42 protein-coding genes are annotated in these 49,639 nt (G+C 54.8%); 21 read left to right on the top strand and 21 right to left on the bottom strand.

What is annotated here, in order from left to right; all coding sequences use genetic code 11:
• The 5 genes from JRF57_08700 to JRF57_08680 all read left to right on the top strand — a co-directional run.
• Positions 1–523: peptide ABC transporter substrate-binding protein (locus tag JRF57_08700; protein ID MBW2303775.1), on the top strand; the 523-nt coding region annotated here is incomplete at its 5' end.
• Positions 524–621: 98 nt separating this feature from the next.
• Positions 622–1,638, top strand: coding sequence for an ABC transporter permease (locus tag JRF57_08695; GenBank protein ID MBW2303774.1), 1,017 nt, complete (start codon positions 622–624; stop codon positions 1,636–1,638).
• 56 nt (positions 1,639–1,694) lie between these two features.
• On the top strand, positions 1,695–2,531 hold the full coding sequence (locus JRF57_08690; protein MBW2303773.1) for an ABC transporter permease: 837 nt from the start codon (positions 1,695–1,697) through the stop codon (positions 2,529–2,531).
• Positions 2,532–2,535: 4 nt separating this feature from the next.
• Entirely contained in the window at positions 2,536–3,492 is a 957-nt protein-coding gene (locus JRF57_08685) for an ABC transporter ATP-binding protein (GenBank protein MBW2303772.1), read from the top strand.
• Between the two features lie 3 nt (positions 3,493–3,495).
• Positions 3,496–4,476 carry an ABC transporter ATP-binding protein gene (locus tag JRF57_08680; GenBank protein MBW2303771.1) on the top strand — a complete coding sequence of 327 codons (981 nt, stop codon included), beginning with the start codon at positions 3,496–3,498 and terminating at the stop codon, positions 4,474–4,476.
• A gap of 103 nt (positions 4,477–4,579) precedes the next feature.
• Here JRF57_08680 and JRF57_08675 read toward each other — a convergent pair whose 3' ends face one another.
• From JRF57_08675 to smc, 3 genes are all read right to left on the bottom strand, one after another.
• A complete protein-coding gene (locus tag JRF57_08675) occupies positions 4,580–4,972 on the bottom strand; it encodes a hypothetical protein (GenBank protein ID MBW2303770.1) in 393 nt (130 codons plus the stop codon).
• Positions 4,973–5,272, bottom strand: coding sequence for a hypothetical protein (locus tag JRF57_08670; protein ID MBW2303769.1), 300 nt, complete (start codon positions 5,270–5,272; stop codon positions 4,973–4,975).
• A gap of 329 nt (positions 5,273–5,601) precedes the next feature.
• Positions 5,602–9,168 (bottom strand): chromosome segregation protein SMC, encoded by a 3,567-nt coding sequence (smc, locus tag JRF57_08665; GenBank protein ID MBW2303768.1) that lies wholly within the window; start codon positions 9,166–9,168, stop codon positions 5,602–5,604.
• Between the two features lie 315 nt (positions 9,169–9,483).
• Between smc and JRF57_08660 the strand changes: the two genes are divergently transcribed.
• From JRF57_08660 to JRF57_08650, 3 genes are all read left to right on the top strand, one after another.
• Positions 9,484–11,235: a LysM peptidoglycan-binding domain-containing protein gene (locus JRF57_08660; protein MBW2303767.1), complete on the top strand. Its 1,752-nt coding sequence runs from the start codon at positions 9,484–9,486 to the stop codon at positions 11,233–11,235.
• A 309-nt stretch (positions 11,236–11,544) separates the two neighbouring features.
• Positions 11,545–13,026, top strand: a complete 1,482-nt coding sequence (locus JRF57_08655) for an aromatic ring hydroxylase (GenBank protein MBW2303766.1) — start codon at positions 11,545–11,547, stop codon at positions 13,024–13,026.
• 280 nt (positions 13,027–13,306) lie between these two features.
• A complete protein-coding gene (locus JRF57_08650) occupies positions 13,307–14,488 on the top strand; it encodes an FAD-dependent oxidoreductase (protein ID MBW2303765.1) in 1,182 nt (393 codons plus the stop codon).
• A 140-nt stretch (positions 14,489–14,628) separates the two neighbouring features.
• On the opposite strand, the gene JRF57_08645 is transcribed toward JRF57_08650, so the two are convergent.
• From JRF57_08645 to JRF57_08630, 4 genes are all read right to left on the bottom strand, one after another.
• Positions 14,629–15,471, bottom strand: a complete 843-nt coding sequence (locus JRF57_08645; GenBank protein MBW2303764.1) for a 2-hydroxyglutaryl-CoA dehydratase — start codon at positions 15,469–15,471, stop codon at positions 14,629–14,631.
• 12 nt (positions 15,472–15,483) lie between these two features.
• Positions 15,484–16,887, bottom strand: coding sequence for a 2-hydroxyacyl-CoA dehydratase (locus JRF57_08640; protein ID MBW2303763.1), 1,404 nt, complete (start codon positions 16,885–16,887; stop codon positions 15,484–15,486).
• Positions 16,888–16,919: 32 nt separating this feature from the next.
• Entirely contained in the window at positions 16,920–18,080 is a 1,161-nt protein-coding gene (locus tag JRF57_08635; protein ID MBW2303762.1) for a 2-hydroxyacyl-CoA dehydratase, read from the bottom strand.
• 217 nt (positions 18,081–18,297) lie between these two features.
• Positions 18,298–19,098, bottom strand: a complete 801-nt coding sequence (locus JRF57_08630; GenBank protein ID MBW2303761.1) for a 2-hydroxyglutaryl-CoA dehydratase — start codon at positions 19,096–19,098, stop codon at positions 18,298–18,300.
• 282 nt (positions 19,099–19,380) lie between these two features.
• Here JRF57_08630 and JRF57_08625 point away from each other — a divergent pair, with 282 nt between their 5' ends.
• The gene (locus tag JRF57_08625) at positions 19,381–19,557 is read left to right on the top strand and encodes a hypothetical protein (GenBank protein ID MBW2303760.1); all 177 of its coding nucleotides are present in this window, start codon (positions 19,381–19,383) and stop codon (positions 19,555–19,557) included.
• A 38-nt stretch (positions 19,558–19,595) separates the two neighbouring features.
• Here the strand turns inward: JRF57_08625 and JRF57_08620 are convergent, their stop codons facing one another.
• The 6 genes from JRF57_08620 to JRF57_08595 all read right to left on the bottom strand — a co-directional run bounded on the left by JRF57_08620 (position 19,596) and on the right by JRF57_08595 (position 26,307).
• Positions 19,596–20,324, bottom strand: a complete 729-nt coding sequence (locus JRF57_08620; GenBank protein MBW2303759.1) for an ABC transporter ATP-binding protein — start codon at positions 20,322–20,324, stop codon at positions 19,596–19,598.
• Positions 20,324–21,136 (bottom strand): ABC transporter ATP-binding protein, encoded by an 813-nt coding sequence (locus JRF57_08615; GenBank protein MBW2303758.1) that lies wholly within the window; start codon positions 21,134–21,136, stop codon positions 20,324–20,326. The genes JRF57_08620 and JRF57_08615 overlap by 1 nt, the downstream gene beginning before the upstream one ends.
• A gap of 8 nt (positions 21,137–21,144) precedes the next feature.
• Positions 21,145–22,089 (bottom strand): ABC transporter ATP-binding protein, encoded by a 945-nt coding sequence (locus tag JRF57_08610; protein MBW2303757.1) that lies wholly within the window; start codon positions 22,087–22,089, stop codon positions 21,145–21,147.
• 36 nt (positions 22,090–22,125) lie between these two features.
• Positions 22,126–23,028, bottom strand: coding sequence for a branched-chain amino acid ABC transporter permease (locus JRF57_08605; GenBank protein ID MBW2303756.1), 903 nt, complete (start codon positions 23,026–23,028; stop codon positions 22,126–22,128).
• A gap of 252 nt (positions 23,029–23,280) precedes the next feature.
• Positions 23,281–24,447: a branched-chain amino acid ABC transporter substrate-binding protein gene (locus tag JRF57_08600; GenBank protein MBW2303755.1), complete on the bottom strand. Its 1,167-nt coding sequence runs from the start codon at positions 24,445–24,447 to the stop codon at positions 23,281–23,283.
• A 201-nt stretch (positions 24,448–24,648) separates the two neighbouring features.
• Positions 24,649–26,307: a nucleotide sugar dehydrogenase gene (locus JRF57_08595; protein MBW2303754.1), complete on the bottom strand. Its 1,659-nt coding sequence runs from the start codon at positions 26,305–26,307 to the stop codon at positions 24,649–24,651.
• A 182-nt stretch (positions 26,308–26,489) separates the two neighbouring features.
• Between JRF57_08595 and JRF57_08590 the strand changes: the two genes are divergently transcribed.
• The 7 genes from JRF57_08590 (at position 26,490) to alaS (ending at position 35,941) form a co-directional block, all read left to right on the top strand.
• Positions 26,490–27,512, top strand: a complete 1,023-nt coding sequence (locus JRF57_08590) for a radical SAM protein (GenBank protein MBW2303753.1) — start codon at positions 26,490–26,492, stop codon at positions 27,510–27,512.
• A gap of 352 nt (positions 27,513–27,864) precedes the next feature.
• Complete coding sequence (gene larC / locus JRF57_08585) at positions 27,865–29,031, top strand: nickel pincer cofactor biosynthesis protein LarC (protein ID MBW2303752.1); 1,167 nt, start codon at positions 27,865–27,867, stop codon at positions 29,029–29,031.
• A gap of 557 nt (positions 29,032–29,588) precedes the next feature.
• Positions 29,589–30,095, top strand: a complete 507-nt coding sequence (locus tag JRF57_08580) for a phosphatidylglycerophosphatase A (protein ID MBW2303751.1) — start codon at positions 29,589–29,591, stop codon at positions 30,093–30,095.
• A gap of 53 nt (positions 30,096–30,148) precedes the next feature.
• Entirely contained in the window at positions 30,149–31,405 is a 1,257-nt protein-coding gene (locus JRF57_08575) for a competence/damage-inducible protein A (GenBank protein ID MBW2303750.1), read from the top strand.
• Positions 31,377–31,952, top strand: coding sequence for an RNA 2',3'-cyclic phosphodiesterase (thpR, locus tag JRF57_08570; protein ID MBW2303749.1), 576 nt, complete (start codon positions 31,377–31,379; stop codon positions 31,950–31,952). The genes JRF57_08575 and thpR overlap by 29 nt, the downstream gene beginning before the upstream one ends.
• 308 nt (positions 31,953–32,260) lie before the next feature.
• On the top strand, positions 32,261–33,295 hold the full coding sequence (recA, locus tag JRF57_08565) for a recombinase RecA (GenBank protein MBW2303748.1): 1,035 nt from the start codon (positions 32,261–32,263) through the stop codon (positions 33,293–33,295).
• A 3-nt stretch (positions 33,296–33,298) separates the two neighbouring features.
• A complete protein-coding gene (alaS, locus tag JRF57_08560) occupies positions 33,299–35,941 on the top strand; it encodes an alanine--tRNA ligase (GenBank protein MBW2303747.1) in 2,643 nt (880 codons plus the stop codon).
• Between the two features lie 167 nt (positions 35,942–36,108).
• On the opposite strand, the gene JRF57_08555 is transcribed toward alaS, so the two are convergent.
• Genes JRF57_08555 through trxA form a run of 3 tightly spaced genes read right to left on the bottom strand, consistent with a single transcriptional unit; the run spans position 36,109 to position 38,069 of the window.
• The gene (locus JRF57_08555; GenBank protein ID MBW2303746.1) at positions 36,109–36,813 is read right to left on the bottom strand and encodes an outer membrane protein assembly factor BamD; all 705 of its coding nucleotides are present in this window, start codon (positions 36,811–36,813) and stop codon (positions 36,109–36,111) included.
• An 11-nt stretch (positions 36,814–36,824) separates the two neighbouring features.
• Entirely contained in the window at positions 36,825–37,745 is a 921-nt protein-coding gene (trxB, locus tag JRF57_08550) for a thioredoxin-disulfide reductase (protein MBW2303745.1), read from the bottom strand.
• Complete coding sequence (gene trxA / locus JRF57_08545) at positions 37,746–38,069, bottom strand: thioredoxin (GenBank protein MBW2303744.1); 324 nt, start codon at positions 38,067–38,069, stop codon at positions 37,746–37,748.
• 438 nt (positions 38,070–38,507) lie between these two features.
• On the opposite strand from trxA, the gene radA reads away from it, so the two are divergent.
• Positions 38,508–39,863: a DNA repair protein RadA gene (gene radA, locus JRF57_08540; GenBank protein MBW2303743.1), complete on the top strand. Its 1,356-nt coding sequence runs from the start codon at positions 38,508–38,510 to the stop codon at positions 39,861–39,863.
• Positions 39,864–39,878: 15 nt separating this feature from the next.
• Here radA and JRF57_08535 read toward each other — a convergent pair whose 3' ends face one another.
• Both JRF57_08535 and JRF57_08530 read right to left on the bottom strand, forming a co-directional pair.
• Positions 39,879–40,565 (bottom strand): polymer-forming cytoskeletal protein, encoded by a 687-nt coding sequence (locus tag JRF57_08535; GenBank protein ID MBW2303742.1) that lies wholly within the window; start codon positions 40,563–40,565, stop codon positions 39,879–39,881.
• A gap of 236 nt (positions 40,566–40,801) precedes the next feature.
• Positions 40,802–41,452 carry a nitroreductase gene (locus JRF57_08530; GenBank protein MBW2303741.1) on the bottom strand — a complete coding sequence of 217 codons (651 nt, stop codon included), beginning with the start codon at positions 41,450–41,452 and terminating at the stop codon, positions 40,802–40,804.
• A 208-nt stretch (positions 41,453–41,660) separates the two neighbouring features.
• Between JRF57_08530 and JRF57_08525 the strand changes: the two genes are divergently transcribed.
• A complete protein-coding gene (locus JRF57_08525) occupies positions 41,661–42,752 on the top strand; it encodes a KamA family radical SAM protein (GenBank protein MBW2303740.1) in 1,092 nt (363 codons plus the stop codon).
• A 260-nt stretch (positions 42,753–43,012) separates the two neighbouring features.
• Positions 43,013–44,620, top strand: coding sequence for an MBL fold metallo-hydrolase (locus JRF57_08520; protein MBW2303739.1), 1,608 nt, complete (start codon positions 43,013–43,015; stop codon positions 44,618–44,620).
• A 45-nt stretch (positions 44,621–44,665) separates the two neighbouring features.
• On the opposite strand, the gene JRF57_08515 is transcribed toward JRF57_08520, so the two are convergent.
• The 3 genes from JRF57_08515 to JRF57_08505 all read right to left on the bottom strand — a co-directional run bounded on the left by JRF57_08515 (position 44,666) and on the right by JRF57_08505 (position 46,574).
• A complete protein-coding gene (locus JRF57_08515) occupies positions 44,666–45,772 on the bottom strand; it encodes a 4Fe-4S binding protein (protein ID MBW2303738.1) in 1,107 nt (368 codons plus the stop codon).
• A gap of 185 nt (positions 45,773–45,957) precedes the next feature.
• On the bottom strand, positions 45,958–46,227 hold the full coding sequence (locus tag JRF57_08510) for an HU family DNA-binding protein (protein ID MBW2303737.1): 270 nt from the start codon (positions 46,225–46,227) through the stop codon (positions 45,958–45,960).
• A gap of 56 nt (positions 46,228–46,283) precedes the next feature.
• On the bottom strand, positions 46,284–46,574 hold the full coding sequence (locus JRF57_08505; GenBank protein MBW2303736.1) for a hypothetical protein: 291 nt from the start codon (positions 46,572–46,574) through the stop codon (positions 46,284–46,286).
• A gap of 262 nt (positions 46,575–46,836) precedes the next feature.
• Between JRF57_08505 and larE the strand changes: the two genes are divergently transcribed.
• Positions 46,837–47,667 (top strand): ATP-dependent sacrificial sulfur transferase LarE, encoded by an 831-nt coding sequence (larE, locus tag JRF57_08500; GenBank protein ID MBW2303735.1) that lies wholly within the window; start codon positions 46,837–46,839, stop codon positions 47,665–47,667.
• 83 nt (positions 47,668–47,750) lie between these two features.
• On the top strand, positions 47,751–49,520 hold the full coding sequence (locus JRF57_08495) for a YcaO-like family protein (GenBank protein ID MBW2303734.1): 1,770 nt from the start codon (positions 47,751–47,753) through the stop codon (positions 49,518–49,520).
• Positions 49,521–49,639: the final 119 nt, after the last annotated feature.

The raw sequence follows: 49,639 nt of genomic DNA, 5'->3' as shown, positions 1-49,639 counted from the left end.
ACTGCTCGCTTCCAAGGGCTACAACGAGAAGAACAAGTTCACCTTCGACCTGTGGTACACCCCGAGTCATTATGGGGATACCGAGGTGGACCTGGCTGCGGTCCTTCAGAAGCAGTTTGAGGCCACCGGGGTGATGAAGGTCAACGTGAAGTCAGCGGAATGGGCAACTTACAGGGATCAGTGGCACAACAAGCAGATGCAGTCCTATCTGCTGGGATGGTATCCGGACTATATCGACCCGGATAACTACACGGCTGCATTCGCCGGAACCGCCGGTTCCGCCGGGATGGGGATCTATTTCTCTGATCCCGAGTGGGACAAGATCCTCACCCAAGGTCAGACGGTCCCGGATATGAAGAAGAGGGAGGAGATCTATAAAAAGGTCCAGGAGATGTGGGCGGTTGATGTTCCTACCTGTCCGATCTTCCAGGGCACCCTTTACGTATTCACCCAGAAGAACGTCCATGGCGTCAAGCTTTCCCCGACGCTGCGGTTCAATTACGATCCTTTATTCAAGGAGTAACGGGATGAAAAGCGAGAGCCGGGGCCATAAGGCCCCGGCTCTCGACATATTGGCCGGATCCGTTGACGAATGGATATTGATATCTATCACGGAGTAATATGAGGAATTTACTTAAATACATAATCGCCCGGACCCTCATGACCATCCCCATGGTCTTTATTCTCCTGACGATTGTCTTTGTCGTGATTCGCATCATGCCCGGTGACCCGGTGTCCACCATGCTGGGAGGGCACGCACCTGAGAGCGTCATTGAGCAGAAAAAGCATGAACTGGGTCTGGATCGTCCCCTGGCCGTTCAATATGTGAACTACCTGTGGCAGATATGCCGTTTGGACCTGGGCGATTCCATGGTCTTCAAACAGCGGGTGACAAAGGCTATTGCCGAGAAGCTTCCCGCTACTCTTGAACTCACGGTGGCCGGGATGCTGATCACCCTTTTGCTGGGGGTGTTCACGGGCGCATACGCGGCGGATAAGAGGCGCTCCACTCAGGACTACATGTTGCGTTTTTACGGTATCGTGATTTATTGCATCCCTGTCTACTGGTTGGGTCTCATGCTGCAGTTGGTCTTCGGCGTCTGGCTCGATGTGCTGCCCATTGCGGGCAGGACGGGACCGAGGGTCTTTGCATCGGTTTTCGAGAAAACAGGATTTTACATCGTGGACACTATCCTGATCAGGGACTGGGCGGCTCTCTGGGATGTTCTTATTCATCTCTTCCTCCCCGCAGTGACCCTCGGTCTGGTTCTCTCGGGGATTTTTCTGCGTCTTACCAGGGCGAATATGCTGGACGTCCTCCGTTCAGATTACATCCTGGCCGCCGAGGCACGGGGGATCAAGCACAGGATCGTGGTTTACAAGCATGCACTCAAAAACGCCTTCATTCCCATCCTGACCATGATGGGGCTGCAGTTCGCCCAACTCATTTGTAACGCCCTTCTTACGGAGACCACCTTCTCATGGCCCGGCATGGGGCGGCTCCTCATGGAGAGGATTTACCTTAGAGATTATCCCACCATCCAGGGTACCATCGTGATTTTCGCCCTGTTGGTGGCAACCATATCTCTCATCGTGGACATCATCTATGCCATGGTAGACCCGAGAATTCGATACTAGGAGACAAGATGAGATTTTCACCTGCAGCGGGACTGGGAAATCTCCTTCGGAGATTCATGGCGCAAGGTAAGAAGTATGGAGTGGAATGGTGGGTGATGGTCATCGGGGCGCTCATCGTTCTGGCCATCGTCCTCATGGCCCTTTTCGCCCCGGCCATAGCGCCCTTCAGTCCTTATGACCAAAATACCGGGCCGCAGCTATCGCCGCCGAACGATGTCCATATCATGGGGACGGACAACCTCCAGCGGGATGTCTGGTCTCGCATGGTGTTCGGCTCTCAGACCATCCTCCGGGTAGCGGTGCTTGCCGCGGTTCTTTCATCCACCGTGGGCATCACCTTCGGCCTGATTTCCGGATTTATCGGCGGGAACTTCGACCGGGCCTTTTCGTTGGTGATGGATTCCGTTTATTCCTTCCCGGGTCTCATTCTTGCCATCGCCTTTGCGGCGATGCTGGGTCCGGGTGTGATCAACATCACCCTGGCGGTGGCGGTGATTTATATCCCCACTTATTTCCGCTTGGTCCGGGGGCAGACTCTCTCCATCAAGGAGGAACTCTATGTGGAGGCTGCAAGGGCCATCGGAGCTACGAATAAGGTCATCCTTTGGAAATACATCTTTCCCAACGTCATCGCCACCACCGTAGTCGTGTTTTCTCTGAACATTGCGGACGCCATCATGATTGAGGCGGCGTTGACTTATCTGGGGTTGGGGCTTCCTCCATCTGTAGTGGACTGGGGAATGGACCTGGCCATGGGGAAGAAGTTCCTGCCTTCAGGTCAATGGTGGATGATCACCTTTCCCGGGGCTATGATCTCTCTTCTTGCCCTTGGTTTCACCATGCTTGGAGAGGGGTTGTCCGAGATATTGAATCCGAGACTTCTGGAGCGATAAGAGGATGAAGACAATCCTTGAGATAAAGAACCTTCATGTTCATTTTCCAATCAATATCGGTACGGTCCGTGCGGTCCAGGGGGTTGATCTCGAACTGAGACAGGGAGAGGTGATGGGCCTGGTCGGAGAGTCGGGTTGCGGGAAATCGACCCTTGGATTTTCGATCCTGAGGTTGCTTCGCCCCCCCGGTGAAATCGTGGAAGGGGAAATCCTCTACCATGGCCGAGATATCGTCAGTATGAGGGAAAAGGATCTTTTGACGCTTCGCGGAAACAATATTTCCATGATATTCCAGGATCCTTTGACCTCATTGAACCCTCTTTTCAGAATAGATGAGCAATTCATCGAGGCCCTCAAGACCCATAACCCGCAGATCAGCAAAGAGGAAGCCTTCGATAAGGCGGCGAAGGTGTTGGAGAGCCTGGGCATTTCCCCCGAGAGGCTCCTGGAATACCCTCACCAGATGTCGGGTGGAATGCGACAGCGGATCATGATCGGTATGGCCCTGGTCCTGGACCCGGATCTCTTGATAGCAGACGAGCCCACGACCTCCTTGGATGTCATTGTGGAGGCCCAGTTCCTGGATCTTTTGAATGAACTGCGCAAGCAATACGATCTGACCATTCTCCTCATTACACACAATCTCGGGATAGTCGCCCAGTTGGCGGATCGAATAACGGTGATGTATGGGGGAACGATCGCGGAGACCGGTGTTACGGAGCCGCTTTTCGAAAATCCGATGCATCCTTACACAAAGGGACTCCTGGCCTCCATCCCCAATATCAAATTGGATCAGCCCGAGCTTCATACTATGGAAGGATCGCCCCCGGATCTGGTTGATCCTCCATCGGGATGCGTCTTTCATCCACGATGTCCGCAGGTGATGGATATTTGCAGGAAGGAGAGGCCGAGGGCCTTCAGGAAAGATGATCGTATTGTGCGATGCTGGCTTTACAGGTGATGAATGATGACGGAACTGCTCAAAGTAAAAAATTTAATAAAGCATTTTCCCCTTCAGAAAGGATTTCTGGACAATCTCCTGGCCAAGGAAAAAAAATTCGTCCGGGCCGTGGATGGTGTCTCCTTTTCCATTCGGAAGGGTGAGACCCTTGGATTGGTCGGAGAGAGCGGTTGCGGGAAGACCACGACGGGAAGGCTTATTCTGCGCCTCTTGGAACCCACCTCAGGAGAGGTCGTTTACGGAGGAAAGTCTATTTTTTCCTATTCAAGAGTGGAAATGCAGAAGATGCGGGAGAAGATCCAGGTTATTTTCCAGGATCCATACGCATCCCTGAGTCCGCGCATGACCATCGGCAAGGCCATCGGGCATCCCCTTATTATTCACCACCTCGCCCACAACACGGAGGCCGAGCACAAGGTTATGGATATCATGGAGAAGGTGGGATTGGAACCCGCCTCTTTCCTGTATCACAAATATCCGCACCAGATCTCGGGCGGCCAGCGCCAACGAGTGGTGATCGCCAGGGCCCTTGTAACCAATCCGGAATTTGTCGTCGCAGACGAACCCATCGCCATGGCTGACGTTTCAGTCCGATCCATGATCCTTGAACTCATGATTCGGCTGAAAGAAGAGTTCGATCTGACCTACCTGTTCATTACCCATGATCTTGCCACCAGCAAGTATATCTGTGATCGGGTGGCCATCATGTATCTTGGAAAGATCGTGGAAATCGGCCCCCTCAAGGAAGTATTCAAAAATCCGGTTCATCCCTATACTTCCACATTGCTGGCAGCGGTTCCCGTGCCCGATCCCAGGTTCCGGAGGACCCATCCTATTCCTAAAGGCGAGATTCCCAGTCCAATCAATCCTCCTCCAGGTTGCCGGTTTCACCCCAGATGTCATCGTGCAACACCGGAGTGCAGCCAGGCCGAACCAGAATTACGGGAGGTCGGAAAGGAGCATTGGGTAGCCTGCAATCTATAAGTGGAAAACACCTGGGGAGGAAGAGAATCCACCCACAAACCATTGCTTTTCCAGGAGCCGGGATCCCGCTAAAAAACAAATCTCGGGAAACAACTTGCACTTTTCAGGGACTTGCTTTTCCCGGTACGGTGCTTGTCGGGAAGATGGGTTTCATCCCCAGGTCCCTATCCGGATAAAGACCATGTGGGCTCCCGCTGTGACAGCCCGGCCAACACCTTATCCGGTAGTAACGCATGGGCTTATCAGGGATGGCTCCATCCCCGGGGTACCAAACACCTGGAGCGATGGGGTACTTCCATTCTTTGGCGGCCGGGAAGGGCTCTATACCAGTGGCTGTTGCCTGGCCAGCCTGCTTTTCCCCAACGCCTTCATGAAGAACAATTTCCTGGTTTGATTCCTTCTTTTCCTGCGGGCCCTGCTGGCTGTTGCGGATCAGGAATCCCGCAATGACGGCCAGGCATACAAGACCGATCACCAATAGATAATACCGCATCATTCAACCTCCTTTCTTGAGACCTTTGAAAAAGCCCCCTTTTGCCTGATCTTCCGCCCTCCTCACGACTACGTACGGCATGACAAGCCCGCCAAACTGCTGGCGGGCAAGCTGCATCAGGCTCAAAGCGGGAACTTGCCCGGAGGATGGAAAGTTATCGCTACGGTGTCGCTGGCAGAAGAAAAAGATCCGAAGTTTGATTAAATTGTACAATAATTCCTGTTGATCTTGCAATCGGTAATCCTGGAGTCGTTGAAAACCAGCAACCACCGGCAGAACCGGTGATTGCTGATCAGTGTCCATCCATAAACGGCCCTTTTCCCCAATCTTCCGCCTTCGCTAAGGCTACGGCGTGACAAGCCCGCCAAACAGCGGCGGACAGGCTGCGTCAGGCTCAGATTTTAATCCTCGAAATACTTCAATGTATGTATGCCTGTCCCGCTTGGCATACCAAGCGGGGCGTAGGCCTTACGGGCCGGAGGCTTGACCTTGAACAAAATTGCCTATTTATGGATGGAAACTGATTAATAAACTCCTCGGAATCCCGTCAGATTGAAAAGGGTTCCGGGTGAAAAGATCGAAACCGGGGGCGGTAAGGTGGGGTTATTGGATATTCAATTCGGTTTGAGTGATCAATTGTCACTGCGGAACTTTTCAAGGTTCACGGAGACCAGCTTGGACACTCCCTTTTTCTCCATGGTTACACCGTAAAGCCTGTCGGCGATCTCCATGGATTTCCTGCTGTGGGTCACCATGATGATCTGAGAAAACTTTCCGATTTCCCTCAGGAGGTTGTTGAAGCGATCCACGTTGGCTTCGTCCAGAGGAGCATCCACCTCATCCAGGAGGCAGAAAGGACTCGGCTTGATGAGGTACATGGAGAACAGGAGGGCCATAGCCACCAAGGCCTTTTCCCCTCCGGAAAGCAGCCCCATATGACTCAACTTCTTGCCCGGAGGTTGGACCTCAACAAGTACTCCGCTTTCCAGCGGCCTGGTCTCGTCAACGAGTTTCAGGGCAGCCGTTCCACCGTTGAAAAGGATCGGGAACACCTCCTTCAATTTTTCATCCACCTCCCTGAAAGTCTTCATGAATTTTTCCAGTGAGGTCTTGTTGATTTTCCGGATGGCCTGGTTCAAGGAGTCCATGGACCGGAGCAGATCGCTTTTTTGCTCGACTATGAATTGGTGTCGTTCCTTGAGGGCTTCGTGTTCCTGGATGGCCGTGAGGTTCACCTCTCCCAGCCTTTCCTTGAGTCGCTTCTGGTGTTCAAGCCTTTCCTTGGTCTCAGAAAGAGAGAAGTCCTCCACCAGATGGGATCGATAGGCTTGAGGAAGGTCCAGATTGAACTTTTCACGGCAGGACTCGACCAAGGCCTCGATCTTGAACTTGATTTCCGACTGTTCCATCTTGGCCAAATGGATTTTTTCCTTAACCTCTTCCAGGAGTCCCCTCAGTTCTTCCGACTTTTTTTCTTTATCATGGATTTTGCTCCAGAGAATGTTCCTTTCACGTTCGGCAGCGCCGACATTTTCTTTGGCATCTTCCAGCTTAGTATAGAGCCTACCGAGTTCTTCCCGGAGAACCTCTTCGCGAACCGTGTATTCCTTGAATCTCCTGATACTCTCGGAGATTTCGTCTCCGATCCTGTCAATCCTCTCTTCTGCTTCAAGGGTGAAATCGTCGATGCGTTCAACCTCTCTCCTCAGGCCCCTTTCCTCCTCCCCTATGCGGCTATGTGATGTCTTCAGACCGGAGAGTTCCTCCCGGTAACGGTCCAGTTCCTCTTCGCTCTCCCTCAACTCAAATTCCTTTTCATGGAAAAAGGCTTCTTCCTGTTCCCGGATCTCCTTACACTGTTCCAGCTCCGAATGGATTTTTTCAAGGGCCTCCCGGTGGCGGTTTTGTTCCCTGCCCTTCCTCTCCAGTTCCTCCAAGATGCGTTCAGACAGCCTTTCGAGTTGATCCATTTCGTGGCTCAATCGGAAGTTTTCCTTGTCCAGATCCGTGATTCTTTCCTGACAATTGGACTTCTCTTGGGTCAACTCTTCTAATAGCTCCTGATTTTTTTCGATTTCAATGGAGATATGGCCTAAACGATCTTCAAGATCCCTTTTGGATTTTTCCAGGGTATTTACCTTTTCCTGAAGCTCATGGATCTCCCTCTTTCGGCCGAGGATTCCGCGGGAGGAATTGGCCAAGGCCCCTCCACTGATAATCCCCGAGGCGTCCACCATGTCCCCGTCCCGGGTGACCAGGCAGTGATCCTTTCCGTTTGCGGACCATTCCGCAACAGCCTGTTCCAGGTCTTCCACGAGCACGGCGTTGCCAAGGAGTATGTCCGCCAGCTTTTTGTACTGCTGCGGAACGGAAACAAGATCACGCAGGAGCGGGTGTCCGTTTTTACCTTCTGTGAGTCCGTTTCCCTTCAGTTCTGCTAGGGGCACGAAACTACTCTTTCCACGCTTCTTTTCCTTGAGGTAATAGACCGCCTCTTTTCCGTCTCTCTGGCTTTCCACGATTACGTACTGGAGCTTGTCTCCAAGCACGGACTCGACCGCCTGTTCGTACTCCGGAGGTACCCCGAGGATGTCAGCCACAAGTCCGATGATTCGGCCTTCCCTGTGGGCTTCAAGCTCTGAGGCCTTCATAACGGTGCGCACCCCGATCTTGAATCCTTCGAAATTTTCCGACATAGACCGAAGGGTCGCCAGCCGCGAACCGTACCGGTTGAGGTCCGCATCGATAACCCGAAGTTTGGCCTCCAAATCCTGTCGGAGCCGGGTTAATTCATCTACCTCTTCCCTTTTGCGCTCCAGGTCCTGTTCGATGGCCTGGAGCTTTTCCATGAGGGCCTGTCGCACCTCGGCCTTTCGCTCTCCGGCCCGGGCGACGGTCTCGAGTTTGCGTTCGATCTCCTCCTTTTCTTTTTCAAGTCTAGTGCGGCTGTCGGTGATTTCCCTTATCCTGTCATTGAGATATCCGGATTCCTGGGCCAGGCTCATCTCCTTGGAGGTGCGGGAATGAACCCTGGTCCTGGCCTCTTCGTAGACTTCCCTTGCCTCCTTGAGAAGTGCCTGCCTCCCTTTGATCCGTTCTTCCAGTGTGGAAATCTGCTCCTCCAGTTCGTCGGAGGCCCGGCGGACGCCTTCAATCTTTTCAAGGATCCGCTCCCTCTCTTCCCGAAGCCGGGTCAGCTTTTTACCCAGTTCTTCCCGTTCTTTCTCCAGGCGGTCTTTCATCTCTTCCTGCATCCGCTTTTCGATCGCCATGGATTCAAGGGAGGCCTCTTTTTGGTGGACCCGGTCTTTCAGTTGGAAATATGTCTCCTTGAGCCCTGAAATTCTTTTGTCTTTTTCCTCCAGTTCAAGGCCCATGGCCTGGAGACGGGCCTGGATTCCCGAAAAAGCCGTATTCAAGGAAAGCTCTTCCCGGACGAGTTCTTCGAGGGATTTGCCTTGATCCCCTGCCTTCTGGGTCAAGTCCTGGTAGGCATGGGCGCTGAGGATCAGTTCGAGGCGCTGGATCTCTCGGCTGATCTCCTTGTAACGCCGGGCCTTCCCTGCCTGGCGCTTAAGGGATCTCATCTGCCTCTCCACTTCCACCAGGATATCCTCCACTCTCTGGAGGTTCCCTTTCGTCAGCTCGATCTTGCGGCGGGCCTCTTCCACCTTTTTCTTGTACTTGGTGATCCCGGCAGCCTCTTCCAGCATTGCCCTGGTCTCCTCGGGCCGCTGTTCAATGATGTCGCTGATTTTCCCCTGTCCTATGATGGAGTAAGTCCGGTTTCCCAGCCCCGTGTCCATGAATATTTCCTGGATATCCTTGAGGCGGCAGGGAACATTGTTGAGCAGATACTCACTCTCTCCGGACCTGTAAAGCCTCCTTGTAACAGAGAGTTCGGTTTGATGGGAAAACTCCGGGGGGAATGACCCGTCCCCGTTTTCGAAAACGACCGAGACCTCCGCCATTCCAAGGGGCTTGAACCCATCGGCCCCTCCAAATATGACGTCCTCCATATTACGGCCCCTGAGGAGCTTGGCGCTTTGTTCACCCAGGGCCCACCGGATGGCATCCACGATATTGCTCTTGCCGCTTCCGTTGGGTCCGACAATCGCGCTCAATCCATCAGGGAAGGTGACTTCCTGCCGATCCATGAAGGATTTAAATCCAGTCATGAAGATCTTCTTGATTTTCATGAACTTTCCTCCCTGCCTACGGAAAAACTTGTTCCTTCAGGCTCTCCATGAATACCAGATGAGAGGACTTTTGTAAAGATTAAACACCATATGCTGTATATTTGAATTTCAGGTAAACCATATCTAGTATAGTTTCCTTCTCCTTGAGAAAAGCGTTGACACCCTCCAGGAGGACTCATTACACTGGTTTCTATCCATAAATGGCTCGTTTGTCCGCGCTTAGCGACGCTCCCCACTGCCTGAATACATATTTATCGGTGGACATTACACCAGCGGGGGCGGCACAGGAAACCGAAAAAAACCGGATCATTCCCCATGGCAAAGAGACTGAGCCGCTTATTGCTCATCTGCCTTATCCTGCTGGGATCCCCCTATCCGGTGCAATCCCAGGAGGGATCCGAGGATACTTACTCCATTTCCCTTGTCCAGACGGCCGAGGAGGACAAGGAAATCATTGAGGTGGAAGGGAGAAAGGTCCTTGCGGAGACTTATCAGGTGAAAAAGGGGGACCATCTCTGGCAACTCTTAAGGGAGAGAGGCCTTCTGGAAAAGAGAAACCTTTCCGAGATCCTGGCGCTTTTAAAAAAACTCAATACGTCCCTCTCGAATCTGGACATGGTATATCCGGGCCAGGAGATCATCATCCCCTTGACCGTCACACCCGTCAACGCCGGCTCTCGAACCAGTCCCAAGTTGCCTCCGGAAACGCCGATCTCCCTTGAAGACTTGAAGGATCTCCCCCTTGAAAACTATACGGTCCGTCCAGGGGACAGCCTCATCAAGGTGATCAAGAGACGCTATAATATTCCCCGCAGGCAACTATACAATGAATACCTTGATCTGGTGAAGAGGCTGAATCCATCCATCCGTGATCTCAATCGTATTTATCCGAATCAGAAACTCAGGCTCCCGGTCTATTCCCCCCAGGTGGTGCGATCACCCGTTCCGAGTCGGCCTCCGGAAACCAAGAAGCCTCCAGAAATCCAGAAGGAAAGTACCCGGGAAGATTATTCTCAGCTCGCTCTTCAACTGGGCGCCGTCTTTCGTGAGATGGGCGAGGAGTGGGTGGATTCCGGGCAACATTTCATCCCCTTGAAATCCGGGGGACAGGTGGAGCTCAATGCCGCATCCTTTCCGATCATCAATCTGGCGAACGGCCATCGGGTCATCCTGGATCTAAACCGTGAGCTTCCCTCTCGAATGGCCCAAGTTATTGAATCCAACTGGAAAAATTACAAGGTCCTGAGCCTCCCATCGGGCGAGAGCCTGAGAGGCGCCCTTGAGAAGATTTTGCCCTTTTGCGGATACACGGAGGTCAAGGAGGGAGGCGAACCCCTTGAGATCGGTGGGGATCTTCCCGTGCGCGTCACGGCCGACTGGATTATCAAGACGGGTGCAGGCTCCAATGGTGAGGCAGCCCAGATCATCGCCCTGGCCCTCCTTGATGATCAGACCCCGAAGGTGCCTCTGGAGGTGAAAAGATATCTGAAGGGATTGGGAATCCGGTATGTCGAGTACCCTTCCGAGGAGGCGGCGAGTGCCGGGGAAGAATCCCTTCCTCCGCAGGAGACATTGCCTGGAGGGGATACCCCGGGGGATCTGGTCGCTTCACTGTTGGAATTGACCGGACATTCATATTCCAGGGATCTGGAAATTCCCGTTTATCAGGACAAGGGGACTGATTTCAATGTGAAGATCAAGGCGGATTTTTTCCTTAACATTGCCGGAAAGGATTCCATCGTGGATCTCTCTGACCTGGGTGGAGAGATCCTGACTCTCCTTAAAGATCATGGTTTTTCCGTCCTGAGCCTGCACGACGAAAAAGATCCGGGTGCCTTGGTCTCGAAGACGCTGGCTTTCCTTGGGACTGCCTTTGATTCATCGCCCCATACCTTCCTGACGGCAGAGCGTACCGACCGGAGGAACATCCAGATCACCGTGCCGGGGATCACTTTTCTTGGACAGTCAGGTGAAAGGATCCTGGCCACGCCTGTGAACCTGCCAGGCGATATCACCGATTTCCTGCGGAAAAAGGGCTACCGAGTCCTGCGTTTGCCCCGGTTTTGACAGGAAAGATCTTCCCCCAGGGTTAAGTCTTAGGTCCCAGGGGTTCACCCCGGATTTCCCCGGACCCGTTCAAGCCGTTCGCCCCCGCCTCCCGGCAAAGGGAACGCCTGTAATAACGAGACCTTTGGAAATACTTCAATGTATTCCTGTGGTTAAAATTTTCGCCTTCCCCTCCGGGGCGTAGGCCTTACGGGCCGGAGGCTTGACCTTGAACAAAATTGAACGTTTTTCAAAGGTCTCATAACATTGCGCAGAGATCCTGGATTTTGGGGTCCTAGTGGAACAACCTTTAGGAAAAGGAGGAGAACTATGCCCCTGATGACACCCGAGGAATTCGAAGAATCCTTAAAAGATCTGCATCCCCGTATCTTCATGAACGGAAAAAGGGTGGAAAACGTTCTTGAAAACAGGAATACCCGCACGGTGGTTGAGGCCAATAAAGCGAGCTACCGGTGGGCCCTGGATCCCGATTCAAGGGAGATCATGACCTGTTATTCTCCGTTGGTAGATGATGTAGTCAATCGTTATACCTATGTTAGTGCCAGCAGAGAAGACCTTCTCAAAAAGGCCGAGGCTGGCACCTTTACGGCGGAAAGGCTGGGCACCTGTATCTATCGTTGCGTGGGGTACGATGCTTTTCATGCCCTGGCCGGCACCTGTTGGGAGATGGACCGGGATCTTGGGACCTCCTACTATCCTCGTTTCCTGGAGTACTTGAAGGAGGTCCAGAGGAAGGATTTAGCGGTCGCCGGAGCCCTTACGGAGCCGAGGGGAGGGCGGAACAGGAAGACCCTGGACTGGCCGGATCCTTACCTCTCCTTGAAGGTGGTGGATCGAAACAAGGAGGGTATCCGGGTAAGGGGGGCCAAGATCAACATCAGCGGGGCCTATGCCTGCCACGAGCTGGTGGTCCTCCCACAGGCCGCTCACTATCCGGGGGAAGAGGATTATGCTCTGGCCTTCGCCACACCCGTGGATGCGGAAGGTATCACCTTTGTCTGCCAGTATACCCCCTATTCCGCCGAAAGGGATCTGGCCGACGGGCCTGAAGAACTCGGAAATCCCGTGTTCGGCCAGCGGGAGACCTCTATGGTGGTTTTTGATAACGTGTTCGTTCCCTGGGATAGGGTCTTTCACTGCGGGGAGACCCCTTACTCCGTCAAGCTGGTGACCCGTTTCGCAAGGACCCACCGTATGACCTGCGGGGGCACCTGCAAGGTGGGCTTCATGAACCAGATCATCGGGGCCTCCAAACTGATCCAGGAATACAAGGGTCTTGAGAAGGCGGCCCACATCAACGAACAACTGGCTGAAATGGTGGTCTTGAGAGAGACGGGGCGGGCCTGCGGGCTTGCGGCGGCCCATCGGGGGGAAGAAGAGCCGGTGGGATCCGGCGTCTTTCTCCCGGATGAACTCATGGGCAATGTGGCCAAACTCAACATCTGCAATGCCTTCTGGAGGGTTATGGCCCTGGCCGGGGATATCGGAGGGGGTCTGCTCGTTACCATGCCCTCCCTCAAGGAGTTGAAAAACCCGGCTGTAAAAGACTACGTGGAGGAATTTTACAGCTTTGGGTCCAGTGAACCCACGGAGAACATCCTCAAGGTCCACAAACTCCTTCAGAACTGGACCGCAGGGCTTCACGGAGTAGGAACCTGGCATGGGGCCGGGCCTGTCATGGCCCAGAAGATCATGCTACAGCGCGTGATCAACTATGACCGGGAAAAGGATCTCGTAAAGGAAACCCTGAATCTGAAAGAAAGGCCGCTTCAGGAAAAAGAAGATGCCTGATATGTCGACTCCGGCGACTATCCCGCCATGTCAAGGGAAACGCCCCTCACTGCCTCCCGGGCCCCGGGGCGGATCCTTGAAAAAGCACAGGCAAGTCGGCACGAGATGGTTTCCCTGGGTGGCCATGGAACGGTCGGGCTAGCGCAGAGAACCCCGGGGTCCTTCGATGTCCATCGACAGGCCCACGAGGAGAGATGACGCCTAGCCCGTCTTTTCGTGGTAGAATTGACAGATTCTTCTGACTCCCTCCTTGATTTCTTCCACTTTTGCATAGAAAGGTATGAGCACAGACAACGTGATTCAAATAGCCGTCATCGGTGGTGGAGTGATTGGTTGTGCGGTTGCCCGGGAACTGTCGAAAAGGCACCGAGGGATCTTCGTCTTTGAAAAAAACCCCGGTATCGCCAAAGGGGAAAACCAGTCAACCCGAAATTCCGGGGTCATCCATTCCGGGATCTATTATGATCGGACTACCCGGCCCCTTAAGGCCGCCCTTTGCGTGAAAGGAAATCAAATCCTCTATAACTTCTGCGAGCGCCACAGGGTTCCCGTACTCCGGACCGGCAAGCTCATTGTGGCCGCTATGGAAGAAGAAGAGAAGGTTTTGGATCTCTATCTCCACAGGGCCGGGGAAAACGGAGTGCCCGGGGTTAGGAAAATATCGGGTGAAGCCGTTCGTGCCATGGAACCCAATGTAACCGCCCGGGCCGCCCTCTGGGTGCCCTCCGCCGGTATCGTTGATCCGGCGGCCCTTGTCTACCGCCTCCATACCCATGCCCGGGAGGCGGGCGTGGAGTTCATGGCCGGGACAAGGGTTACAGGCATCCGAGGCGGGTCTGATTCCTTGCTCCTTACCCTCCGTTACCGCGACGGTCTCGAAGAACGGGTCCGGGCCCGGGTATTGGTCAACGCGGCAGGTGTTGATGCAGATCTCCTGGCCCGGCAGTTGAATCCCCGTTCTCCCTATGTCCTGGATCCCGTCAAGGGGGAAAGCTATAAATTTTATGGGAATCGGCGGTTCGAACTCAGGGTGGCCGGGAGGAACATCTATCCGACGCCGCGGATTGTGCATACCCCCCATGGCGCCCATTTCACTGTGGGGGTGCATCTGACCCCCACCTTCAAGGACTTCTCCTGGCCCCCCGCATTGGGTTCAACGGTTACGGTCGGACCGCGGTTGGCAGCCGTCGGGGACAGGGAAAAATGGATGGAGGTGCGAACCGGGCCGGATGAGTTCGTAGAACTGGTCAAGCCCTTTTTCCCGGGGTTACGCAAGGACGACTTGATTTGGCACCAGGCGGGCCTCCAGGCCAGGCTTAGGGGATTTCCGGACTTCGTCATTGAACCTGATCCCCGCTTCCCGCGCTGTATCCATCTCCTTGGTATCGACAGCCCGGGTCTGACCGCCTCCATGGCCATCGCCCGCCAGGTCGCCGGCATGATCACGGGCCTTCTTTCGTAAGGTGTTTGCACACCTGAAACCAAAAGCCATTCCGGTTCGGAATGGCTTGAGAAAGGGGGCGAGTGATGAAATCTATTCATGGATAACCCGGGGAGAACCTTCGGCCCCTCGAACCATGGCCACTTTTGCCTGCCACGGGGTCAGAGGATTTGGATTTCTTCCAGTACCCGTTCCTTGGTTTCGAGAGGACGGCCGCTTTTCAAGGCCTTGTCGGCCATATCCTTCCCGAGCAGGGCCGCACCCAGTGCCCCTGTGATCAAGGGTTCATCCGGGACCAGGACCTCCTGCCCCAGTTCGGCTTCCATGGCCTTCACCAGGCCGATATTTTTCGCTCCCCCTCCTGTCAGGATGATTTCCTGCTCGATCCGGATCCGTTTGGCCATCCGGACCACGCGGTCGGCCAGGGACCGGTGCACGCCGGCAACCAGATCGGGTATCGGAATCCCCTTCGCCTGACTGGCCGCCACCTCCTGCTGGGCCCAAATGGTGCAGATACTGCTGATAGGGGCTGGATTTGTGCTCTCCAGGGACACCTTTCCCATGTCTTCAAGCCTGATTCCCAGGGTGTCGGCGATCACCTCCACAAAGCGCCCGCTCCCTGCGGCACACTTGTCGTTCATGACGAAATCGGAAGGCCTGCCGCCCGGGCCCACCCGTATGGCCTTGCTGTCCTGCCCCCCGATATCGATGATGGTTCGGGCCCGTGGGAAAAGATGGGAAATTCCCTTCGCATGGCAGCTGATTTCAGTGACCTGCCTGTCTGCGAAGGGAACGTTAATTCTCCCGTAGCCGGTAGAGATGATATAGGTGATGGAATCGAAAGGGATACCCGCCTCTCCTAGGGCGTCTTCCATGACCCGGTTGGCCAGCCGCCTCTGCTCCGGACCCGTGGGACCGATAACTGAGGCGATGATCCCCTCCCCGAGGATCACCGCCTTGGTCATGGTCGATCCGATATCGATTCCTGCGAAATAGTCTGCCATTATTCGGCCTGCTCACCCGATCCGGCTTTTCTTGATGGATTCCAGGGTTTCAATGAAGGCGTCGATCTTGTTTCTCGTGTCCACCTCGGAATAAGAGGTGATGTCGATAATGTCGCTTTCCAGGATCAGGGAAGGGATCTCCCTCTTCCCCGGCTTCTCCTTCCCGTCTTCCCCGAGCATCAGCACGGGAATGGGTTTGTATATTTTGGCCAGTTGATGGAGCTGCCAAATGAGCCCCACGTGCCACGTCCTGCAAGAGAAGGCCTCGTGCATGACGACCCCGTCGATTTTGTAACGCTCAATGTATTCGATGAGGCGCTCCACGTCGGGTTCGCTTCCGGGTCGCTTCCTGGCCTTGTCATACCAGAAGGTCCAGTAACCGAGCCAACGCCAGGCCAGGTGTTCCACGGGATCATCGGTCTCGGGGATATCCATCTCGTGGATGGGCGCCACCATCCGATAGGTGGTCTCCACGGGGAAGGATGCGCCCTTGCTGTTGAAATAGTTGAAGTCACTGAGGGCGTACCATGCCGGGAGACCTCCTCCCCACATCAGCCTGTACTTCTCCTCGGGGACCTCTCCTTCGCCCTTTGCGATCTTCTCTTTTAGTTCTTCCCTGAGATTGAGGAAGAAGTCGTAGGCCTCCTGGGTGGCCATCTTGAAGCACAGGGGGACCATCGTATTCATGGCGTCCCCGGTTCCCATTGGACAAGGTACGGCTGCCCGCAGGTCGTAGGTCTCTTCGATCAGGTTCCAGGTCTTGTCGCTCAGCTCGACAAGCTCTTTCAACCGATCATAGTCCATCTTTTTGCCGGTTTGCTCCTCCACGAAGGCGATCAGGCCCCGGAGTTCCTTAACAATATACTTATGATAATAACCCCAGACCTCCCGGTGATCTCTCTTCGGGTCGAAAAGAGGATAAGGGAGATCGATGTTGTAGATGGGCACATCCGGCATGAATTGCTGCGCCGCCTGATACCATTTGGAGCGGGGATCACAGAGGATCTGTCCGCTGGATATCATGAAATCGGGTCTCGCCTGTCCGCCCCAAGGGGCATCCGGGGGCATCTCCCCCAGTTCCTCCCGCCACTGGTCGAAACCGAGACCGCAAAGGGCATATGTGCAAAGAGAGCGGGAAAAGCCCAAGGATTCCGCTCGTTGGAGGAACCGCTCCGCATCCCTCTTGGCACCGCATACGCCCGCAAAGTTCTCCGTCCAGACAGGCAGGACGTCCAGGGCGTAAAGAATCTCTTCGTGGCAACAAACGATGAAGGTATAGGCGAGTTTGTGGGTTCCCTCTTCCCTTGCCCGGATCGTGCCGGCGATGAATTCCTTCACCATGGGGCCGATGGAGGCCGCCGCCTTGGTGGCGGTCCTCCTCTTTTTGTGTTTCTTTTTCTGTTGTTCTTCAGCCATTACCTCATTCCTCCTTGTAAGCGGAATCGGCATCAAGCGATCATTTCTAGAAATGCCTGGATCCGGGTCTTAAGTTGGCCTATGCTGCCTGAGCTGTAAAGGTCTTCAACGTAAAGCATCGGGACCTGGATGGTTTCGTAGTAGACTTTTCTTGCCGGCACCTCGAAGCCGAAGGGATCGCAGTACTTGTAAACGAACAAGACGGCCCCCTCCACGTGGTAATCCGCGGCATACTTGCCGATATCACCGAAGCGGTCCGCGATGTCTCCTTCAAAGGTACCCGCCTTGTTTTCTCTGTAAGTCTTGGGGCAGTTGATCTTGACCAGGTAACGTTCAGCCAGGGCCGCGATGGGGTCGGTGGTTTCGTCGGTACGGGGGAAGGTATCCCGGGCTCCATTGCAGACGGCGTCCGCCACTACATTGGCGCCGCTTTCCTCCAGGATCCTCACCAGCTCAACGTTGTCGATGCAGGCCCCATCAATAAGAATTCTAGGCCTCTTCCCTGTGGGAGGTTTTTCTCTCCCTTCAAGTTCCGCGAGCACTTCGTCCAGTAGGCGATTAGCCTCCTCGACCGGGAGGCTCGTCCCAACGGTCAGGACCTTCGTCAGTTCCAGGCCGGTGATCATGGGGGGATCCGGTTTTCTGAACTCGTAGAGACGCCTGACCTTGTCCCTGTATTCATTGTGAAGATGCACGGCTCCCGAGAGGTCCTCCTCCGTGATCTCGTGTCCAACGAAGTCCTCCAGACTTTTTTTGAAAGCCTTGAGTTCCTCTTGGAAAAATTCAAGGCTGGATTCTTTTACAACCGAAGGAATATTGATGAAATAAGAGTAAGGAAGTTCAAGACCGTAGCTCCAGGTGCTGTAACTCCTTGTCATGCTGTCACACCCGTGGGGGATGGCGATTCCCGAGAGGAGGTCGTACCTTCCCTTCAGTGCGAGGTCGAAGCAACTCCGGATGAAGGGGCATACGATGGTCTCGAGCAAGGTGTCACCCTTTGTGATAGGTTCATGGACGTCCCCACGGATCCGGAAGGGGATGCACCCTGCAGCCGTGATCATTTCCACCGGCACGAAAGAGCAGACGTAACCGATGAGTTTTTCGCCCTCTTTCGCCAGTTCCCGGGCCCTTTGCCCGTAGTCCCGGTAAAGGATGTCGATTTTCGATGAGATGACGCTGTTCTTGGCATTCATTAGCTGAATCTCCTTGTACTCTGGATGTTCGCGCGGGAACTCGTGGTCCGCCGGCCGCGATGAACACCACCGAAAAGGGAATCGTGGAAAGTCCTGATTTCAGGCATCTGCGGGCAATATATACCGGAACCGCGTTGAAAGATCAAGAATGAGGGGTTTCCTTGCCAAACCGTATGGAAAAGACTGTTAGTGTCCGGATTTTATTTATGGATGGACACTAATGGGGGATCGGTTCCGTGGGCTCCATGGTCTCGGTCTCCGCGATGATGGCTGCACCAAGGGCCGCCGTCATATGGGGTTCCTCAGGAACTAAAACTTTTCCGCCGGAGATCTCTTCCAGGGCCTTTACCAGACCCACATCCCGAGCTCCGCCGCCCACGAGGGCCAGTTCCGTTTCAATCCCCAGCCTTTCAGCAAGGTTGTAAATCTGGGCGGCGAGGGCCCGGTGGATTCCAGCCAACAGGTCCTCCTTGGGGACCCCTTCGGCGATCCTGGAGACCGCCTCGGATTCGGCGAACACTACGCATCCGGTGTTGAAATCCACCCGATTTTTTGACCTCAGGGACATCTCTCCGATATCCTCCACCGGGACGTGGAGTACCTTTGCAATGACTTGAAGCACCCTTCCGCTTCCACCTGCACATTTTCCGCTCAACAGAAAGTTGTTTGCATGCCCTCTTCCATCTACCTTGAAGACCTTACTGTAGAGGTCTCCCACGTCGATAACCGTCCTTGCTGACGGCAGGAGGAGGTGAACGCCCATGCTGTGGCAGGTGATGTCCGACCTCGTATCGGATGCAAAACCAACGCTCTTGGCCCCGTACCCGGTGGCTATAGTCCTTTCAATCGCCTCTGGAGAAATCCCGGTTCGGGCGAGAAGGTCCCGGCGGAGCTCATCGGCCGTGACGGCAAAATCTCCTCCAGAGGGGCGGTCGATGCGCTCGATCACCTTTCCCTCGGAAAGGAGGACGCATTTTGAATGGGCGGAACCAATATCAATACCCAATACACAGGACATGGTATTCTCCCCATGTTCGTCTCGGGGTGACGGGCGTTGCCTTGATGTCGAATAATCACTGCCCGGCCCCATATGCCCGCTCCCGGAAAAAAGAACTGCGGCCCATCTCCAAATAAGACAGCCCGGGGAGGGTTGTCAATCAAAAAGGGAGGGGATTTCAGGCGTCAATCGGGTTGAAGACAATTTGCGGGCATGCAGAGCTTTTTTCTGTTGCCAGGTCGCCTTTTTTATGAAAGGGTTCAAACGTGCAAGTACAAAAAAGGTAAGATGAGGAAAAACGACATGGAAGAGAGCAAAGTGCCAAGGGGTAACCCTTCTCCTGAAAGGCTGGAGGCCATCAGGAGGCTTCCCAAGAGGGTCCTGGACACCCTGAGCAGGGAAGAGATCGAGGCCTTTCTTCATGACGAAGTCTGGCCGGACTCATTAAAGGAAAAGCTTAAAGAATATATCGTGGGCTGATGGCAAAAACGGATAAAGGGTAACAAGACGTCGAGGCGCTATTCAACGCCGAGGTAAAGTTTTTGTACCATTTCGTTTTCCTGGAGGTTACTCGTGTTGTCCTCCAGGACAATGTTACCGGTCTGGATCACGTATCCCCGGGTGGCGATTTGAAAGGCCATCAGGGCATTCTGCTCTACAAGGAGAATCGTGGTTCCTTCCTTGTTGATTCCCTGGATGGTATCGAAGATCGTTTCGACCAGTACAGGGGCAAGCCCCATTGAAGGTTCGTCAAGGAGCAGGATGTGGGGCCGAGCCATCAAGGCCCTTCCGATGGCCAACATCTGTTGCTCTCCTCCGGACAGGGTGCCAGCTATCTGGTTTTTCCGTTCTTTCAGCCTGGGGAAAAGTTGAAATACACCTTCCATGTCCCGCTTGATTTCCGCAGGATTTCGTCGCAGGAAAGCTCCCATCTCCAGGTTCTCCGTTACCGTAAGCCTGGAGAAGATCATCCTTCCCTCCGGAACCTGACAGAGCCCTTCCTTTACAATTTTGTGGGCCACCATGTGTTCGATCGGGGCTCCGTGAAGGAGGATCTTTCCTTCCTTCGCCCTCAGTATTCCACAGATGGTATTCAGCAGGGTGCTTTTCCCTGCACCGTTGCTCCCGATCAGCGTTACGATTTCTCCCTCGCGGACATTCAGGGAAACGCCCTTGAGGGCATGAATGTTTCCGTAATAGGTGTGGACATCCTGAACCTGTAATACTATTTTTTCCGCCCTGCCCATCAGTTCTCCCCAGCAGCATTGGTGGATCGCTTTTTTCCCAGTGAAAGGGCCTGACGGCCCAGATAGGCCTCGATGACTTTTGGATCTTTTTGGACCTCCTCCGGGGTTCCTTCAGAGATTTTTACCCCATAATCCAGGACCGTTACCCTGTCAGAGATATTCATCACCACCCGCATGTCGTGTTCAATAAGAAGGATCGTGAGATTCAGCTCATCACGGATACGCGAGATGAATTTGGTCAAGGCGGCCGTCTCCTGCGGATTCATACCAGCGGTGGGTTCGTCCAGGAGGAGAAGCCTCGGTTCTGTGGCCAAGGCCCTTGCAATCTCCAGCCGTCGCTGGTCGCCGTATGGCAGGTTTTTGGCCAGGTCGTTTGCCTTATCTTTCAAGCCCACGTAATCGAGAAGTTCATCCGCCTTCAGGGCGGCCTCCTTCTCTTCACGCATGGCGGCCTTGTTTCTGCTGATGGCCCCCCAAACTCCTGCTCTCATCCGGCAGTGTCGGCCCACGAGTACGTTTTCGTGTGCGGTCATATTGTTGAAGAGCCGGATGTTCTGGAAGGTGCGGGAGATGCCCAGGTGAGCGATTTCGTGCTCCTTGAGGCCGTCTATGCTTTTCCCCATGAAGAGCATCTCACCCCCGTCCAGCGGGTAAACCCCCGTCAAGCAATTGAAAAGGGTGGTCTTCCCTGCCCCGTTGGGCCCGATCAGGCCGGCAATCATCCCCTGGGTCATCTCGAAATCGATACTGTCAAGGGCCGTAAGACCACCGAATTTTTTGGTCAGTCTCTTTGTTTTTAGGATCACATTCATCCCTTTGATTACTCTTCTTTCTTGAATTCCATTTTTCTCCTGGCCGAGGGAATAAAGCCGGTGGGCCTGAAAATCATCATGGCTACCAGGAGACCTCCAAATGCAAGCATTCGGTATTCCTGTACATCCCGTAAGACTTCGGGCAACCCGATGAGCACGATTGCACCAAGAGTAACGCCGGTAATACTTCCCATACCGCCTATGATGATGAGGCACAAGACATTTATAGAGACCATGATGCCGAAGTTTTCAGGGAAGATGGATCCCTGTCTTGCCGCGAAGATGGCACCCCCGATGCCCGCAAATGAGGCACCGATGGTAAAGGCCAGGAGTTTGGTCCTCAGGATATTAATCCCCATGAGGGCCGCCGCATCCTGATCCTCGCGCATGGCGACCCAGGCCCTTCCAAGACGGGAATTGTTGAGCCGGTCGGCCACGAAGATCGAGAAGATGATCCCGGCCAGGATCATGTAGTACCACTTCATGGGGCTGTCCACGGTGAAGTTGCCGATAGTGGGTGGATCGATCCGGAGCAGGCCCTTGGGGCCGTTTGTGACCGGATCCAGGTTGTTGAGCACTATCCGGATGATTTCTCCGAAACCAAGGGTGACGATGGCCAGGTAATCCCCCCGCAATTTCAAGACGGGGATACCGAGTAACGTTCCCCCCAGGGCGGCCAAGGCGATACAGACCGGTAGCATGAGCCAGAAAGGAATGTGGATTCCATATTGAGGGGATGCGAGCAAGGCGTAACTGTATGCCCCGATGCCGAAAAAGGCCACATATCCCAGGTCCAGTAGCCCGGCGAAACCGATCACCACGTTGAGCCCGATCCCCAGCATGATGTAGATCCCAATATCCCCCATCACCTGGGTCCAGTAATTTCCCAAGAGAGGGGGCAACAGAAGGACCACCAGCAAAAGAGTGCCGAGGTATACCTTGGTCGGCACCATGTCAGTGATTTCTTTTATTTTTCCCATATTTTTCCGCTATGCCCTTTCCGATACGACTTCACCCAGTATACCCCTGGGCCTGAAGATGAGCACCAGCACCAGGAGACTGAAGGCGATAACATCCTTGTATTCGGAAGGCATCACCAGGACGCCCATGGCCTCGACCATACCCAGGAAAAAACCGCCCAGCATCGCCCCTACCACGTTGCCGATCCCTCCCAATACGGCTGCGGTGAAGGCCTTGATCCCGGGGATGAAACCCATCATATGGTTGATCTGGGTGTAGTACATCCCCACCATGACGCCTGCGGCCGCAGCCAGGGCTGAACCTAGGACGAATGTGATCAGGATGATCCGGTCCACATCGATCCCCATGAGGGAAGCCGCATCCTTGTTTTCCGCCACGGCCCGCATGGCCTTTCCGATTTTGGTTTTCTGGATGAAGATGTAGAGTCCCGCCATGAGGAGAAACGAACTGAAGATGATGAAGATCTGGAAATATGAGATGGTAGCGGGCCCGATCTCAAGAAATTCTTCGGGGATGATATCCGGATAGATCTGCATCCGTCCTTTGATGATCAGCATCATGACGTTTTGGAGAAATATGGAGGCACCGATAGCGCTGATCAGGGGGGCGAGCCTGGGGGCCTTTCGCAGGGGCCTGTAAGCTATGCGCTCCAGCAGTGCTCCGAGCACGGAAGAGACGAGCATGGCTCCTAAAAAGGCGATGATGACCGCCAGGATCGGATGGTTGGAGGCGAATCCGCTGTTTGCGAAGTACATCAGTACTACGTACCCTCCAAAGGAGCCGAACATGAAAATTTCCCCGTGGGCGAAATTGATCATGAAGAGGATCCCGTAAACGAGGGTGTATCCTAAGGCGATCAGAGCATAGATTCCCCCGATGGTAAGTCCATTAATTATTTGGTCAATAATGATTTCTGGATCAAACATGATGTTCGATATGTCCTCCATGGAGGAGGGGAGTCCCTCATACAATATTTCCGCGTCAAGGGGCCCCCCAGAGTCGGCGGCATCATGGTTTTCAATTTGGTAAAGAGAAGAGCCGCCCAGGCATACACGGAATCCGCCTTGATCAACCCATTGCTGATGTCAAAAGGCCGAGAGGTTCCTCGGCCTTTTGTTCACGGATCAGCAATAAGGTCCTTTTTCAGGCCGAGTGGGTTTCAATTAGAAGTCCTCCATCTTGAAGAACCTCTTTCCGTTTTCCTTCACGACCTGGTAAACGACCACGACGGACCCGGTCCGATCACCATATTGATCAAAGGCGATCTTCCCCGTGATGCCTTCCATATTGGTAGCTGCTACGGCATCCCTGAGGGCCTTCTTTCCAATGATAAGAGATCCATCAGGTTGCTTCTTGGCGACCTTTTCAACAGCGGCCATCAGGATTTTGGCTGCATCATAGGCCTGAGGGGAGAAGGTTTGCCGTGGGCCGTACTTGGACTCAAACTTTTTCACCCATGCCTCATCAGGTTCCTTGGCGTAGCATACGTAAGACCCGACAGTAGCATCACCGCCCGCCTGGATGAAGTCCTTGACCGTGAAGCATCCGTCGTCACTGAGGAATTTTACCTTCCGGAGGCCAGCCCGTTTCATCTGCCGGACGATCAGGACTCCTTCCGCCGCCATTCCACCGAAATAGATCAACTGGGGTTTGAGGGGCCTGATTTTGGTCAGCACCGGGGTGAAGTCCTTGTCGCCCCGGGTGATGCCTTCGAAGGCAAGCACTTTGCCGCCCATGGCCTTCACGTTGTCGCAGAAGTCCCGTGCCAGACTCTGGCCGTAGTCGCTCTTGTCATGAAGTCCAACCACTCTTTTCCATCCCTTGTGGATGGCGAATTCAGCCGCCCTCTTGGCCTGGATCTTGTCGTTCCAGCAAGTCCTGAAAAAGATTGGAATCCCTCTGGCGGTTAATTCTAAGGCCGTTGAGGAGGGTGAAATCATCACTACCTTGTACTTGTTATGGACATCGGATGCGGGCTTGCTTCCGCCGCTGCACATATAGCCGATGAGGCCCACCACGAGGGGATCGTTACACACCTTCTCGGCGATGGCAACGGATGGAGGACCGGCGCATCCATCGTCTTCCGGTTGAAATTTCAGGGGATGGCCCAGGATGCTCCCCTTTTCCAGGATTGCCATTTCGGCCCCGTTCTTGATGTCAATACCCAGGCTGGCGTAATCGCCGGTTAACATGGCTCCCATGGCGATTTTGATCGGTTTGCCTGCAGGAATGGTGATGGTTCCCCATTCATCAGCGGCACAGACCGAAAAGCCTAAAGAGCTCACCAACAAGGCTACGAAGAAAAACAGGGACATTCTTTTGATCATCATGGTCCTCCTTTCGGAAAAAGGTTTTATTGGTTCCAGGTGAAATTTTGTCCAGAATAAAAACTTCCCCTTGGACGGGTCAGCCTGGACACTGTTCCCTTCCACGGATTTTCCGGAACCTTCCCGGGCTTTTTCGAAGCGGAGTATAGTCAATACCCTATTGAGGGTCAAGTAAAAAACAGGGTGTAAAAATATAAAAAACTTCTATTTTGTGGGGGTTTTTTTACCCATTACCCTTTTTCGTACCCGATCTTTGATCCGGTTGATATGGCCTCTTCCCAGTCCTTTGACTTCGCATCCCAGTTCGAAATATCTCTCGATTTTCCGGTCATCCAGGATCCCGAAACAATCCACGATCGCGGCCGGACCGCCTATCATTTCGACCACTTCGTCCGGATCCAGATCCAGGTACTCTTTGTGCCGGACGGCCAGCACGACGGCGTCCGCGCCTCGAAGCGCTTCCTCAAGATCCCTGGTCATCCGGAAGTCCTTCAGATGGTCCTGATTCCTGAAGAACCTGGACCAACTTGCTCCTACCGCCGGGTAAGTGTCCTGCTTTTCCAGTTCCCACCAGTGTTTCACGTAAGGGTCATGGGCCCGAACCTCCGCTCCCATCTCCGTCAGTTTCCTGACAATGATTTCAGAACCACTGTATCGGGTATCGCCCACGTCCTCCCGGTAAGAGGCCCCTAACACGGTTACCTGGCAGGCCGCCGGTATCATCCCCATATTCCTCAGGGCGTCCCGCACCAGTTGGGCCGCGTGTAACCCCCGGGTATCATTGATATTGATGGCCTCGGGAGTGATTTTGAAAATGTCGTTTTCAAAACCCAGGAGGTGTTTGTAGGCCCAGAGGCCCAGTCCCCCGTCCTTGGGCAGGCAGTAACCTCCGATTCCAGGGCCCGGAAAGATGATGTTGTTGTGGGTGGGCCGGACTTTGATGGCATTGATGACCTTGATCAGGTCCACCCCGTTGGTTTCCGCGAACAGACTCCACTCGTCCAGGAAGGCCAGGATCGTGGCCCGGTAACTGTTTTCCACGATCTTGCAGGTTTCACTCTCAATGGGCCTTTCCAGCACCGTCAGGGGATAGTCATCCACGTTAAGGACCTCGGAGAGGAATCGGGTGACCCGCCTTTTGCTTTCTTCATTGATACCGCTGCAGACCCGCCAGAAGTCCCGAACGGAACTCACGTAATTCCTCCCCGGCATAACCCGCTCGAAGCTGTGGGCCAGCAAGGGCTCTTCCTGGATGCCCCTCTTCTTAAAGGCCTTCTTGATATGGGGATAGGCTACGTATTCGGTAGTTCCGGGCGGGACAGTGGTTTCAATCAGTACCAGGCACCGGGGATCGATCTTTTGCCCGATTATCTTGAAGCTTTCCTCCAGTGCGCTGATCTCTGCTTGTCCGCTTCGCAGGTTGCCCAGGTCCTGCTTCACGAAATCACACTGCACATCCACCACAAGCACATCTGCGAGCTTGAGAGCATCGTAAGTGAAGGTTGCGGTCATGGTCTTCTTCCGATTGACACAGCGCTCAATCATCGGATCCACCTCAGGGTCCTCGGCCTTGACCGGAGAGATTCCACGATTGAGGAGGGGGATTTTCCAGAAACTCCTCGTGCTCGGCCTCTGCATCCCGATGACGAACTTGTTGGGGACCCCGGTTTCCTTGTCCACCGAATCGGCGATGACCCCGGCCATGACCGCCCCGACAAATCCCAGGCCCATGACCACCACGATTTCCCGCCCCTCCGACCGGTGTTCCTGGACGAGCTTTGACAGTCTTTCGAATTCCTTGCGGTAATCCTCTTCTTCCGGAAGTTTGAATCTCTCTCCTCCGGGGCTTACCGAGTATTCCATAGGTTCACCTCTTTTTCATTTCAAGATTTTGGTTCGAGTCTGAACGGGTCAGAATTATTATCCCGACATAGGTGTTGCACAATAAAATAAGTCGTTCCTATTATCAAGTTTCCTTTTCGTGTCCCTTTTTTCCAATGGATGGTATACATTATTTGAATTGAAATATTGTAAGGGACGGGTCGATGATAGCGGAGATCTCTGAAAAATCGGTGACTGGGACAGCCTTGGGTGTTTACGGTTGTTACGAATCTTGCCGCTTATGCCCGAGGGAATGCAGGGTGAACCGCCTAGAAGAAGAGGCGGAAGGAACGGGAGGGGTCAGTTTGGGATATTGCGGGGAAAGCTCTCTGCTTCGGGTATCTTACGTGGGCCCCCATTTCGGTGAAGAACCTCCGATTTCGGGGGTGCATGGGTCCGGAACCGTTTTCTTCTCCGGCTGCTCACTTCAGTGCTCCTTCTGCCAGAACCACCAGATCTCACGGGGAGGGTTGGGTGAAAAGATTACTATAGGGAGTCTGATCCAGCGAGTTGAGGCGATGATCCTGGAGGACAGGGTCCATAACGTCAACCTAGTGACCCCTGATCATTTTTTCCCCCACGTCCATCACCTGGTCTCCGCTCTTCGGGGCAAGGGATACGAACTCCCGATCGTCTACAATCTGTCCGGATACCAGTCGAAGAGGATGCTTGAGATGGCCCGGGACGTAGTGGACATCTACCTTCCGGATTTCAAGTATGCGGACGCGTTCCTTTCCAGGAGGTTCTCGAAATGCAGGGATTACCCGGCCGTGGCCCTTGATGCCATCTCTGAAATGGTCCGCCAGAAAGGCTTCCTTGATTCCTTTGAGACCGGGAGGAGCGTGGCGCGACGAGGGGTTCTGGTCCGGCACCTGATCCTTCCCGGAAAGATCCAGAATTCCCTGGATGCCCTTACCTCCCTTTTCCTGGAATTCGGTCCGCATCTTCCCCTGAGCCTCATGTCCCAGTACACTCCCGCCCTTCCCCAGAAGGACGATGATCTGAACCGATACCTGAAAAGGGAGGAATTCGAGACGATATACAATCATGCCCTCGACCTCGGGTTCGACCGTCTTTTTGTTCAGTTTCCGGAATCTCCCCGGGGAAGGGGGCCTTCACCGTCCCCATTTTTCCCGGATTTTCGTCGAAGGCGTCCTTTCGGGGGCGGCTCCCCCGAGACCTCGTGACATCTTGGGCCGTAAGGAGTGGGGCATGAGATGGATGCCGGGATGCCTGCTCGAAGGAATCGAAATTGGGAAAGGGGCGGGGACTTATGGATCCCTGCCCGATTTTTCATTGAGGCCTCGCATATTTTTGGTTTATTGTCCCATTCGGGGAATGGGGGGAAATTCATTTCTTTCCAGCGGAGATTTCAATCGGATTTTTTGCGGGCATAGGGATCAAGGATTCGGGACGGAATGAATCGAACCTGAATCCTGGAGGCGTCGAGTTTGCCGGAGGTGCAAGGTATCGACCGTGCTGGATTTTTTATAGTACCCGGTCGATAACGAAGCAGGTTCGGGTTGAAGGAAGGGATGAATGAAAACAGCTTATCTTGACTGTTTTTCCGGGATCAGCGGGGACATGCTGGTCGGCGCCTTGCTGGATCTGGGGCTGCCCATCCGTGAGCTTGAAGGGGTCCTATCTTCCCTTCCCCTTTCCGGTTATCGGATTGAGGCCAGAAAAGAAGAACGGAACAGCCTTTTCGGAACCCGTTTTCTCGTGGAGGTTGAGGAAGTCCGTCAGCCCCACAGAACCCTCCCTGATATTCGGAGTATCTTTGAGTCCTCCGGATTCAGTTCCGGCGCCAGAGAGAAGATTCTGGAGGTTTTCGAAACCATTGCCCGGGAGGAGGCCAGGATCCACAACCTTTCTCCCGAAAAGGTGCACTTTCACGAAGTGGGGGCCGTGGATTCCATCGTTGATATTTCCGGGGCCGTGTTCGGACTGGAGTTCTTGGGGATCCATACCCTATGGGCCTCTTCCTTGCCTCTGGGCTCGGGATTCGTGGAGACCCGTCACGGAACCATTCCCGTTCCCTCCCCGGCCACCCTGGGGATTCTCAAGGGGGCTCCCGTCTATGATTCAGGACTACGGGCCGAACTGGTCACCCCCACAGGCGCGGCACTCCTAAAGACTCTCGTTCAAGGGTTCGGGGGCATGCCGGCAATGACGGTTGAGGACGTGGGATACGGGGTGGGCACGCAAAGATTGCCCGACAGGCCAAATCTCCTCCGAATCCTGGTAGGAAGGTCTCAATCCGGACGGGAAGGAGACACCGTTGCCGTCCTCGAGGCGAATCTGGATGATACGAATCCGGAATGGCTCGGGTTCCTTATGGACCGGCTTTTCGACGCAGGGGCATTGGACGTGGTTTTTCTCCCTGCGTATATGAAAAAGAACCGACCCGGTATCCTGGTCCAGGTGCTGGGACCCCCAAGCCGGCGGGATGCCCTGATGGAGATCTTGTTCAGGGAAAGTACCACCTTGGGGGTGCGCTTCCAGCACGTCCGGAGGCGGATTCTCCCGCGTTTAGAGGAGGAGTTGGAAAGCCCCTGGGGCAAACTGGCTGTGAAGCGGGTCCAAGGGCCGGATGGTCGATGGACCCCAGTCCCCGAATACGAGGCCTGCAGGAGAATAGCCGAACGGGAGGGGGTCCCGCTCAAGGAAATCTACGCCTGGATCATTTCCACCGGCAGGAAGTGAGGGGAAGAACTCGGGAGAGAGCTTTCAACCCAGATTATGCATGACAAATTTTGAAAGAAGTCATTTGTTTAATGATTGTAGACTGTTGGATATCTCTCCAGGCCAGATTACATTCACCAAAAAGGTGCAGTCAGGAAACATCAAATCTATTCAAAATTTGTCACCCTTCGGGATTGCCGATTTTGCCGAATCTGCTGCGTTGTAAGGCGCTCGAAGTACTAAAGTAGTCTGGGGCACCTTACGCCTTGCATCTTCGGCAAACTTGGCAATTGCATAATCCGGGTTCAAACAATGACCATAAAAGAGCGAGGAACCTTCGGTTCCCTGCCCTAAATAGTGCCCATCCATAAATGGCCCTTTTCCCCAATCTCTGCGCCTGCCCGTGCCGGACCTATCTGCCATTCCAAGGGGCAGGCAGGCACGATAGACAGGTCAGGTTCAGATTTTAATCCTCGAAATACTTCAATGTATTCCTGCGGTTAAAATCTTCGCCTTCCTTGACCTTGAACAAAATTGCCTATTTATGGATGGGCCCTAAATAACGGAATAGCGTCTTGATGTCTGCTCTTCAATCTGATAGGTTGGCTTTCTGGAACTCTTTAAAAAAAGCCGATTTTTCCGAAAAAACGGCCTTATGGCTGTCGGTCTGGTTCGGCATGGGGCTTGTTCCCAGGGCGCCCGGGACCATGGGGACCCTGGGGGCCGTTCCTCTGGCGGTGGCCTTTTCTTTCTTGGGGCTTCCGTGGGCCGTGACAGCGCTTGTACTTTTTATCTTCCTGGCCCTCTGGAGTTCGGGAAAGGCGGCGAGGATTTTAGACAGGCCGGATCCCGGGGAGATCGTAATTGACGAAGTCGCCGGGTTCCTTGTAACTCTTTTCCTCGTCCCCATAAGCGGAGCGACCCTGGCGGCGGGGTTCGTATTCTTTCGCGTTTTCGATATCCTCAAACCCTATCCCGTAAAAAGACTCGAACGGTTTGAAGGGGGCAAGGGGATCCTCCTGGATGACCTCATGGCAGGGCTTTATGCCAACCTGGCCCTGAGGCTTTTTCTATGGATCTTTTGATTCTCTGCTTTTCTGCACCGGGGGGAGTTACCCCGGCCCGGGAGAGAGGACCGATGTACGGGGAGATCATCACCATCGGAAATGAGCTGATTTCCGGCAGGACCATGGACCTTAACGCTTGGTATGCCGCAGGAAGGCTCACGGCGTCGGGCCTGAAGGTGACCCGTATCACCACTGTGGGGGACGACCCCGAAAGGGTTTCAAGGGCGCTTACCGAGGCTGTCAGGGATTCCCGTTTCGTTATCGTCACGGGGGGACTCGGTTCCACGGAAGACGACATGACCTGTGAGATCGCGGCCCAGGCCTTGGATCGACCCCTGCGCTTCGATAAGCAGATGTTTCAACGGATCAAGAAATATGTGGAGGTCAGGGGAATCGAGCTTTCTCCATCCCTGGAGAAGATGGCTTGGATGCCGGAAGGTTCCAGCATGCTTCATCCCGAAGGAAATTTCTGCGGTTTCTCCTTATCCAAGGACAGTGTCCGCCTCTATTTTCTTCCCGGGGTGCCGGATCAGATGCGCTTTTTGATGGATAAGTTCGTGCTCCCCGAAATCCTGGCCCGGTATGAAACGCTTCCGGTCATGCGGCAAAGGATCCTGAAGCTTTACGGGCTGAGCGAACCAAAGATAGCAGATGTATTGAAAGAACTACTCCAAAAGCGCAGGGACGTGATCCTTGGGTTTTATCCTCATTTTCCGGAAAATCATATCACCATGAGCTTGCGTGGGCGTGACGAGGCCGGGGTGACGGAGGAACTGGATCGAATGGAGAAGGAAATCCGGGAGATCCTGGATCCTTACATCTTCACCTCAGGGAACCAGACCATGGAATCGGTGGTCGGTGAACGGTTGAGGGAAAAGGCCATGACGGTGTCGGTGGCCGAGTCCTGCACGGGGGGGCTCATCGGACATCTCTTGACCAATGTTCCTGGAAGTTCCGCCTATTTTATGGGCGGCATGACGGTTTACAGCAACCAGGCCAAGGTGGACCTGCTGGGGGTGTCTCCAAGGACCCTTGAGAAGGTGGGCGCTGTGAGCGACGGGACGGCCCGGGAGATGGCCCGTGGAGTGAGGGACAGAATGAAGACCGATATCGGTCTTGCCGTGACAGGCATAGCGGGGCCCGACGGGGGAAGTAGGGACAAACCCGTGGGAACGGTCCATATTGCTTTGACGGAATCGAAAGAGACCTTTTCCCGGAGATATCGATTCTGGGGCACCAGGATCCAAATCAAGCAAAATACGGCCATGATGGCCTTGGATTGGCTGAGACGTTATCTGGATGGAAATCCGTTCCTTTCTGGCATTTGAACTGCCCGGGGAGATGATGGCCGCCATTGACGCAGTGGCGGCGGATCTCCGGAAGACCCCGCTGGAGGCGCGGTGGGTAAGGCCTGGTAATATCCACCTGACCATGGTCTTCCTGGGAAACATCCCTGTCGGAGACGTTGATCCCATAAAGGAGAAGCTCAGGGTCGTCTGCGAAGGATACGGACCCTTTCGCCTTTCCCTGAATGGAATAGGTTGTTTCCCAAACAGCCGAAGACCCAGGGTCTTGTGGATCGGGCTCAGGGGGGAAGGGGAAAGGCTCTCCGCCTTCAGGGATTCCCTTCGGGAAGCACTGGAGGATTTCGGGGTGGAGCGGGAAGATCGGCCCTTCAGACCACATCTTACCCTGGGCCGCTTCAGAAGGCCTCCCGGCCCCGGTTCTCCGCTGGAGGAAATTTTCTCGAAATATCGGGATCTGGAAGGTCCCGAGTGCCGATTGGATCGGCTGACCTTTTTCAAAAGCACCTTGAAGCCGACCGGTGCGATCTATTCGCGATTGGCAGAGTGGCCCCTTGTCGGGAAGAAGTAAGGACTGAAAGGTGTGTAAGGGATGTCCTCCCAGGGGTTTTCATGTCGAATCCTCGGGTATTGCCGTGCGGCGTTTTCTGGTTTATACAGGAGAGGTTGATTTACTTTGGGACGTATAACCTTAAACATGAACCTTGATCGGCGTTGTTTTTTCACCGGCAAATCAATGAGTTTTGCCGGATCGCAGGAGTTTCGGTCCTGAAACAGGAAGGGCCGGCCGGCGTGAATCCTCAATTTTTAAGGTCTTTTCCCCGCTTCGCCCGTTTTTTGAGGATGCCGGCCAAAGGCCCGAGCGAGGGAGGGTAATGCATGGTAAAGCAATCGGATAGGGAACGAGCGGTTCAACAGGCCATTTCCCAAATCGAAAGGCAGTTCGGCCGTGGTTCCATTATGAAGATGGGCGAGGAAAGGGTGGTGGATATCCCGGCCATCCCGACCGGTTCTCTGGCGCTGGATCTGGCTCTCGGTGTCGGGGGAGTACCCAGAGGAAGGGTCGTGGAGATTTATGGTCCCGAATCATCTGGAAAAACGACCCTCGCTCTCCATATCGCCGCAGAGGCCCAGATGTTGGACGGCATGGTGGCCTTTATCGATGCGGAGCACGCCCTGGACGTAGGTTATGCCAGGAGGCTCGGGGTTGACGTGGACAGCCTGCTCGTCTCCCAGCCCGATACAGGGGAACAGGCCCTGGACATAGCGGAAATCCTGGTAAGGAGCGGAGCTATCGATGTCTTGATCATCGACTCCGTTGCCGCGCTCGTCCCTCGCGCCGAGATTGAGGGAGAGATGGGAGACCAGCACGTGGGGCTCCAGGCCCGTCTTATGTCCCAAGCCCTCCGGAAACTCACGGCCACCATCAGCAAGTCCAGGACCTGCGTTATTTTCATCAACCAGATCCGGATGAAAATCGGGGTCATGTTCGGGAGCCCCGAGACCACCACGGGCGGCAATGCGCTCAAGTTTTACGCCTCCCAGCGATTGGATATCCGGCGCATAGGGGCCATCAAGGAAGGGGACCAGGTGGTTGGGAACCGGACCCGGGTCAAGGTAGTAAAAAACAAGATCGCCCCCCCCTTCAAGGAGGCCGAATTCGATATTATTTACGGGAGGGGCATTTCCAGGGAAGGAGACATCCTGGACTTGAGCGTCTCCATGGGAATCGTGGAGAAGAGCGGAGCATGGTATTCCTTTGAAGGAGAACGGCTGGGTCAGGGCCGTGAGAATGTCAAGCGGTTCCTTGCGGAAAACCGGGACACCCTGGAGCGTCTTACCCGTATGATCAGGGAAAAGACCGGCCTGATCAAGACAGAGGAGGAAGCCGAAGAAAAGAAGGCAAAGGATTGATCAATGGATTTCAGAGAAATCAGGCAGAAATTTTTCGACTTTTTTACGGAACGCGGGCATGAGAGGGTCGCCAGCGCCCCCCTCATCCCCAGGGAGGATCCCTCCCTGTTGTTTACCAACGCCGGCATGGTGCAATTCAAGCGGCTGTTCCTGGGAGAGGAGAAGAGGAGCTACAACCGGGCTGTGACCTCCCAAAAGTGCGTCCGGGCCGGGGGGAAACACAACGACCTGGAGAACGTGGGATATACCGCGAGACATCATACCTTCTTTGAAATGCTCGGGAACTTCTCCTTCGGTGATTATTTCAAAGAGAAGGCCATATCCTGGAGCTGGGAACTGCTGACGGAAGGCTACGGGCTGCCGGCGGACCGCCTTTATGTTTCCGTATTCAGGGAAGACGACGAGGCATACAAAATATGGGAGAAGCAGATCGGCGTGCCCGCCGAGAGGATCGTCCGCCTGGGGGAGAAGGACAATTTCTGGGCCATGGGGGATACGGGACCCTGCGGGCCCTGTTCGGAAATCCTGATCGATCAAGGAGAGTCCGTGGGCTGTGGAAGACCTGAGTGCGCACCCGGGTGCGAGTGCGACCGCTACCTGGAGATTTGGAACCTGGTCTTCATGCAATTCAATCGCGATCCCGACGGCACCCTTCATCCCCTCCCAAGGCCCAGCATCGATACCGGCATGGGACTTGAGAGACTGGCCGCCGTGGTCCAGGGAGTAAAGAGCAATTATGATACGGATCTTTTCAGGGACATCATCCGGGGGATCTCCGAGATCGCTGGCAAGGAATACGGAGAAGAGACCCGGCAGGACGTATCCTTCAGGGTGATCGCCGACCACGCCCGGGCAGCCGCCTTTCTCATAGGGGACGGCGTGATGCCTTCCAACGAGGGTAGGGGTTATGTCCTGAGAAGGATTATCCGCAGGGCCATCCGGTTCGGGCAGGTCCTGGGCATCGAGGAGCCCTTCCTTCACCTCATCGCGGACAAGGTGATCGATTTTATGGGCGGAGACTTCCCGGAACTGACGGCTTCCAGGAGCTTCATCGAGGGTGTCGTGCTCAGTGAGGAAAAACGTTTCGCCGATACCCTTCACCATGGCATGAGGGTATTGAGAGAAGAGATCGAGACCCTGAGAACCAAGGGAGAAGACACCATCCCGGGAGAAGTGGCCTTCAAACTTTACGATACCTACGGGCTTTCGGTCGACATCCTCGTGGACGTTGCCAGGGAAGAGGGGCTTCGGGTCGATCTTCCGGGTTATGAGGAGGCCATGGACCGGCAGCGGCGAAAGTCCCAGGAGTCCTGGAAGGGCAGCGGGGAAGAGGAGATCCCGGAGGTCTACCGCAAACTGGCGGCGGAGGGTCTTTCCAGCGTCTTTGTGGGCTACGGGCAGCTCGTCTCCCCTTGCGAGGTGACGGCCCTTCTCATGGAGGGTGAAGAGGTGCCCTCCGCCGGTGCGGGAGACGAGGTGGAGGTGCTTCTGGACCGAACTCCTTTTTACGGCGAGGCCGGGGGACAGGTCGGGGACAAGGGTTGGCTCAGCGGTGAGAACCTGCAGGTGGAGATCTTGGGAACGCTCAAATTCGGCCAGGACTTCATCGTCCACCAGGGCAAAGTCCTGCAAGGCCGGCTCTCCAAGGGTGATCTGGTTGAGGCCCGGGTGGACGCCGCCAAGAGAAGGGCCACGGCCTGCAACCACACGGCCACCCATCTTCTCCACGCGGCCCTGAGGGAGGTCCTCGGGGACCACGTCAAACAGGCCGGCTCCCTGGTTTCCCCGGAGCGCCTTCGCTTCGACTTCAGCCATTTTACCCAGGTGGATCCCGAAAAACTCCGGGAAGTGGAACGTCTCGTAAACCGGCGTATTCGGGAAAACCACCCCCTTTCCATCCAAGAGATGGACAGGCAGGAGGCCCTGGATACCGGGGCCATGGCCATCTTCGAAGAACGGTACGGGGAGAGGGTTCGCCTGGTTCGGATCGGGGACGGGGTGAGCATGGAACTTTGCGGAGGAACCCACACGGCAAGAACGGGAGACATCGGCCTTTTCAAGATCGTGAGTGAGAGTGCCGTTGGGGCCAATCTGCGGCGAATCGAGGCCCTGACCGGCGAGGCTGCTCTGGAATTCGTCCAGTCTCAGGAAAGCGAGCTGAAAGAGGTCTCTTCTCTCTTGAAGACTTCCCCGGATCAACTCAAGGACCGGGCCGAGAGACTCTTGAAACAACAGAAATCAATGGACCGCGAGATAGAGTCCCTGAAGGCCAGGCTTCGTTCCCTGCAATCCGGGGACCTTCTCTCAGGGATTCGTGAGGTTGGAGGAGTCAAGGTGCTGGTTCGTGAAGTGGATGCTGACTCACCCCGCGAACTGAGGGAATTCGCCGACCGGGTGAAAGAGAAACTGGATTCCGGAATCGCGGTACTAGGGTCCAAAAGGCCGGACAAAGCCCTCCTCATCTGCATCGTCACTGACGACTTGCAGGAGCGTTTCAAGGCAGGGGAAATCATTCGCCGATTGGCCGAAAAGGTGGGCGGAAAAGGCGGCGGCAGGCCGGATATGGCCCAAGGGGGAGGGAGCAGGCCGGAGGCCCTGGATTCAGCACTCTCCTCTACATTCGATCTGGTGGCCGAGGGGCTTTAATTTTTCTCACGGCCTGATTCCCCGCAGCTTGCTGCGTTGAAAAGACCAGAACAACTTATGATCCCCTGCGGCTTGCCTGAGGGAGGTTCATTAGGTTCACGAAAGTAAACAACCTGGGGGGGCTTCGTTCTCGAAACGCCCCCAGGCTTACATCTCACCTTTCACTTTCACCCCTTTTTTTCTTTCTTCTTTTCTCCTTCCGCAAGCTTCTGTTTGCATCGGCTGATGTATTCCAGGGCCTCGCTGTATTGTCCCATGTCGGGGTAATTTTTAATGATATAATCGTATCTGGCCAGGGCCGCCTTGTATTTTCCCATCTTGAAGTAGAAATGGCCCACGTTGAGTTCGTATTCAGCAAGGAAAATCAGGCACTTTCGTATATTTTTTCGGGCCAGGTGTGCATAGTCATCCCTGGGGAAACGCCGGATCAGGCGCTCGAATTCCTCCTTTGCCCGGAGGGTGTGAGACTGCTCCCTGTCGTTGCTCCGCATCTGCCTGAAGTGGCACATGCCCTTTTGGTAAATGACGTAAGGGATATGCTTGTGCTTGGGATGGAGTTTTTCGAATTCATCGTAGGCCTCAAAGGCGGCATCGTATTCTTCCGTCCGGTAAAGGGCGTCGGCCATCCTCAGCTCCGCCAGGACGGCGTATTTGCTGTAAGGGTATCGGTCCTTGATCATTTGAAAGGACTCTACGGCCGCTTTGTATTGGCCCTTGTCCATCTTTTCCATGCCCCGGGCCATGAGTTCGGCGGGATTCATTTCTTCCCCCCCCCCGAAGAGATAATCGTCGATCATCGAGCATCCTCCGAGGAGGAAAACCGAAGCAAGACTTAAAACCAATAGCTTCAAAACCTTCCATGATGTGGGCATGGTCATTCCCCCTACCCTGAACCAAGACCTTCCAGGTACCGTTCGGCCGAAAAGGAGGCCGCCGCTCCTTCTCCCACCGCGGTGGAAATTTGGCGAAGAAGCTTGGAGCGAACGTCCCCGGCTGCAAAAACGCCCGGAACGGAGCTTTCCATCTTGTTGTCGGTGACGATGAATCCGTTCTCATCCAGTTCGAGAAGGCCTTTCACCAGCTCGGTGTTGGGATTCGTTCCGATGAAGACAAAGATCCCTTTGACCTGCTTTTCTGAAGTCTCGCCGGTCTTGACATTTCTTAGTTCAATCCCTTCCACGGCGGTATTCCCGAGGATCTTCACAGGCACTGTATCCCACAGGAATTCAATCTTCTCCTCCGCCATGGCCCTTTCCTGCAATACCCTTGTGGCCCGCAGGGCGTCCCTTCGGTGAATCAGGGTGACCTTACTTGCAAAACGTGTCAGGAAGAGGGCTTCCTCCACGGCAGTATCCCCTCCACCGATCACCGCAACCTCCTGGTCCCGGAAGAAGGCTCCGTCACAGGTCGCACAGTAAGAGACCCCCTTGCCTACAAGGAGGTCCTCTCCCTCGATCCCCAGTTTCCTGGGGGTCGCCCCGCATGCGAGAATCAGGGCCTTGGCTTCAAGATGTTCATCAGAGGTTCGGACCACTTTCCGGGCCCCGTGGAATTCAAGGCCCAGTACTTCCTTGTTTTTTATCACGAGACCGAAGTTTTCGGCCTGGCGTCTCATCCTGTCCATGAGTTCAAATCCGGAGACGCCTTCAGGGAAACCGGGGTAGTTTTCCACCCAATCGGTCGTAAGTACCTGGCCTCCTGGACTCAACTTTTCAAGAAGCAGGACATCCAGTCTCGCCCGGGCATTGTAAAGGCCCGCAGTCAACCCTGCAGGCCCTCCGCCTATGATGATTACATCGTGCATCTACAGGACCTTCTTGATCTCTTCCTCGATATAACTTTTGGGTTGAGCCCCGATGATGGTCTGGGCGACTTCCCCTCCCTTGAACAGGATGAGGGTGGGAATGCTTCGTATACCGAACTTTGCCGGGGTTTCGCGGTTGTTGTCCACATTCATCTTGGCGATCTTGATTTTTCCCTGGTATTCGGCAGCGAGTTCCTCCACCACAGGGCCGATCATTTTGCAAGGCCCACACCAATCGGCCCAAAAATCCACCATGGCGGGAATCTCCGACTTCTCGATTTCCGCCTCAAAGGTTTCGTCAGTGACTTCCATTACGTTTCCCATAAGAAAGATCTCCTTTCCATGACTAAATGCTTTGAATGACAGCTTAAACCGTAACACCGCCCAAGCCCTTTGTCAACAAGGTGACCCCGGGGGCTGGTACTATAGATGCCTTCTTCGCCCTGAGGTTTCAAAAAGACATAATTTTCGTTGACACCTTCCCTCCCATGAAAAACAATGCTACCGGTTTCTTTTCCAAGATACCGGCAGAGGGTGAAAACCTAAAAAATGTTCAATTTTGTCCAAGGGTCAAGGAAGGCGAAAATTTTAACCGCAGGAATACATTGGAGTATTTCGAGGATTAAAATTTGAGTCTGACCTGTCTGCCGTGCCTGCCTGTCCCGTCGGAACGGCAGATAGGCCCGGCACAGGCAGGCGCAGAGATTGGGCAAAAGGGGGCGTTTTTCAAAGGTCTCCATGAAGAGCCTTTCAGGGTATCCGATGGTGAAGTCGAAAAAAATTCTTTTCGTATGTCAGAACTGTGCCTACCAATCCCCCAAGTGGATGGGACGCTGCCCCGACTGCGGCGAGTGGAACTCCCTTGTAGAGGAGTCCTTGGGGTCCGGAAGGGAAAGGGAGCCATTGCGGGAAATGGGGGATCCCCGTCCCATCAATGCTGTTCCCCTCGACCCGGAGCTCAGGATCAGGACCGGCATTCAGGAATTCGACCGTACCCTGGGCGGGGGCCTTGTTCCCGGATCCCTCGTGTTGATCGGGGGCGATCCGGGCATCGGGAAATCGACCCTGGTGCTCCAGGCCGCCTATAGATTCGCCACCCAGGGGCTGAAGGCCCTCTACCTTTCGGGCGAAGAATCCCCCCAGCAAATCAAACTCCGGGCAGAACGCCTCTCCGTCCATTCAGACGATCTTTACGTGCTCACCGGGACCTGCCTGGAGGACCTCTTCGAGCGAATGGAGCGGATGCCCCCCGACCTGCTGGTGGTGGACTCCATCCAGACCCTTTACACGGATCTGCTCTCCTCGGCTCCCGGGAGCGTGGGCCAGGTCAGGGAGGTCGCTTCCCGGCTCCTGGCCTGGGCGAAGAAAACGGGCACACCAACCTTCCTGGTCGGCCATGTTACCAAAGACGGGGCCATCGCAGGACCCAAGGTGCTGGAGCATTTGGTGGACACGGTTCTGTATTTCGAGGGAGACGGGACCCATGCCTTCCGGATCCTTCGGGCCGTAAAGAACCGCTACGGATCCACCAATGAGATCGGTGTATTTGAAATGAAGGACACGGGGTTGGAGGAGGTGGGCAATCCCTCCCGCATCTTTTTGGAGGAGAGGCCGGAGGGGGCGTCCGGGTCCGTGGTCATCCCTTGCATAGAAGGAACCCGGCCGGTCCTGCTGGAAATCCAGGCTTTGGTAGGCCCCAGTCCCCTGGGTATGCCCAGGCGCACGGCGATCGGCGTGGACCACAACCGGATATCGCTTCTGGTGGCCGTTCTCGGGAAGAGGCTGGGCATTGAGATGGGGGACCAGGACATCTTCGTGAACGTCGCCGGAGGACTGAAGGTGGATGAGCCCGCGGCGGACCTGGGAATCATTTCCGCCCTGATATCAAGCTTTATTAATAAGCCGGTGGCGGAAAACACGGTTCTTTTCGGAGAAGTCGGTTTGGCTGGCGAGATCCGGGCCGTGAGTCGGCCCCATATGCGCATCAACGAGGCGAGAAAAATGGGGTTTACCCGGTGTATTCTTTCCACTACCAACCAGCATGAATCAAGCAGGGAGGAAGGGATGGAACTCCTGGGGCTGGATTCAATCAACGGCCTCATGGAGGTCCTGTTTTGATCCCTGTGCGCTGTTTTACGTCGGGATTTCCCGGGGAGGCTCTTTACGGCCCTTTTTGGGTTGAAGGGCGAAGTCCTGCTTATGGGCGCCGCCGCCGGATATCTCGATCACCGATTCCACCTTTCGATAACCCTTGGCCTTGACTTTGACTTTCCACTTCCCGTCCCTGAGGTGGATCAGCTCGTAATAGCCCGAGGCATTCGACTGGGTCTCCTTTTTCTCGTCACCCTTTACGCGCACCTCGGCATTTCGTATGGGTTTCCCGGTCCCCTCTTCGCTGATCACCCCATAGATCGCCGTCAGGTTTTGGGGCGGACCGCCGGCGTACTGGGCCGAATCCACCACATCCGATGAGTCGGCCTGCACTGCCCTCGCCTGATACATCCGGGTCTGACCCTCGAAAATGACACCCTCGTCGATCACGACTGTAGGGGCCTGCACGTTTCCGAAAACCTTACCCGGTGCCCGGATATCGACGCGCTGATCGGCGATTATGTTTCCATGGACCTCCCCCCGGATCACGAGGAATCCGACGTGCATATCGGCCTCGATCATCCCTTCTTCCCCCACGATAAGGTTTCCGTCGGAGTGGATTTCGCCCTTGAAATGACCGTCAATGCGAATGCTTCCGTTGAAGTTCAGCCTTCCTTCAAATTCCGTGTCCTTTCCAAGAAAGGTGACCACCTGTTTGTTCTTTTTCATCGGCTTGACTCCCAGGTTGGTTTACCCTAGTACCCGATCCCGGCCAGGCACGGCCTCCCCGCCTTTCCAGTGAAATGGGATCGGTTCCATCCATTCTCCTGTTTATCCCCTGAGAAACGGGTGCGATATGCTCCCCCTCCCAAAGGTGGGGTCCCCTATCATGGTGAATCAAATCAGGTGTCCGCCCCGGAAGCCAAGGGGGGAAGCGGGAGACGGGGGTCTATTCAGACAGGGGTCTATTCCCGCCAGGTCACCACTTCCTTGAGAGGGACCCTTTCGGACCTGGACTTGTTGATCGGCCCTTCCGGATCCCGGTATCCGACGGCGATACCTATTACAACCTGCTTGTCTTCCGAGAGGTTCAATTCCTCCTTGATGTCATCGCCGAAGGCCGTGATCAGGCCGATGGGGCAAGTCCCCAGGCCGAGCCCGTGGGCGGCCAGGACGAGATACCCCACGAGGATTCCGATGTCTGTCAGCCGGGCACTCGAGAATACCTGGTCAATGGAGACGATGATGGCGGTCGGGGCCCCGTAAAAATTGCAGCTTCCCTCGTTGACGAACTCCTGGAATGGCAGTTCTTCGGGAAGGTAAGGACGCATGCTCTCCAGCAGGCCCCTCTGGCGGTCCACGAAGTACTCGGGCAAAGGTCTTTTGGCCCCGGGAGCGCAGGAAATGTTCCTCTCGCGCATCCTCTTTATCAGCAGCCTGCTCAGCCTCTTCTTCTCTTCTCCGGATACGACGGTCAATTCCCACGGCTGGATGTTGATGGCGGAGGGAGCCTGGATGGCGTATGTCAAAAGGGATTCAAGGACTTCTCTTTCCACGGGTTTTTCCAGAAAGGCCCTGGTGCTTCTCCTCTCCATGATAGCCTGAAATAAATCCATTTCTGCCTCGCTATCTGTTGAATTTTCAGCCATTCTAAAGGTAAACAAAGATTTTATCAATGTTAAAACCCGCTCACCACATCCTTGCAGCAGAGGAACCGGAATCCGGACGCCGTGAGTACCCCTAAGTTCCTTGAAAAACCGGGCGAATTGCATTACAAGTGGGGCCACCTGGAGGGAGAGCGCCATCTATCATCATTCTTCCCATATTGAGCGGGCAAAGGGCGGTAGAGCCCCCCGAAGAACCCGGAGACCCGGGAGATCACGAGAAACGTGGCGGGAGATCCTCGCGCGAAGTATCACGAGTCCCGACGAACTCCCGGCCCACCTGGCCACCGGCGACCTTTCGGAGGTCACGGCCCGCTACCCCATGCGTATCAATCCTTACTACCTTGGGTTGATCAAGGAGAAGGGAGACGGGCTCTATGAGCAGGCCGTTCCCGATCTCCGGGAAATCCGTGATACCAGGGGATTCGAGGATCCCCTGGGGGAAGAGGACCTCTCTCCGGTACCGGGGCTTACCCACAGGTATCCCGATCGGGTCCTCTTCCTCGTGTCCGCCCAATGCGCCATGTACTGCCGGTTTTGCAACCGGAAAAGAAAGGTCGGTCGACCTTCCATGGTGAGTAAGGAGACGATAAGGGAGGGACTTTCCTATATCCGGAGCACGAAGGCCGTTCGAGACGTCCTCCTGTCGGGCGGAGATCCCCTGCTGCTCAGGGACGAGGAACTTCTTGATATTTTGAAGGCGCTTCGAGAGATCCCCCACGTGGAGATCCTGAGAATCGGCACCCGCGTCCCCTGCACACTCCCGCAGCGGGTGACTTCGCGGCTCGTGCGTATTCTCAAGGCCTTCCATCCCCTATACATCAACACCCATTTCAACCATCCCGCCGAGGTCACTCCGGAGGCCGCTGAGGCCTGCCGGAGACTGGCGGATGCCGGCATACCTCTGGGTTGCCAGACGGTCCTTTTGCGGGGTGTGAACGATGATCCGGGCATCATGAAGGCCCTGATGCAAAACCTTTTGAGGATCCGCGTAAGACCTTACTACCTTTTTCAGGCGGACCTTGCGAGGGGCACCGCCCATTTCTGGACTCCCCTGGATCGGGGCCTTGGGATCATTGAGGCCTTGCAGGGGCATACTTCCGGCATGTGCATCCCCCACTTCGTCCTGGATCTCCCGGGCGGCAAAGGGAAGATTCCTCTTCTTCCCCGCTATATCCTGGGGGAAGATTCCGGCGTCCTTCTTGTTAAGAATTACCTGGGACAGTGCATCCGGTATTCTACTCCCGGGTGATGAGAAGGGCTCGGCGTTCCAGCCGGAGATGGCGCCTGGGGTCGTTTCGGTAAGAGGACGTGAAATCGAAAAGCCGACATAGGTTTTTTGTGCGTGGCGAACCGGGAATCCCCGAATACGCTCAGCCATCCGGGCCGACGGGTTCTCTGTGTTTCGGCCGGTTTCTTTCTGTCTTCTTCCCATTGGAAGCGTTACAGGGCAAGAAGAGTGATGAGAATATGTTTCATTTCAAGAAGAACTGAAGAGGAAAGGAGAAGTCAATGCTAAAGGTGACCTGCCTCGGTGGTGCGGGGACCGTGACCGGATCCTGCTACCTGGTGGAAAGTTCCAGGGGAAAGAAGATACTGGTGGACTGCGGGCTCTTCCAGGGAGGGAGAGAGATGGAGGACCGGAACCGTGAGCCCTGGGCCTTTGATCCGGGTGCTGTAAACACCCTGTTCCTCACCCACGCCCACATCGATCACAGCGGAAAGATCCCCAAACTCGTAAAGGACGGCTTCAAGGGCCGGATCATCACCTCTTCTCCCACGGCGGAGCTCTGCACCATCATGCTCCTCGATGCGGCACACATCCAGGAGATGGACGCGGAATGGCAGACCCGAAAGAACAGACGGCAGGACAGGGGGGGTATTCTCCCCCTTTATACGACTCGGGATGCCGAAAACAGCCTGAAGTACCTGGCTCCCGTGGAGCGCGACCGGATCCTGGAAGTGGAGCCGGGGATTAGGGCACGATTGAGAAACGCGGGACATATCCTGGGGTCTTCTATTCTGGAACTCTGGGTCGAGGAAGGGGGGGAGACCTTGAAGGTAGTCTTTTCCGGGGATATCGGAAAAAAGAATCAATTGATCGTAAAAGACCCCCATGAGATTTTTGACGCCGATTATTTGTTCATCGAATCCACTTACGGAGACCGCCTTCACCGTTCCTTCGATGAGAGCAAGGAAGAACTACTCGAAGCCGTTCAATTCAGCGTTTCTAAGGGAGAGAAGATCCTTATCCCCGCATTTGCCGTAGAGAGGACCCAGGAAATCCTGTATATCCTGGGCGAGTCTTTCAGGGAAGGGCGGCTGCCCGACATCCCGATCTACCTGGACAGCCCCCTGGCCATCAAGGCCACTGAGATTTTCCGTAAAAACAAGAAGTATTATGATGACGAGGCAAGGGCGATCGTGGACAGGGGATTTGATCCCTTTGATCTGCCCCATCTCCATTTCACTGAAAGCACAAAGGAGTCCATGGCGATCAACGAGACCCCGGGATCCGCCATCGTCATCGCGGGCAGCGGAATGTGCAACGCCGGCCGAATCAAACACCATCTCAAACACAACCTGTGGCGGGAAGGGGCAAGTATCGTTTTCGTGGGTTTCCAGGCCCAGGGAACAACGGGCAGGAAAATTGTGGACGGGGCCAAGCAGGTCCGTATTTTCAGAGAAAACATCCGGGTCAAGGCAAAGGTCTTCACCATCGGGGGCTTCTCGGCCCATGCAGACCAGGCGGACATCCTGGACTGGATCTCCCACTTCGAGAGCAATCCGCGGGTCTTTGTGGTCCACGGTGAACCCAGGGCCAGCGAGACCCTGGCGGAAAAAATCCGGGCGGACTTGAAACTCTCCGTTCACGTGCCGAGGTGGAAAGAGAGGCTGATCCTGAAGCCCAGGGAGATGGCCGTGGAGGCCCCGGGGGTGGCAGAACCCGCCCCTGACTACGGGGACCTTGTGTTGAACGCCATCCTGGACCTCGAAAGGGACCTGGATATCCTCAGAAGAGAGATCAAGTCCGGGGCGGCCGCGCCAGGCGAGGAGGAACTGGACTACCTCCGCTACTTGCGGGAAGAGGTTCAGTTTATACTGAAGGAATATCGTTAAGAAGGGAGATAGTGTGCATCCATAAACAGACAATTCTGTTCATGGTCAGGCCAGGCCCTTTGCCTTCAGAATTTTTTCGTGGAGCCCCTGGAAGGTTTTTGCGGGAAGTTCACCGCTGCGGTCCGCTCGCAGCTCGATCCTTGCGGCCCCGGTCGGGCATTTGGTAACGCATACCCCGCATCCGATACACCATTCGGTATCCACGACGGGGCTTTCTTCCTCCATTCGAATGGCATCCACCGGGCATATCTCGGCACACAGACCGCAGCCCGTGCATTCCTCCTCCAGGGTTTCCCGGAGGAAGTATGTGGCCATGAGCACATCCCGGGGAATTTTTCTTCTTCGGATATTCCCGACATTCCAGCAGGCGCATCCGCAGCAGTTACAGTTGTGCTGTATGTTCTTCTCGGTATTGTCTACGAAATGAACCAGTCCGGCTTCCTCCGCTAACCGGATGATCTCCCAGGCCTCTTCCCGGGTGATTTCTCGGGCAAGCCCCCGGTCGATTACATAGCGGGCCAGATCGTTGAACTTGATGCAGACCTCGGTCGGATGGGTGCAGGTCCTTCCGTTCAGCCGGTAAATGATCCTGCAGGGGCAGTGGCCCACAGCAAGGACGTCCGCCTGGTCGATCACGCTTTCCATGGCGTGGTGGGGGTAGACCGCCGCCCGGCCCCAGCCTTGTATCGCCTCCCTTACGGGAACATATCGGTAGGGTTTGGGATCCGCGGTGTAGCCCTCCCGCACGACCCTGCGGTTGAAGTACTTCACGGTCAATTTCGCCATCTTCCGGGCATGGGGGCTCTCCTCTCCCTTCCAGAAAAAGGTCTGAGGAAAACCATAGCCCACCTGATGGAGAGCATAGCCCCTTTCTCCCGATCCGGTTTTTCCGGCATAAAGCAGGCCTTTCCTGACAAGGCCCTCTAAGATCTCCTTCAATTCTTCTCTTGGAATAGAGGAGGCTTTTTCGATCTCTTCAAGTTCCACGGGGTTCAGGGGCGTGGTGCGGGTGGGAAGGGCAAGGGCCGCCTCGGCCTCCAGGGGAGAGAAATTCTCTCGAAGAATATCCAGAAGCGTTTCTTCCTTCGGAAATCCCATCCCCAACAGGGACAGACGTTCAGCCAGTCTTTCATAGGTATCCTTTTGCGCCATGTTTTCCTCCTTTGATGGTGACAACTTGAAGAAAGACAGCCCTCCACCCTCGTAATTTACCGGGGTTTGGCCCTATCAAGAAAGCTCCTTACTCCCCCCCCCCTGTCCCGGCAAATTTGCTTCAAAAAAAGCCCTCACCAGGGGGGGGACTGGTGGGGGCTTCACGGGAATTCCTTTGAGGATATCTACTTGACGGCGTCCTTCAGGGCCTTTCCTGGGGTGAATTTGGGAACCTTTTTGGCTTTGATCTTGATCTCTTCTCCTGTCTGGGGATTCCTTCCCTTTCTGGCCTTCCTCTTTTCCACCTTGAACGTACCGAAACCCACCAGTGTAACCGTGTCTTTCTTCTTGAGGGCCTTGGTGATGCTTGCGAACACGGTATCCACCGCGGCCTGGGCTTCCTTCTTGGTGCTCACGACCTTGGCGACTTCGTTGACCAGATCTCCCTTATTCATAGCTCCTCCTCCTTTTGAAAAGTGGTTCAAGGATAAAACGGAATTTCCAGGGAACATTAATCGATCCAAAATGAAATTTCAACCCAAAAATCAGCCGAAAGTCCTTTTTCCACGCCCTTTTCGGCCGTTCGGTATCGCCCGAGCCCGCTATAAAGGAGGGAGCCTCCTGGAATGAACTCGTGTCCATCCATAAATGAGAAAATTTGTTCAAGGTCAAGGAAGGCGAAAATTTTAACCGCAGGAATACATTGAAGTATTTCGAGGATTAAAATTTGAGCCTGACGCAGAGATTGCGGAAATTGGCCATTTATGGATGGGCACGAACTCATAAACCCTGTTTTTTCCATATAGCCGCCCCTCCCCTTTGCCCGGGGAATATCCGCCTTTTTATCCTCAAAGGTGAAAAGATGGAGCGTCCATATTTGCTTTGAAAGGTCCGCCGCTATCTGCTAAGTTGATTTTGCAAAAGGCCCCCCAAGCTACAAGTACGGTTTTGCCAGAAGGGCCGGGGGTGGCTTTACGCCGGAATTTACGGGAAATATCCCCTTATAGGTTTTTATTTCCATCAAGGGAGACTACAGGGAGAGACTCTGGATTTTTTGTCGTGTGATGAATGAAGGAATCACTGCTTTCGAGAAAAAAAAGGTTTTGATCGAGCGCCTCCGGTCATTCGATTCTCTTTTGGTCGCCTTTTCGGGGGGGACGGACAGTTCTTTTCTTCTGGCGGCGGCCCAGGAGGCCCTGGGAGATAGGGTCATGGCTGTGACGGCCTGCTCGCCTGTTCACCCACGCCGGGAGTTGGATGAAGCCCTCGCCTTTCTTGATGAGAGGGGTATTCCCTATACCTTGCTGGAATCCGGGGAAATGCGGCTCCCCGAATTTTTGGCCAACGGGCCCGACAGGTGTTACTGGTGTAAGAGGGATCTCTTCCGAAAGATCCTTTCACTGGCCCGCGAGAAGGGGATATCGAAGGTGGCCCATGGCGCCAATCTCGATGACATGGAAGACTACCGGCCCGGAAACCGTGCGACAATGGAGCTGGGAATCCTTGCGCCTCTCTTGGAAGCTCGGCTTGGAAAGGAAGAAATTCGGTTTCTCAGTAGAGAAATGGGACTTTCAACCTGGGACAGGCCTGCTGGAGCCTGCCTGGCCACCAGGATCCCGTACGGCCGCCCCATTACAATGGATGACCTCCGAATGGTTGAAGAGGCAGAGGAATTTCTGGCGGGGAAAGGTTTCCGGCAGTTCCGGGTCAGGCACCACGGGGCCGTGGCAAGGATAGAACTGGAGGAGAAGGATATCCCCGAGATGCTCTCCGGGAGCCTTCGACAGGAAACGGCACGAAGGCTCCTGGAGATCGGCTTTCTGCATGTCGCTCTTGACCTCGGGGGGTATAGGCAGGGAGCCCTCAATCGCGCCCTTGACGGGAAGAAGGACTGAAGAAGGGCGTTTGAAGTGAGAGATTCAGGTGAGAACGTACTCGCCCGGGATTGTATCAAAAAGTAGATACGGGGAGAGAAACAATGACCCATGAAATCCGTTTGAATGACGCTTACAAAGGTTACACTCAAGACCAGGACAAGATATGGTCTCCCGAGGAAACCGTACGCCGGTTCAAGGAGAAGATCCGGAAGGTCGGTCTGGATATTCTCCAATCGACCCTTCGGATCGACAATGGGAGACTGGGGATTCCGGTCTATTTCAGTATTTGCGGAAGGGAAGCAGAAGAGGTGATTGGAACGAAAAAACAAATGGGAAAAGGAGGCACTCCACAGCAGGCGGAGGCAAGCGCGGTCATGGAGCTCGCGGAACGTTTCAGCTTCTTCAGTTTCAGCAAGAATCCCGGGAATTTTATCGTTGAGGAGTACCGAAATATCAGTGACCGGGCGCTCCCCTTTGAAATCATCGCCCGTTCGGTCCATGACGACTCGGACGACCTGGAAAGGGCAAAGGAGGTCTTTTCCGGCATACCCTTGCGCTGGACAGAGGCTTACAACTTGACCAGGGAACGGGAGGTCCTGATCCCCTTTGACTGGTTTTTCGCAATCAATGAATTCAACGGTCCGTCGGCCGGCAACTGCAACGAAGAGGCACTGCTTCAAGGAATCTGCGAGGTGGTGGAAAGGCATGTTTCCTCGATCATCAGCCAGGAAAAGAAGGGACTGGAGGCCCTGGACATCAGATCTGCAACGGATCCCCTCGTGCTCGAGATGATCGGAAAGTACGAGAAGATCGGGGTCAGACTCTTCGCGTCGGATTTTTCTCTTGACACAGGGATCCCTTCCGTCGGTGTGCTTGCCTATGATCCTTCAACCTTCCCGCAATCCAGCGAAATCGTATGGACGGCCGGAACCACTCCCAGTCCCCAGAAGGCCTTGAGCCGTGCCCTTACGGAGGTGGCCCAGCTTGCAGGGGACTTCAACACCGGCTCCTGTTACGTGGCTAGCGGTCTCCCGAAGTTCCGGACCCTGGAGGAGGCCAAGTATGCCATGGTAACGGGCCCGGGGAAGCCCCTCTCAGCAATGCCGGACCTCTCCCATGACAACATCCGCATCGAGGTGGAGCGCTGCATATCGGCCCTTGAAAAAATCGGTATGGAAGTCCTGGTTATTGACATCAAGCATCCCCTCCTGGAGATCCCCTCCTTCTATACCATCATCCCCGGGGCCCACTTCAGGGAGAGGGCCAGAGATACCGGCGTGGGCATGTTCACGGCCAAGTTGTTGACTGAAAAATATTCTCCTGAGCGGGCGATGGCGGAGTTGGAACGAATGGATGAATTGATGCCCGGGAAGTACTATGTCCATTTCTACAGGGGGACCTGCCATCAGGCCATGGGCGAGGAAGAGCAAGCACTGGCGTGCTTTAGGAAGGCACTGGATTTAAATCCCAAGGAACAGGACGTGCCGACTATATATTCTTACATGGCACAAAGCCTTAAAAATCTTGAGAGATACCAGGAAGCCCTCTCTTCCCTGGAGGAGGCGGAACGCTACGACACAGAGAGGACGGATATCTACAATCTCAAGGGGTTTTGCTATTTCAAACTAAAGGAGCACGAAAGGGCGATCCGGAGTTTTCAAAGGGTCCTGGAGTTGGATCCCGGATCCGCCATCGACTATGCCAACATCGCAAGCAATTACCGGGAAATGGGAGACAGGGAGAAGGCCAAGGCTTACTACCGCTTCGCCCTGGAGCTTGATCCGACGATTGAGTTCGCCAAAGAAAATCTAGAGAGACTCCAACAGCAGGAGGGCCCTTCCTCCATACGGGAGGGGCGGCCGGGGGCCTGAGTCTGACTCCTTAAGACCTTTGAAAAATGCTCAATTTTGGTCAAGTTCAAGGAAGGCGAAAGTTTCAACCGCCCCGCTTGGTATCCCAAGCGGCAGAGGCCCCATACATTGAAGTATTT

The sequence above is a fragment of the Deltaproteobacteria bacterium genome (assembly GCA_019310525.1).
Classification (GTDB): Bacteria; Desulfobacterota; DSM-4660; order Desulfatiglandales; family HGW-15; genus JAFDEE01.
This window is presented reverse-complemented; position numbering and strand designations above follow the sequence as displayed.

Excerpts from the sequence above, each read along its gene's own strand:
- JRF57_08695 (MBW2303774.1), top strand. The coding sequence starts at position 622 with ATGAGGAATTTACTTAAATACATAATCGCCCGGACCCTCATGACCATC.
- JRF57_08690 (MBW2303773.1), top strand. The coding sequence starts at position 1,695 with ATGGCGCAAGGTAAGAAGTATGGAGTGGAATGGTGGGTGATGGTCATC.
- JRF57_08685 (MBW2303772.1), top strand. The coding sequence starts at position 2,536 with ATGAAGACAATCCTTGAGATAAAGAACCTTCATGTTCATTTTCCAATC.
- JRF57_08680 (MBW2303771.1), top strand. The coding sequence starts at position 3,496 with ATGATGACGGAACTGCTCAAAGTAAAAAATTTAATAAAGCATTTTCCC.
- JRF57_08675 (MBW2303770.1), bottom strand. The coding sequence starts at position 4,972 with ATGATGCGGTATTATCTATTGGTGATCGGTCTTGTATGCCTGGCCGTC.
- JRF57_08670 (MBW2303769.1), bottom strand. The coding sequence starts at position 5,272 with ATGGACACTGATCAGCAATCACCGGTTCTGCCGGTGGTTGCTGGTTTT.
- smc (MBW2303768.1), bottom strand. The coding sequence starts at position 9,168 with ATGAAAATCAAGAAGATCTTCATGACTGGATTTAAATCCTTCATGGAT.
- JRF57_08660 (MBW2303767.1), top strand. The coding sequence starts at position 9,484 with ATGGCAAAGAGACTGAGCCGCTTATTGCTCATCTGCCTTATCCTGCTG.
- JRF57_08655 (MBW2303766.1), top strand. The coding sequence starts at position 11,545 with ATGCCCCTGATGACACCCGAGGAATTCGAAGAATCCTTAAAAGATCTG.
- JRF57_08650 (MBW2303765.1), top strand. The coding sequence starts at position 13,307 with ATGAGCACAGACAACGTGATTCAAATAGCCGTCATCGGTGGTGGAGTG.
- JRF57_08645 (MBW2303764.1), bottom strand. The coding sequence starts at position 15,471 with ATGGCAGACTATTTCGCAGGAATCGATATCGGATCGACCATGACCAAG.
- JRF57_08640 (MBW2303763.1), bottom strand. The coding sequence starts at position 16,887 with ATGGCTGAAGAACAACAGAAAAAGAAACACAAAAAGAGGAGGACCGCC.
- JRF57_08635 (MBW2303762.1), bottom strand. The coding sequence starts at position 18,080 with ATGAATGCCAAGAACAGCGTCATCTCATCGAAAATCGACATCCTTTAC.
- JRF57_08630 (MBW2303761.1), bottom strand. The coding sequence starts at position 19,098 with ATGTCCTGTGTATTGGGTATTGATATTGGTTCCGCCCATTCAAAATGC.
- JRF57_08625 (MBW2303760.1), top strand. The coding sequence starts at position 19,381 with ATGGAAGAGAGCAAAGTGCCAAGGGGTAACCCTTCTCCTGAAAGGCTG.
- JRF57_08620 (MBW2303759.1), bottom strand. The coding sequence starts at position 20,324 with ATGGGCAGGGCGGAAAAAATAGTATTACAGGTTCAGGATGTCCACACC.
- JRF57_08615 (MBW2303758.1), bottom strand. The coding sequence starts at position 21,136 with ATGAATGTGATCCTAAAAACAAAGAGACTGACCAAAAAATTCGGTGGT.
- JRF57_08610 (MBW2303757.1), bottom strand. The coding sequence starts at position 22,089 with ATGGTGCCGACCAAGGTATACCTCGGCACTCTTTTGCTGGTGGTCCTT.
- JRF57_08600 (MBW2303755.1), bottom strand. The coding sequence starts at position 24,447 with ATGATGATCAAAAGAATGTCCCTGTTTTTCTTCGTAGCCTTGTTGGTG.
- JRF57_08595 (MBW2303754.1), bottom strand. The coding sequence starts at position 26,307 with ATGGAATACTCGGTAAGCCCCGGAGGAGAGAGATTCAAACTTCCGGAA.
- JRF57_08590 (MBW2303753.1), top strand. The coding sequence starts at position 26,490 with ATGATAGCGGAGATCTCTGAAAAATCGGTGACTGGGACAGCCTTGGGT.
- larC (MBW2303752.1), top strand. The coding sequence starts at position 27,865 with ATGAAAACAGCTTATCTTGACTGTTTTTCCGGGATCAGCGGGGACATG.
- JRF57_08580 (MBW2303751.1), top strand. The coding sequence starts at position 29,589 with ATGTCTGCTCTTCAATCTGATAGGTTGGCTTTCTGGAACTCTTTAAAA.
- JRF57_08575 (MBW2303750.1), top strand. The coding sequence starts at position 30,149 with ATGTACGGGGAGATCATCACCATCGGAAATGAGCTGATTTCCGGCAGG.
- thpR (MBW2303749.1), top strand. The coding sequence starts at position 31,377 with ATGGAAATCCGTTCCTTTCTGGCATTTGAACTGCCCGGGGAGATGATG.
- recA (MBW2303748.1), top strand. The coding sequence starts at position 32,261 with ATGGTAAAGCAATCGGATAGGGAACGAGCGGTTCAACAGGCCATTTCC.
- alaS (MBW2303747.1), top strand. The coding sequence starts at position 33,299 with ATGGATTTCAGAGAAATCAGGCAGAAATTTTTCGACTTTTTTACGGAA.
- JRF57_08555 (MBW2303746.1), bottom strand. The coding sequence starts at position 36,813 with ATGCCCACATCATGGAAGGTTTTGAAGCTATTGGTTTTAAGTCTTGCT.
- trxB (MBW2303745.1), bottom strand. The coding sequence starts at position 37,745 with ATGCACGATGTAATCATCATAGGCGGAGGGCCTGCAGGGTTGACTGCG.
- trxA (MBW2303744.1), bottom strand. The coding sequence starts at position 38,069 with ATGGGAAACGTAATGGAAGTCACTGACGAAACCTTTGAGGCGGAAATC.
- radA (MBW2303743.1), top strand. The coding sequence starts at position 38,508 with ATGGTGAAGTCGAAAAAAATTCTTTTCGTATGTCAGAACTGTGCCTAC.
- JRF57_08535 (MBW2303742.1), bottom strand. The coding sequence starts at position 40,565 with ATGAAAAAGAACAAACAGGTGGTCACCTTTCTTGGAAAGGACACGGAA.
- JRF57_08530 (MBW2303741.1), bottom strand. The coding sequence starts at position 41,452 with ATGGATTTATTTCAGGCTATCATGGAGAGGAGAAGCACCAGGGCCTTT.
- JRF57_08520 (MBW2303739.1), top strand. The coding sequence starts at position 43,013 with ATGCTAAAGGTGACCTGCCTCGGTGGTGCGGGGACCGTGACCGGATCC.
- JRF57_08515 (MBW2303738.1), bottom strand. The coding sequence starts at position 45,772 with ATGGCGCAAAAGGATACCTATGAAAGACTGGCTGAACGTCTGTCCCTG.
- JRF57_08510 (MBW2303737.1), bottom strand. The coding sequence starts at position 46,227 with ATGAATAAGGGAGATCTGGTCAACGAAGTCGCCAAGGTCGTGAGCACC.
- JRF57_08505 (MBW2303736.1), bottom strand. The coding sequence starts at position 46,574 with ATGGAAAAAACAGGGTTTATGAGTTCGTGCCCATCCATAAATGGCCAA.
- larE (MBW2303735.1), top strand. The coding sequence starts at position 46,837 with ATGAATGAAGGAATCACTGCTTTCGAGAAAAAAAAGGTTTTGATCGAG.
- JRF57_08495 (MBW2303734.1), top strand. The coding sequence starts at position 47,751 with ATGACCCATGAAATCCGTTTGAATGACGCTTACAAAGGTTACACTCAA.